We start from the raw sequence: 55,354 nt of genomic DNA, 5'->3' as shown, positions 1-55,354 counted from the left end.
ATCACGCTGCACGACGTCGGCGCGCCGGTGTCGCGACGCTGGCTGGCGGCGCTGGCGGCGGCGCGCGGCCTGGCGATGCACCGGTTGGTGATTCGCAGCCAGGGTCACGGCGTCGCGCTGGCCACGATCGAGTTCGCCGAGCTGCCCGGCGCCGACGGCACGCCGGTGCGCCTGTACAGCACCGATGTCGACGCCGACTCGCGCCAGCGGCCGCAGATCGCGCGCACGCTGCTCGGCGCGAGTCGCCTGGCCGTCGTGCTGCTCGGCGACCTGCCGCCGCACGCGCTCGCCGCGACGCTGCAGCCGCTGCACGAAGCCATCGTCGCCGGGCCGTGGCGCAACCGCGAGCTGCTGGTGCTGCCGCTGGCGGGGTCGTCGGCGCAGGCGCAGCAGGTGGCCCAGCTCGGCCAGGGCACGGGCGTACGCACCACGGTGGCGCCGCTGGTGGGAGGTGCCGACCAGGCACTGGGCTACACGGTGCTCGCGTGGAACCGGCTGCACCAGCCGCTGGGCGGCCGCGCCGCGCCGCAGATCGTGCTGCCCGCACCGGCCGCGCGGCCGGCCGAGGTGCCGGCGTCCGCACCAGTGCCGCTGTCCACGGCGCCCGTCCCGTTCGCGCCACCGTCGGCGCCGGTGCCGAGCTTCGTCACGCCGTCGGCGGCCACCCCGCCGGCACCGCCGCGTGCCGCGACGCTGCCGCTGCAACCGATGCCCGACCCGCGCGCCCCCGGCGCGACGCGCGGCGCCGCGTCACCGCTGCAGCACTACGTGCAGCGCTGCCTCGAGGTCAAGGGCATGGTCAGCTGTTGCGTGTTCGAGCCCGGGTCGCAGCGCACGCTGGCCTTCGCCGGCGCGCGCCCGGGGCCGGCCGCGCTCGCGTCGCAGGGCGCGGCCCTGTACGCGGCGCTGCGCGGCGGCGCGCACGCGCTCGGGCTCGGCAGCGCCCCGCCCGAGGCGGCGATCACGCTGGCCGGCCACCACCTGGTGCTGCGACCGGTGCCCGGCCACCCGGGGCTGGTGCTGCACGCGGTGCTCGACCGCAGCGCCACGCCGCTGGTGCTGGCGATGCGCCACCTCGAGCGGCTCGACGAGGCCGTCCCGCCGCGCTGAAGCGCCGCCGCCCGGCCGCGTCAGTGCACGACGCGCCCGAAGCTGAACTCGCCGGCCTCGACGTCGACCGGGATCGTGTCCTTCGGCCCGAAGCGGCCCTCGAGGATCAGCCGGGCCACCGGATTCTCGATGCGGTGCTGGATCGCACGCTTGAGCGGGCGCGCGCCGAACACCGGGTCGAAGCCGACCTTGGCGATCTCCGCCAGCGCCGCGTGCGACACGTCGAGCTTCATGTCCATCTTCGCCAGCCGCTGCTCGAGCGCATGCAGCTGGATGCGCGCGATGCTCTCGATGTGCTGCCGGTCGAGGGCGTGGAACACCACCGTCTCGTCGATGCGGTTGAGGAACTCGGGGCGGAAGTGCTGCTTGACCTCGGCCCACACCGCGTCGCGGATCAGCTCCGGGTCCTGCCCGGCCATCTGCATGATCAGGTGCGATCCCAGGTTGCTGGTCATCACGATCACCGCGTTCTTGAAGTCGACGGTGCGCCCCTGGCCGTCGGTCAGGCGCCCGTCGTCGAGCACCTGCAGCAGCACGTTGAACACGTCGGGGTGCGCCTTCTCGACCTCGTCGAGCAGGATCACGCTGTACGGCTTGCGTCGCACCGCCTCGGTCAGGTACCCGCCCTCGTCGTAGCCGACGTAACCCGGCGGCGCGCCGATCAGCCGGCTGACCGAGTGTTTCTCCATGAACTCGCTAATGTCGATGCGGATCATGTGGTCGTCGCTGTCGAACAGGAAGCCGGCGAGTGCCTTGCACAGCTCGGTCTTGCCGACGCCGGTGGGCCCGAGGAACAGGAACGACCCGAGCGGGCGGTTCGGGTCCGCCAGGCCGGCGCGGCTGCGACGGATCGCGTCGGCGACGGCGCGGATCGCCTCGTCCTGGCCGACGACGCGCTCGTGCAGCTTCGCTTCCATCTGCAGCAGCTTGTCGCGCTCGCCCTGCATCAGCTTCGACACCGGGATGCCGGTGGCGCGTGACACGACCTCGGCGATCTCCTCGGCGCCGACCATCGTGCGCAGCAGCTGCGGCCCGCCCTGCCCCTTGGCCTTGCCGGCCTCCTTGGCCTGCGCCTCCTTCAGGCGCTTCTCCAGCTCGGGCAGCCTGCCGTACTGCAGCTCGGCGACCTTGTTGAAGTCGCCCTTGCGCTTGAGCTCGTCGATCTGGTGCTTGATGCGGTCGATCTCTTCCTTGACCTGCGCCGAGCCCTGCGCCGTGGCCTTCTCGGCCTTCCAGATCTCCTCGAGGTCGGCGTACTCGCGCTCGAGCTTGGCGATCTCGTCCTCGATCAGCCCCATGCGCTTGATGCTGGCCTCGTCCTTCTCCTTGCGCACCGCCTCGCGCTCGATCTTCAGCTGGATCAGGCGCCGGTCGAGCCGGTCCATCGCCTCGGGCTTCGAGTCGATCTCGATCTTGATCTTCGCCGCGGCCTCGTCGATCAGGTCGATCGCCTTGTCGGGCAGGAAACGGTCGGTGATGTAGCGGTGCGAGAGTTCGGCCGCGGCGACGATCGCCGGGTCGGTGATCTCCACGCCGTGGTGCACCTCGTAGCGTTCCTGCAGCCCGCGCAGGATCGCGATCGTCGCCTCGACGCTCGGCTCGTCGACCAGCACCTTCTGGAAGCGGCGCTCGAGCGCGGCGTCCTTCTCGACGTACTTGCGGTATTCGTCCAGCGTGGTCGCGCCGATGCAGTGCAGTTCGCCGCGCGCCAGCGCGGGCTTGAGCATGTTGCCGGCGTCGATCGCGCCCTCGGCCTTGCCGGCGCCGACCATCGTGTGCAACTCGTCGATGAACAGGATGATGCGGCCCTCGTCGGCGGCGACTTCCTTCAGCACGGCCTTGAGCCGTTCCTCGAATTCGCCGCGGTACTTGGCGCCGGCCAGCAGCCCCGCCATGTCGAGGACGAGCACCCGTTTGTCCTTCAGCGAATCGGGCACCTCGCCGTTGACGATGCGCTGCGCCAGCCCTTCGACGATCGCGGTCTTGCCGACGCCCGGCTCGCCGATCAGCACCGGGTTGTTCTTGCTGCGCCGCTGCAGCACCTGGATCGCGCGGCGGATCTCGTCGTCGCGGCCGATCACCGGGTCGAGCTTGCCTTGCCGGGCCCGCTCGGTGAGGTCGAGCGTGTACTTCTTCAGCGCCTCGCGCTGGCCTTCGGCGTCCGCGGAGTCGACCTTCTGGCCGCCGCGCACCGCGTCGATCGCAGCCTCGAGCGCCTTGCGCGTCAGCCCGTGGCCGCGCACGACGCCGCCGAGGTCGCTCTTCGAGTCGGCGAGCGCGAGCAGGAACATCTCGCTGGCGATGAACTGGTCGCCGCGCTGGGTGGCCTCCTTGTCGGCGGCCTGCAGCAGGTTGACCAGGTCGCGCCCCGGCTGCACCGGCTGGCCGCCGCCCTGCACCTGCGGCAGGTTGCGCGTCGCGGTGTCCATCGCGGTCGCGAGCGCCGCGGTGTTCGCCCCGGCGCGATCGAGCAGCGCCTTCGGGCCGTCGGGCTGCTGCAGCATCGCCGCCAGCAGGTGCTGCGGCTCGATGTAGGGGTTGTCGCGCGCGACGGCGAGGCTTTGCGCGTCGCCCAGGGCCTGCTGGAAGGCGGTGGTCAGCTTGTCGAAACGCATCGGGGACTCCTCCGGTTGCCAGGGCAAGTGAGGCTGCCGGGCGCAGGTTTCAAGACCGGTCGCACGGCGACGCCGCCTGCGCGATGGCGCTGGTCGAGGGGCACCACGCCCCGCACCGGTGCAGAAGTTCACGCTCTTGCCGGTCGTTACCCTCCACTTGCGCCTCGCAATGCCGATCGGGTGGTCGAATGGCGTCGCGGTCGGTGCACGCCGTGTGCGCTGCGCCGGCCGGTGCCATCGCCTTCGCCTGCCGGCGGTCCTGGCGCGGTCCGGTCCGCCGGATGGTGCCCCAGACAGGAAACGACAATGACGATCAACGACATCGCAGGGCGGCCCCGGTCGGGAATCCGACCATCGCGCTGGCTGTGGACCTGGCTGCTGCTGTGTGCGGTGGCCGTGCTGGCCAGCGGCTGCGGCGGCGGCCCGAGCGCCACGCTGCAGGCGCCGCGCATCGTCGAGCATCCGGCCGACCGCACGGTGCGGCCCGGGGAAGCGGCCGGCTTCAGCGTGGTGGCCGAAGGCGCGCCGCCGCTGGCCTACCAGTGGCAGCGCGACGGCGTCGACATCCCCGGCGCCAACGAGGCGAGCTACGCACTGCCCGCCGCGACCGCCACCGACGCCGGCGCGCGACTGCGCGTCGTCGTGCGCGGCCCCAACGGCGAGACCGTCAGCGACGAGGCAACGCTGCGCGTCGAAGGCGCGCCCCCGCAGGTGGTCGCGCTGCTGCAACTCGGCGTGGTCTCGCCCGGTCAGCCGCTGGTGGTGACGGTGAAGCTGGCGGGCAACCCGCCGTTCCAGTACCAGTGGCTGCGCAACGGCGCGCCGATCGACGGGGCCACCGGCACCACCGACGAGTCGACGATCGCGATCGGCCCGCTGCCGCTGACCTTGGCCGACGACGGCGTGCGCGTCGCCGCGGTGGTCGCCAACGCCGACGGGGTGATCCGCTCCCCCGACGCGGTGATCTCGGTGGTCGGGCCGCGCAAGATCGCTGCCGGGTCGGCGCACACGCTCGCGACCGGCGCCGACGGCACGCTGTGGGCCTGGGGGTCGAACGCCTCCGGGCAGCTCGGTGACGGCGGCACCGCGAGCCGCGCCGCGCCGATGCCGGCAGGCGTGAGCGGCGTGGTCGCGACGGCCGCGGGCGACCACCATTCGCTGGCCCTGCGCGCCGACGGCACGGTCTGGGCCTGGGGCCGCAATGCCGACGGCGCCCTCGGCGACGGCAGCACCACCGACCGCAGCGTCCCGCAGCCGGTGCCGGGCCTGGACCGGGTGGTCTCGATCGCCGCCGGCGGCGGGCGTTCGTTCGCCGTGCGCGCCGACGGCACCGTGTGGGCCTGGGGCGAGAACGGCACCGGCGCGCTGGGCATCGGCACGCTGACGAACGCCACGACGCCGACCCAGGTCGGCGTCGGCAGCGCCGGATTCGGCAGCATCATCCGCGTCGCCGCGGGCCGGGCGCACACGCTGGCGCTGCGAGTGGACGGCAAGGTGTTCCAGTTCGGGGCCGTGCTGCCGACGACTCCCGCGACGACCGGCCCGCAGGTGCGCCCGTCGGCCATCGACGAACTGAAGAACGTGTCGATGATCGCCGCGGGCGACCAGCTGTCGGTCGCGCTCGACGTGAACGGCGCCGTGTGGTCGTGGGGACAGAACGACCGCGGCCAGCTCGGGTTGCCGAACACGGCCCGGCGCGCCGTGCCGACCCGCGTGACCGAACAGTCCGACGGGCTGCCGATGCCGCCGGTGCTGCGCATCGACGCCGGCGCCGACTTCGTGCTGGCCCGCGTCGTCGACGGCTCGATGCTGGCCTGGGGCGCAGGCGATGGCGGCCAGCTCGGCACCGGCGACCAGGCCGACCGTGCCGCGCCGACGCGGGTGGTGGCGTTCGCGCAGCCGCTGCGCTCGATCGCGGCAGGTGCCCGCCACGGCGTGGGCGAACTGTTCGACGGCAGCCTGAGCGCCTGGGGCCTCAACGACGCAGGTCAGCTCGGCATCACGCCGGCAGGCGGCGTCGTGCCGACGCCGACCGCGATTCCGGCGCTCGACCTGGACTGACGAGCCGGCGCCGGGGTCAATCCGGCGGGAGCCGCTGCCGAAGCGACGCGCGCTGCACCTTGCCCAGCGCGGTCTTCGGCAGCGCGTCGACGACGACGATGCGCCGCGGGTGCTTGAAACGCGCGAGCCGCGCGTCGAACAGGGCGCGCAGCGCCGCCTCGTCGACCCATCGGCCCGCGCGCGGCACGACTGCGAGCACCGGCACCTCGCCCCAGCGTGCATCGGGCACCCCGATCACCGCGCACTCGGCGACGTCGGGGTGGTGCGCGAGCAGGTTCTCGATCTCGGCCGGGTACACGTTCTCGCCGCCGGAGATGATCAACTCCTTGCTGCGGCCGACGACGGTGACGAAGCCGTCGGCGTCGGCGCGGGCCAGGTCGCCGCTGTGGAACCAGCCTTCGCGGTCGAAGCTGTCGGGGTGGTCGTCGCGGTGGTACGCGCGCATCAGGTTCGGTGCGCGCACGCGGATCTCGCCGACCTCGCCGGGCGCCGCGTCGCGTCCGTCGGCGCGCACCAGGCGCAACTGCACGCCGCGCGCGGGGCGGCCGGTGCTGCCGACGTGCGCCAGCGCCTCGCCGGGGCGCAGCACGATCGACACCGGCCCCGTCTCGGTGCTGCCCCAGACCTGCGCCACCGGCACGCCGCGCGCGTGGAAGGCCTCGATCAGCGGCGCCGGCACGATCTGCGAGCCGCTGTTGGCGAAGTCCAGCGACGACAGGTCGGCCTGCGGCCAGGTCGGGTGATCGACGAGCGCGCGCATCACCGCCGGCACCAGCAGGCTGGTCGTCGGCCGGTCGTGTGCCACCGCCGCGAACCACGCGTCGGGATCGAAGCGGGCGTGCAGCAGCACGCAGCCGCCGGCGGCGAGCGTGGGCAGCGTCTGGATCGCGAGGCCGCCGACGTGGAACAGCGGCAGCACCGCGAGCGCGCGCGTGCGTTCGTCGAGCCCCTGCGCGTCGATCGCGGCGTCGATGTTCGCGGCCATGCCGGCGGCCGTGTGCACCGCGCCCTTCGGCCGCCCGGTGGTGCCCGAGGTGTAGGCCAGCAGCAGGTCGCCGTCGCGGTGGCCGCCGGCGTGCGGTCGCGGCAGCGGCAGTTGGGCGCGCACCGCATCGGCCAGCGACAACATCGCCTCGTCGGCGTGCAGTTGCTGCAGCCCCGCGTGCTCGCCGATCGCCGCCAGCTCGGCCGCGGCGAGGCGCCAGTTCAGAGGCACGAAGCGCGCGCCGATGTGCTCGCAGGCGAACAGCGCCGCGAGCATCTCGACGCTGTTCAGGCCGAGCCAGCCCAGGCTGTCGCCCGCGGCGAGGCCATGGTCGCGCAGCCGCCCGGCCATCGCCACCACCGCCCCGGCCAGCCGGCGCCGGCTGACGACGAGGCCGCCGGCCACGAGCGCCGGTGCGTCGGGTCGCCGCTGCACCTGGGCGTGAATGCGCGCCCACGGCCCGTCGCCCGAGGTCGCGGGGGTGCTCGCGTTCACGCCTCGATCGCCTCGTCGCGTTCGCCGGCCTCGTACAGGCAGTCGCGCCCGAGGCGGTCGACGCACAGCTCGGCGGTCCACGGCAGCATCAGCGAGCCGCAGCGGCTGTCGCGGTACAGCCGTTCCAGCGGCAGGCTCTTGAGCATGCTCTGACCGCCGCAGGTGCGGATCGCCAGCCGGCAGATGTCGTTGGCGTTCTCCATGATCGTGTAGTGCGCCGCGAGCAGGCGCATGCGCGTGTCCTTGTCGGGGTCGACGCGGGCGTCGCGCGCGTTCTGCAGGAACAGGGCCCGCGTCTGCTCGAGCCTGATGCGCATCTCGGCCACCGCGACCTGCTTGGTCGGGTACATGCGCCGCTTGACCGGCGGCGTGCCGGGCACCTCGCCGCGCAGGTATTGCACCGTGAAGTCGTAGGCCGCCTGCGCGATGCCCATGTACGTCGGCGACAGCGTCGCGAACATGTGCGGGAAGCGGTTGGCGGCCTGGAAGTACATGCCCTCGGGCATCAGCCGCGCCTCGTCGGGCACGAACACGTCCTTGAACAGCAGCGTGCGGCTGACGGTGCCGCGCATGCCCAGGGGGTCCCAGTCGCCGGTGACGGTGACGCCCGGTGCGTCGGCGGGCACCGCCAGGTACAGCGAGTCGCGCTGCGTCGCACCGGGCCGGTCGAGCGTGCACAGCACGCCGTAGTAGTCGGCCGCGCCCGACAGCGACGCGAAGATCTTCTTGCCGTTGATCACGTAGCCGCCTTCGACCCGCGAAGCCAGCGTGCCCCACGGCGCCTTGCCTGCCGCCGCCGCGCCACCCTCGGAGAACGGCTGCGAGTAGATCCTGCCCTCGCCGACGATGCGCGCGTAGTGGATCGCGCGGATGCGCTCGTGGTCGGCGCGCTGCTCGGGTGTCATGTCGAGCGCGTCGGCGATGAAGCCGCTCCACATGCACGAGCACACGTGCATGTTGTACGACAGCGCGGTCGATCCGCACCAGCGTCCGATCTCGGCAGCGACCATGACGTAGGTCGCGAAGTCGGCGCCTTCGCCGCCGTGGGCCTTCGGCACGCAGATCGCCAGCAGCCCGGCGTCGCGCAGGTCGGCGTAGTTGTCGAACGGGAAGCTGGCCTCGCGGTCGTGGCGCTCGGCACGCGGCGCGAACTTCTCGCGACCCAGGCGCGCGGCGCGCTCGATCAGCTCGCGCTGCTGCGGCGTCAGCGTGGCGGGGTTGCCCGCGATGTGCGACGGCACGTAGCGCGAGACGGCGGATTCGGAGGGCACGGCAGCCATCGGTGGGGTCCTGTGGTCAAGAGTGTGCCGCCGCCACCGGCACGTGGCGGCGCAGGAAGTCGAGCAGCGCGGCGTGGAACGGCGCCGGCGCCTCCATGGCCGCGAGGTGGCCGACGCCGCCCAGGCAGACGTACTCGGCGCCGGGAATCGCCTGCGCCATGCGCGCCATCACGGCCGGCGACGCGTTGCGATCGTGCTCGCCGGCCAGGCACAGCACCGGCACCGCGATGCGCGCCAGGTCGGCGCGGCGGTCGAAGCCGACGATGGCGCGCAGCGCCGCGCGGTACGTGGCCTCGGGCACGCGCGCCATCACGGCGGCGCAGCGTTCGACGCGCGCCGGGTCGGCGTCGGGCGCGGCCATGCCGCGCGCCAGCCCCGGTGCCAGCGCCGCCATGCCCTGCCCGGCGTCGAGCGGCGCGAGGCGCTCGGCGAGGAAGCGCCGCTGCCAGTCGCCGCCGGGCTTGCCGAACGCCGGCGACGTGCCGCTGAGCACCAGCGCCTGCACCAGCGCCGGCCACGTCGCCACCAGTTCCTGCGCCACCATGCCGCCCATGCTGTGGCCGACGAGCACCGTGCGGCGCACGTGGTGGCGCCCGTGCAGCCACGCGAGCAGCGCCGCCACGGCGCCGGCGAGCCCGGCCATGTCGTACGGCTCGATCGGCGGCGACGCACCGTAGCCCGGCAGGTCGGGTGCGACCGCGAGGTAGCCGGCGCCGGCCACCACGGCGCCGGTGTCGCCGGTGTCGTCGCTCCACGCACCGCATCCGCCGCCGACGCCGTGCAGCATCACCACCGCGGTGTCGCCGCCGCCCCAGCGCAGGTGCGCCAGCGGCGCGTCGGTGATCGGTGTCGGCGTCACGCGAGCACCCCGCGGTCGACGACGACCGCGCCGTCGACCTCGACGGTGCAGCCGCGCAGCGGCAGGTCGAAGTGGCCGAGCGTGTGGCGGCCCGCGACCTCGTTGGCGCCGGTCGAGTAGAGGAAGTTGCCGCCGAAGGCGCGCAGCTCGGTGCCGTTGAAGTCGTGCTTGTCGTAGAACAGCATCGCGTCCCAGCGCGCGCGCCGGTTCAGCCCCCAGCCCACGTGGCTGACCGCGTACGCGCTGCGGCTGCCCTCGTGCGCCCGCCAGGCGGCGAAGTGGCCGCGCAGCATCTCGGCATCGGGCGAGTCGCCGTCGATCGCGACGACGTGGTCGTCGTCGATCGTCAGGCGCACCGCGTCGGCCAGGTAGCGCTTGAAGGTCAGGTTGACGTCGCCGCGGTCGAGCACCAGCGTGCCGCGCACGCTGCCGGCGGCGGGGAACGCCAGCACCAGGCCGCCCGGCCAGTGCGACAGCGTGCCCGGGCGGTCGGTGAAGCCCCACACGCCGCCGACACGTGCGCCGGCCAGGTCGATCGCCAGGTCGGTGCCGGCGTCGGACCGCACCGCCATGCGCTTCGCGGCCTTGAGCCGGCGCATCGCGTCGCGCACCGCCGCGTCGTCGCCCGGCTGCGGCACGCAGCGTTCGAGGATCTCCGGGTGCTCGTGGCTGACGTACAGCACGCGCGCGCCGCCGCCGAGCACCGCCGGCAGCTCGGGCGCGTGCATCAGCCCCTCGACGGTGCAGTCGGCGACGAAGGTGCAGCGCGACAGCGCGGCGACGACGGCGTCGAGGCCGCCGATCGCGTCCGACGCGCCGGTCGAGCGCACCGGCACCGGCGTGGTCACCGGCCGCTGCGGCAGCACGAGGCGGAACGGCCGCGCGCCCAGCCGCGCCAGCGCTAGCTCGGCGAGCGCGACCAGGTCGGGCCGGCTCGCGCTCTCCGACAGCACGGCGCACACGTCGCCGGGCTTCACGGCGCACAGCGCGAACACCTGCGCGAACATGTCGATCCAGCGTGGCTCGAGTCGCGTGTGGGCGTTCACAGGATCTCCCCCAGCAGGTGGTAGCGTCCGCCGTGGAACACCAGCGGCGGCAGCATCGCGTCGGCCAGCCGCAGCACGCGGCCGATGAACAGCAGGTGGTCGCCGGCGACCTGGTGCGACGCGCGCTCGCACTCGAACACCGCCGCGGCGCCCCCCAGCAGCGGCGCGCCGCCGGCGCCGTCGTGCCACACGCCTTCGCCGAACTTGTCGGGCACCGCGCTGGCGAAGCGGCGCGACAGCTCGATCTGGTCCTCGGCAAGCACGTTGACCGCGAAGTGCGACGCCGCGGCGAACGGCTCGGCGCTCGGGCTGGTGCGTCGCAGCGACCACAGCACCAGCGGCGGGTCGAGCGACAGCGCGTTGAACGAGTTGCACGTCAGTCCGACCGCGTCGCCGCGCGCGCCGCGGCAGGTGACGATGGTCACGCCGGTCGCGAAACGCCCGAGCGCGGCGCGCAGTTCGAGCGGGGTCGGCGGCGGCAGCGCCACGGGATCGTCGATGGGCCGGTGCATCGTCGGGATCATGCCTGCAAGTGCGGGCTCGCGCCCGCTCGCCGCGACGCACTCGGCCGGCCGCGGCACGGCGACGCGGGCGGGCGCCGCAGGTCGCTGCGTCGACGCACCGGCGTCGCCTGCGATCCGCCCCGCGGCGACCTCACGCGTTCGGCTTCGCGACGCCCCAGCGCGCCAGCGCGGCGTCGTCGGCGACGCGGGCGTCGACCCAGCGGCTGCCCTCGGGCGTGTGTTCCTTCTTCCAGAACGGCGCCTGCGTCTTCAGGTGGTCCATCAGGAACTCGCAGGCCTGGAACGCCTGGCCACGGTGCGCCGAGGTGACGGCGACGAGCACGATCTGGTCGGTCGGCCGCAATGCCCCGACGCGGTGGATCACCCGCGCGGCGCGGATGTCGAAGCGGCGCATCGCCTCGTCGATCATGGCCTCGATCGACGTCTCGGTCATGCCGGGGTAGTGCTCGAGCTCCATGCGGGCGACACCGCTGCCGTCGTTGCGGTCGCGCACCGTGCCGACGAACGCCGCGACCGCGCCGACGCCGGCGTCGCCGGCGCGCAGCGCGGCGACCTCGGCCGCCAGGTCGAAGTCGTCGGTCTGGATCGACACGCGCGGCATCGCGACGACCTCAGCCGCCGGTGACCGGCGGGAAGAACGCGACCTCGGCGCCGTCGGCCAGCGCCGCGGACTCGTCGCTCATCGTCTGGTCGACCGCGCAGCGCACCGCGCGGCCGCGCGCCAGCGCCTCGGCGTGACGGCCGCCGCGCGCGATCAGGTGGTCGCGCAGCGCGGCCACCGTGCCGCCGGCCAGTTCGACCGTCTCGCCCGGACCGAGCGCCTCGCGCAGCGAGGCGAAGTAACGCACCGTCAGTCTCATCCGTTCACCAGTGTCGACAGCGGCAAGTAGCGTACCCGATCGCCGGCGCGGATGGCCTGCCCAGGCGGGTTGTCCACGATGCCGTCGGCCCACACCACCGAGGTCAGCACGCCCGAGCTCTGGTTGCCGAACAGCTCGAGGCGGCCGTCGCCGCCCAGGCGCACGCGCAGGAACTCGCGCCGCCGGTCCGGCTTCGGCCAGTCGAAGCCGGCGATCATCGGCAGCGCCGCGGGCAGCGCGGTGTCGGCGCCCTGCAGCGCGTTGAGCACCGTGCGCACCGCGAGCACGAAGGTGACGAAGCTCGACACCGGGTTGCCCGGCAGGCCGAGGAACAGCGCCTCGCCGCGACGGGCGTCGCCTGCGCGGCGGCGCACGGCGCCGAACGCCAGCGGCTTGCCGGGCTTCATCGCCACCTGCCAGAGCTCGACGCGGCCCTCGGCGGCGACCGCGGGCCTGATGTGGTCCTCCTCGCCGACCGACACGCCGCCCGAGGTGAGGATCAGGTCGTGCGCGCGCGCCGCCTCGCGCAGCGCGTCGCGCGTGGCGTCGAGCCGGTCGGGCACGATGCCCAGGTCGCTGACCTCGCAGCCTGTGGCCTGCAGCAGCCCACGCAGCGTGTAGCGGTTGCTGTTGTAGATCGCGCCGGGCGGCAGGTCCGGTGGCGCGACGGCGCCGGGCATGATCAGCTCGTCGCCGGTCGAGAACAGCGCCACGCGCGCTCGCCGCACCACGACCAGCGTCGCCGCACCGACGGTGGCGGCCAACCCGAGCGCCTGCGGCGTCATCCGCGTGCCGGCGGCGAGCACGGCGGCGCCGGCGTGCACGTCCTCGCCGCGCCGGCGGATCCACTGCCCGGGCCGCGGCGCCTCGCGCACGCGGATGCCGCCGCCGTCGACGGCGTCGACGAGTTCCTGCATCACCACCGCGTCGGCGCCGGGCGGGATCGGTGCGCCGGTGAAGATGCGCGCCGCGCTGCCGGGTGCCAGCGGTTCGCCCACGTGACCGGCGGCGATGCGCTGCACCACCGGCAGCACCGCGTCGGGCGTCGCGGCGTCGGCCGCGCGCAGCGCGTACCCGTCCATCGAGGTGTTGTCGGCCGGCGGCACGTCGATCGCCGACGTCACGTCGGCGGCGAGCACGCGGCCCAGCGCGTCGAAGGTCGACACCGTCTCGACCTCGGCGATGCGCGCGGCCGACGCGCCTGCGGCCAGGCGTGCGAGCGCCTCGTCGAGGCTCAGCATGGGGGGGCGAGCGGGCTCAGTCATGGCGGTCGACGTCGGGACGGAGTTGGAGACGCTCGCCCTGCGCGCGCAGCCAGGCGACGAGGCCGGGTGCGTCGTCGAGCGCGAACACCGGCCGTCCGGGCGGCACCGGCAGCGCCTGGGGCCGGTCGGTGGCGACGGCGATCACCCACGGGTCGTCGGGGTACAGCGGCGCGTCGCCGCGCGCGGCGGCCACCGCCGCGCGCCAGACCTCGACCTTGGGGATCGCGGCGTGCTTGAAACCCTCGACCAGCGCCCAGTCGGTGCGTGCGAGTTCGCCGAGCAGGTCGCGCACGTCGGGCAGCGCCTCGACGTCGAACTCGCGCAGCAGCGCCAGCCGCTTCGACGACGCGACCAGCACCTCGCAGGCGCCGGCCTCGCGCAGGCGGTGGCTGTCCTTGCCGGGGCGGTCGAGGTCGAAGCCGACGTGCGCGTGCTTGATCACCGAGGCGCGTTCGCCGCCGCGGCGCAGTGCCGCGACGATGCGCTCGAGCAACGTGGTCTTGCCACTGCCCGAGGCGCCGCAGAAGCCCACGACCTTCATGCGCGCCCTCAGCCGCCGGCGTGCTGCTCGATGTAACGCCGCACCGCCTCGACCTGCGCCGGCAGCACCGTGAAACGCCGCGGCAGCGACTCCAGCGCCGCGAGCGCGGCCGGCCTGTCGGGTTCGCGGCCCAGCGCCTCGCGGATCGTCGCCGCGAACTTGGCCGGCAGCGCGGTCTCGAGCACGATCATCGGCACGCCGGGATCGAGGTGCTCGCGCGCGACCTTCAGCCCGTCGGCGGTGTGCGTGTCGATCATCACGCGGTGGCGCTGCCAGGTGTCGCGGATCGTCGCGACGCGGTCGGCGTGCGCGCTGCGCCCCGAGACGAAACCGAAGTCCGCGACGCGGGCGAACTCGCCGGGCGCGAGCGTGAAGCCGCCGCGCTGCGGCACCTGCACGCCGAACAGGTCGGCGGTGCGCACCGCCGCAGCCGGGTCGTGGCCGAGCAGGTCGAACACGAAACGCTCGAAATTGCTCGCCTTGCTGATGTCCATCGACGGGCTCGACGTCTCGTGCGTCTCGGCGCTGGCGCGCACGCGGTAGGTGCCGGTGCGGAAGAACTCGTCGAGCACGTCGTTCTCGTTGGTCGCGCACACCAGCCGGTGGATCGGCAGCCCCATCATGCGCGCGACGTGGCCGGCGCAGATGTTGCCGAAGTTGCCCGACGGCACCGCGAAGCTCACGCGCTCGTCGTTCGACCGGGTCGCCTGGAAGTAGCCGGCGAAGTAGTAGACGACCTGCGCCAGCAGCCGCGCCCAGTTGATCGAGTTGACGGTGCCGATGGCCCAGCGGCGCTTGAACTCGAGGTCGTTGCTGACCGCCTTGACGATGTCCTGGCAGTCGTCGAACACGCCCTCGATCGCGAGGTTGTGGATGTTCGCATCCTGCAGGCTGAACATCTGCGCCTGCTGGAACGGGCTCATGCGGCCGTGCGGGCTGAGCATGAACACGCGGATGCCGCGCTTGCCGCGCATCGCGTACTCGGCGGCGCTGCCGGTGTCGCCCGAGGTCGCGCCGAGGATGTTCAGCCGCTGCCCGCGTCGCGCCAGTTCGTACTCGAACAGCTGCCCGAGCAGCTGCATCGCCATGTCCTTGAACGCCAGCGTCGGGCCGTTGGACAGCGCCTCGAGGTGCAGCCCCTCGCCCAGCGGCTTCAGCGGCACGACCGCGTCGGTGCCGAACACCTCGCGCGTGTACGTCCTGCGCGCCAGCGCGCGCAGGTCGCCGGCCGGGATGTCGTCGACGTACAGCGACAGGATCTCGAACGCGAGGTCCGCGTACGACAGGCCGCGCCAGCGCGCGAGCGTCGAGGCGTCGACCCGCGGGTAGTGGGTCGGCAGGTACAAGCCGCCGTCGGGCGCCAGACCCTCGAGCAGGATGTCGCAGAAGCCGCGCGGCGTGGTGTCGCCGCGGGTGCTGATGTACTTCACGCGAGCTCTTCCTTGCGCAGGCTGACGATCGGCGCCAGCACGGTGGGCAGCGCCTGCATCTGCGCGATCGCGCGACGCATGTCGCCCTCGACGGTGTCGTGCGTGAGGATGATGACGTCGGTCTTGCTCTCGCCTTCGGCCGACTCGCGTTGCAGCAACGCGTCGATCGAGATGCCGTGCTCGGCGAGGATGCCGGTGATGCGCGCCAGCACGCCGGCCTGGTCGGCCACCTGCAGCCGCAGGTAGAAGGCGGTGACGACCTGCTCGATCGGGAGGATCGGCGTGTCGGCGAGCGCCTCGGGCTGGAACGCGAGGTGCGGCACGCGGTGGTCGGGGTCGGCGGTGTGCAGCCGCGTGACGTCGACCAGGTCGGCGATCACCGCCGAGGCCGTCGGCTCGCTGCCCGCTCCCTTGCCGTAGTACAGCGTGGTGCCCACGGCGTCGCCGTGCACGACGACGGCGTTCATCGCGCCTTCGACGTTGGCGATCAGCCGCTTCGCCGGCACCAGCGTGGGGTGCACGCGCAGCTCCAGCCCCTGGTCGCGGCGCCGCGTGATGCCCAGCAGCTTGATGCGGTAACCGAGCTGCTCGGCGTAGCGCAGGTCGGCGGCCTGCAGCCGCGTGATGCCCTCGACGTGCGCGCGGTCGAACTGCACCGGCACGCCGAACGCGATCGCGCTCATGATCGTCGCCTTGTGCGCCGCGTCGACGCCCTCGATGTCGAAGGTCGGGTCGGCCTCGGCGTAGCCCAGCCGTTGCGCCTCCTCGAGCACGACGTCGAAGTCGAGCCCCTTGTCGCGCATCTCGCTGAGGATGAAGTTGGTCGTGCCGTTGATGATGCCGGCGATCCACTCGATGCGGTTCGCGCTCAGCCCCTCGCGCAGCGCCTTGATGATCGGGATGCCGCCGGCCACCGCGGCCTCGAACGCGACCATCACGCCGCGCTCGCGCGCTGCGGCGAAGATCTCGTTGCCGTGCACCGCCAGCAGCGCCTTGTTCGCCGTGACGACGTGCTTGCCGGCGGCGATCGCCTCGAGCACCAGCGCCTTGGCGATGCCGTAGCCGCCGATCAGCTCGACGACGATGTCGATGTCGGGGTTCGCGATCACCTGGCGCGCGTCGGCGACGACCTGCGCGCGCCCGCCGACCACGGCCTTCGCGCGCGCGGTGTCGAGGTCGGCGACCATCGTGATCTCGATGCCCCGGCCGGCGCGGCGGCGGATCTCGGCCTGGTTGCGCGCCAGCACGTGGAAGGTGCCGCTGCCGACGGTGCCGATGCCGAGCAGGCCGACCTGGACGGGATGGGCTTCGACGTCACGCCGCCCGGCGGCGTGGGTCTGCCCTGCGGGGCTTGTGGTCATGGTGGGGTTCACGCCGTGTGGCGCTTGCGGTAGTGCTCGAGGAAACGCGCGATGCGCCCGATCGCCTCCGCGAGGTCGTCGGAGTTGGGCAGGAACACGAGGCGGAAGTGGTCGGGGTGCGGCCAGTTGAAGCCGCTGCCCTGCACGATCAGCACCTTCTCGTCGGCGAGCAGGTCGTAGGCGAACTGCTGGTCGTCGGTGATGGGGTAGACCCGGGGGTCGAGCCGCGGGAACATGTACAGGGCGGCCTTGGGCTTGACGACGCTGACCCCGGGGATCTGGCCGAGCAGCTCGCACGCGAGGTCGCGCTGGCGCGTCAGCCGCCCGCCCGGCGCGACCAGGTCCTTGATGCTCTGGTAGCCGCCGAGCGCGGTCTGGATCGCCAGTTGCCCCGGCGTGTTGGCGCACAGGCGCATCGACGCGAGCATGTTCAGCCCCTCGATGTAGTCCTTCGCGTGACGCTTGTCGCCGCTGACGATCATCCAGCCCGCGCGGTAGCCGCAGCTGCGGTAGTTCTTCGACAGGCCGTTGAAGGTCACGCACAGCACGTCGTCGGCCAGCGACGCGACGCTGGTGTGCACGTTGCCGTCGTACAGCGTCTTGTCGTAGATCTCGTCGGCGAACACGATCAGCTGGTGCGCTCGCGCGATCTCGACGATCTCCTTCAGCAGCTCGGGCGGGTACAGCGCGCCGGTCGGGTTGTTCGGGTTGATGACGACGATGCCGCGCGTGTTCGGCGTGATCTTGCGGCGCATGTCGTCGAGGTCGGGCAGCCAGCCGGCGCCCTCGTCGCACAGGTAGTGCACCGGCCGCCCGCCCGACAGCGACACCGCGGCGGTCCACAGCGGATAGTCGGGCGCGGGCACGAGGATCTCGTCGCCGTTGTCGAGCAGCGCGTTGAGCGCCATCACGATCAGCTCGGAGGCGCCGTTGCCCAGGTACACGTCGTCGACGGTGACGCCGGCGATGCCCTTCTCCTGCGTGTAGTGCACCACCGACTTGCGCGGCGCGAACAGGCCCTTGCTGTCGGTGTAGCCCGCGGCCGACGGCAGGTTGCGGATCATGTCCTGCACGATCTCGTCGGGCGGGTCGAAGCCGAACACGGCGAGGTTGCCGATGTTGAGCTTGATGATCTTGTGCCCCTCCTCCTCCATCTGCCGCGCCTTGTCGAGCACGGGGCCGCGGATGTCGTAGCAGACGTCGGCGAGCTTGCTGGACTTGACGATGGGCTTCACGGACTCGGGCTCCAGGGGTCGGTGGCGCGCACGGGCGCGACCTAGAATTATCCCGTATGAAGCTGCAGCCCGACCGCCTCGAGGGCGTCAACGTGATCTCGCGCCACGACGCCGGGCGGGTCTGGGTCAACGCGGTCGAGTGGCGTTCGAGCGTGCTCGTGCCTTGGCGCGGCGACGCGCTGCCGTGGCCGGCGGCGCGCCTGGCCGACCTCACCGCCGCGCACTTCGAGCAACTGCTCGCGCTGCAGCCCGAACTGGTCATATTCGGCTCCGGCGCGAAGCTGCGTTTCGTGTCGCCGGCGCTGCAGCGCGCGCTGATCGAGCGGCGCATCGGCGTCGAGACGATGGACACCGCCGCCGCCTGCCGCACCTACAACGTGCTCGCCAGCGAGGGGCGCACGGTGGCCGCGGCACTGCTCGTCGAGCCCGCCGACTGAGCCGCGCGCACCTGCGCGACGCCGGGGCACGCCAGGCCGAGCCCCTATAATTCGCGCTTGCCGTCGAAGCGGCAGCACCGCCGAGGTGCAGCATCCACAGGCCAAGAATTCCCCATGACGCCAGCCCTGAACAAGCCCCTTCCGGAATTCGAAGCGCTCGCCACCGGCGGCGTGAAGTTCACGCCCCAGGCCTTCGCCGGCAAGGCGATCGTGCTGTACTTCTACCCGAAGGACAACACACCGGGCTGCACCACCGAGGCCATGCAGTTCCGCGACCGCCACAAGGACTTCCTGAAGGCCGGCGCGGTGGTGTTCGGCGTGTCGCGCGACAACATGGCCTCGCACGACAAGTTCAAGAGCAACCTCGAACTGCCGTTCGAGTTGATCGCCGACACCGAAGAGAAGCTGTGCCACATGTTCGGCGTCGTGAAGAACAAGATCATGTACGGCAAGAAGGTCAAGGGCATCGAGCGCAGCACCTTCCTGATCGGCCCCGACGGCGTGCTGCGCGCCGAGTGGCGCGGCATCAAGGTGGCCGGCCACGTCGACGAGGTGCTCAAGGCCGTCAAGTCGCTCAAGCAGCCGGCCTGATCCCACGCCCGACAAGCCGTCACACCGTCGTCATGCGGCGCGCCATGCGCTGTGCATAATCGGCACCGTGAGTCGCGACACCGCGCGCACCCAGCCAAAGCCGCCCCGTCGACTGGGCGGCTTTTTTGTTGTCCGCACCGACCCGTGCCCCCTCCATGCCCCTGCCCAAGCCGCCCGCACGTAAAGCCGCCCTGCTGTCGAGCACCGACTACGAGTCCCAGGCCGCCCCGAAGACCGCCCGCCGCAGCCTGAACCCCGGCCCCCAGGCCGAACCCGAGACCGCGGTGCTCGACCTGTTCGACGCCCGCGCCGCCGCACCCGCGGCGGCCGCCAGGGCCGAAGCACGGCCGGCCGCCGCGGCGCCGGCGCCGGCGCCGCTCCCACGGCCGGCGCCGCGTGCGCGCAAACCGCGCGGCGCCGGCCCGTCGAAGCTGTTCGTGCTCGACACCAACGTGCTGATGCACGACCCGATGAGCCTGTTCCGCTTCGAGGAACACGACATCTACCTGCCGCTGATCACGCTCGAGGAACTCGACGGCCACAAGAAGGGCATGAGCGAGGTCGCGCGCAACGTGCGCCAGGTCAGCCGCGAGCTCGACGCGCTGGCTGCCGACGGGTCGCTCGACCCGCACGAGGGCATCGCGCTGGCCAAGACCGGTCACCGCGAGGCCAGCGGCAAGCTGTTCTTCCAGACCACGCTGCTCGACAGCAAGGTGCCCGCCGCGCTGCCGCAGGGCAAGGCCGACAACCAGATCCTCGGCGTCGTCGCCGGCCTGCGCGAGGCGCACGCGGGACGCGAGGTGGTGCTGGTGTCCAAGGACATCAACATGCGCGTCAAGGCGCGCGCGCTGGGCCTGGCCGCCGAGGACTACTTCAACGACAAGACGCTCGAGGACGGCGACCTGCTGTACACCGGCGTGCTGCCGCTGCCGGCCGACTTCTGGGAGCGTCACGGCAAGACGATGGAGAGCTGGCAGCAGGGCGGCCACACCTTCTACCGCATCGCCGGGCCGCTGGTGCCGGCGCTGCTCGTCAACCAGTTCGTCTACCTCGAATCGCCGGGCACGGCGCCGCTGTACGCGCGCGTCACCGAGATCACCGGCAAGACCGCAGTGCTGAAGACGCTCAAGGACTACACGCACCAGAAGAACGCTGTGTGGGGCATCACGGCGCGCAACCGCGAGCAGAACTTCGCGCTGAACCTGCTGATGGACCCGGAGTGCGACTTCATCACGCTGACCGGCACGGCGGGCACCGGCAAGACGCTGATGACGCTCGCCGCCGGCCTCGCGCAGGTGCTCGACGACCGCCGCTACAGCGAGATCATCGTCACCCGCGTGACGGTGCCGGTGGGCGAGGACATCGGCTTCCTGCCCGGCACCGAGGAGGAGAAGATGGGGCCGTGGATGGGCGCGCTCGACGACAACCTCGAGGTGCTCGCGAAGAGCGACGGCAGCGCCGGCGAGTGGGGCCGTGCCGCGACCAACGACCTGGTGCGCGCGAAGATCAAGATCAAGAGCCTGAACTTCATGCGCGGGCGCACCTTCCTGAACAAGTTCGTCCTCATCGACGAGGCGCAGAACCTGACGCCCAAGCAGATGAAGACGCTGATCACGCGCGCCGGCCCGGGCACGAAGATCGTCTGCCTGGGCAACCTTGCGCAGATCGACACGCCGTACCTCACCGAAGGCTCGTCGGGGCTGACCTACGCGGTGGACCGCTTCAAGGGCTGGCCCCACAGCGGCCACATCATGCTCGCCCGCGGCGAGCGCTCGCGGCTGGCGGACTACGCCAGCGAGGTCTTGTGACGGCGCAGGCCCGGCGCTTTCCGACGTCGTGGAGGTACGCCTTCGAGTTGTTCTCGCGGCCGAGGCAGTCGCGCACCAGTTCGCCAGGCGGGCGCTGACCGCCGTGGGCGAGGATGGTGTCGCGGCAGCGCCCGCCGACCGCGGCGTCCGTCTTGTCGGCGGCACGCGGCGTGGACAGGTCTTGCGCGACCACTTCGGTCCAAGGTCGCCGCAATACCCCGGCGCAAGACCGCCAGCGACATGCGAGAACGACGCCGGCAGCAGGCTGCCCAGTACGTGGCCGAGCGGGGTCGCGCCTTCCATCGCGGCCCCGCGTGGCGAGCGGCCGCGGTGCGTCGCCCGGGTGCAACGCGAGGTCGTCGCTGGCCCACATGCGCTGGCGTGCACAGTCCAGGCAGCGTCTTCGAGCACGGCGGCGACGAACAGGCCGTCGCGACCGTCGGGCGATCGCCGTCGTCATTCTTTTTACAGAACGCCGACCCGGCGGCCCGGCAATGCATCTAAGTGACTGATCCATAAGCACTTCGAACGCCTGGCTCAATTCGTGCTGCGGCTCGGGGACTCGGAGGCGGGTGCCTGCGTTGAGGAGATCACGATGAAGGGAGTCTTGGCTGCCATGGCAGCATCGATCGTCTCGCTGACCGCGCAGGCGGACTCCATCCTGTTGACGAAATTCGACTTCGAGTCCAACGGCAGCACCAACGTTTACGACCAGATGGCCGCGACCCTCACCGGCGCGGGTCACACGGTGACGATCGTCGATGCCAGAGTCGCCGGCAACGTCGCGGTGGCCCTCGGCGGCGCGAGCTACGACCAGGTCTTTCTCTGGGACCTCACATCCAACGCGTACCTGAGCGCCGGCGATGTCAGCGCGTTGTCGTCGTTCTGGAACAGCAATCGCGGCTTGGTCGTCGACACCCGTTCCTACGGCTACCACTTCCAGGGCGCCGACGCGTCCGAGGTCGCGCTCCTGCAGAACGTGGCAAGCCAGCTGGCACTCTCCGGTGGTGGGGTGTGGGTGGGCACCGACCACCACCCTGGCTGGGCTTACAACGGGAATCTCTTCCTGTCAGCCATCAACGTCAACCCGGTCACGGGAGTCTTCAGCGACCCGGTGAACTTCGCCGATCCCTCGTCCGTCCTTCTGGCCGGCGTGACCCCGACCGACCTGTGGGCTGCGAATGAGTCGGTCGGTCAGGCGCCGATCGGCGTCCAGCCCAACGGCACCGAGATGTTCATTCACTTCGGGCATACGCGCACCGACGGGTCGATCCTGCCCTACATCTCTGCCAGCTTCCCGTTGGAGGGTGTCGACCCGAACCCCGTGCCGGAGCCGTCGTCGTTGGCGCTGCTGGCGATCGCCGCCGCGGGCGCACTGATGGCTCGCCGCAGGCCCCGGCGCAGCGCCTGACGCCGGGGTTCAGCCGGGGCCCGGTTCCGCGGCGGCTTGGGCAATCGATCGGGCGACGCGGAGCGTCGCCCGAATTGCTTTGCGCGCTCAGACCAAGTCGCGGATCTGCTGCAGGGCCGTCGGATCTTCGATCGTCGTCAGGTCGCCCGGGTCGCGGCGCTCGCAGACGGCCTGGATCGCGCGGCGCAGCAGCTTGCCCGAGCGTGTCTTCGGCAGCACGGACACGAAGCGCACGCGTGCGGGCCGCGCGACGGCGCCGAGTTGCTCGTCGACCGTCTTCATGATCTCGCCTTCGAGCCTGAGCGCCTCGGCCTCGGTGGCGGCCTTCGACGGGTCGCGCAGCACGGCGAAGGCCATCGCCACCTGACCCTTCAGGCTGTCGGCCACGCCGACCACCGCGACCTCGGCGACCGCCGGGTGGCTCGAGATGCTCTCCTCGATCTCGCGCGTGCCCAGGCGGTGGCCGGCGACGTTGATCACGTCGTCGGTGCGCCCGAGGATGAAGAAGTAGCCGTCGTCGTCGCGGATGCCCCAGTCGAAGGTGCTGTACACGAGGCGGCCGGGGATCGTCTTCCAGTAGGTGTCGACGAAACGCTTGTCGTCGCGCCACACGGTCTGCATGCAGCCCGGCGGCAGCGGCCCCTCGATGGCGACGACGCCCTTCTGGTTCGCGCCGGTCAGCTCCTCGCCGGTGGCCTCGTCGATGAGCTTGACGTCGTAGCCGTACACCGCCTTGCCCGGCGAGCCGAACTTGCTCGGCGCCGGCTCGACGCCGTTGCAGATCGTCAGGATCGGCCAGCCCGTCTCGGTCTGCCAGTAGTTGTCGACGATCGGGCGCCGGATCGCGTCGGCGATCCAGCGCGCGGTCGGCTCGTCGAGCGGTTCACCGGCGAGGAACAGCGCGCGCAGGCTGGACAGGTCGTGCTTCTTCAGGTACGCCGGGTCCTGCTTCTTCAGCACGCGCACCGCGGTGGGCGCCGAGAACATCGAGGTGACCTTGTACTTCTCGACCAGGCTCCACCAGATGCCCGCGTCGGGACGGATCGGCAGGCCCTCGTACAGGATCGTCGCCATGCCGGCGATCAGCGGGCCGTAGACGATGTAGCTGTGACCGACCACCCAGCCGATGTCGCTGGTGCTGAAGTAGGTCTCGCCCGCGTTGCCGAGGAAGATGTGCTTCATGCTCGCGGCCAGCGCCACCGCGTAGCCGCCGGTGTCGCGCTGCACGCCCTTCGGCCGGCCGGTGGTGCCGCTGGTGTACAGCGTGTAGCTCGGGTGGGTCGCGTCGACCCACGTGCAGGGCACCTGCGCGTTCAGGTGCTTGTCGCGCGAGGCGGCGTAGTCGACGTCGCGCCCGCCCACGCGCTCCATCGGGCTGAGGCCCCGGTCGACGAGCAGCACCTTCGCGGGCTTGTGCCGCGCCAGCCGGATCGCCTCGTCGAGCAGCGGCTTGTACGCGACGACCTTGCCGCCGCGGCTGCCGGCGTCGGCGCTGACGACGACGGCGGGCTGCGCGTCGTCGATGCGGCTGGCCAGGCTGTGGCTGGCGAAGCCGCCGAACACCACCGAGTGGATCGCGCCGATGCGTGCGCAGGCGAGCATCGCGAACACCGCCTCGGGGATCATCGGCATGTACACCAGCACGCGGTCGCCGGCCTTCACGCCCAGTTCCTGCAGCGTCGCCGCGCAGCGCTGCACCTCGGCGTGCAGCTCGGCGAAGCTGTAGACGACCTCCTTGTCGACCTCGGTCGAGACCCAGATCAGCGCGTTCTGCGCGCCGCGCGCGGCCACGTGGCGGTCCACCGCGTTGTGGCACAGGTTGGTCTGCCCGCCGGCGAACCACCTGGCGAACGGCGGGTTCGAGTAGTCGCACACCTGATCGAACGGGCGGTGCCAGTCGACCAGCTTCGCCTGTTCGGCCCAGAAGGCGTCGCGATCGTCGATCGAGCGGCGGTGGAAGTCGGCGTAGGTCATCGGTGGGTCTCCTCGGTGCTCGTCTCGTCCCGTCTCGTTGCGGCACGGCGGCGCGGCCGCGCCGCCGGCGACACGTCCGATTGTGAGGCCTGCCCTTGCGTCGGCCTGACACGCCCGCACCGTGCGACGATGCGCACGATGGAGGCCGACAACGCCTGCACCCGCTGCGGTGCCTGCTGCGCGAGCTGGCGCGTCGACTTCGCGCACGCCGAGCTCGCCAGCGAGCGCGGTCACGTGCCCGATGCGCTCGCCGACCGCGTCGGCACCGCCACCTGCCGCATGCGCGGCACCGACCACCAGCCGCCGCGATGCACGGCGCTGGTCGGTCGCGTCGGCGAGCGGGTGCGCTGCGCGATCCACGAGTGGCGCCCCTCGCCTTGCCGCGAGTTCGGTCTGCGCGCGCCGCTGGGCATCGGCGACGACGCGTGCGACCGCGCCCGCCGCCGGCACGGGCTGCCCGCGCTGGGCCGATGAGTGCGGCGCGGGGCCGCCGGCCACCGCGCGTCCGGGGCGGCACTTGGCCGCGGCGCCTTGACGGCTTAAGCTCGGCCGCTCGGGCTGACCCGCGGCGAGCCGGACTCTCACCGCGGGGCTGGCATGCCCTCACCGACAGGAGCACGACGACGATGACCTCGCCGCGAAGGAAACAGGCCCCGACGCCGGCGGCGGACGAAACGCCGCTTGCCGACGATCTGAGCCTGCCCGGGCGCGACGCGCTGGTGCAGCATCCCGACGGGTGGTACTGGCTCGCCCCCGACGGCAAGCAGCAGTTCGGCCCGTTCGACACCGCCGAGGAGGCGCTGGCCGACATGGGATCGGCGGCCGACGACGAGGTCATCGAGCCCGGCGAGACGCTGCAGGAAGTCGAGGACGAACTGGGTCTGGCCGACTGGGTCGACCCCGACACCGGCACCCTCGCCGAGGGCACGCACACGCGCATCGAGGACCACTGACGCCGCGCCCACGCGTCGGGCGCCGGCTGCGACGGCACGTTCGACGACTCGGGGCCGGCCCTGCCGCACCGCAGGTGGTGCCCCTTGTCGGCGGTGCCGAGCGCGCGGCGGGCTCGCCTAGTCCATCGCGACGCGCACGGGAATGCGCCGGCGGCCGAAGGCGCCGCCGAACGCCGCCCAGCGTCCGGGCAGCCGGGCGCCGCAATGCGTGCAGCCGCCTTCCTCGTCGAGCGCGTAGTGCAGGATGCGGTGCCAGTCGCGCTCGATCACCGGCTCGCCGCAGCCCGGGCAGAACGTGGTGCCGCCCTCGGCGTCGTGCACGTTGCCGGTGTAGACGAAACGCAGCCCGGCGTCGATCGCGATGCGTCGCGCGCGCAGCAGCGTCGCCGCCGGCGTGCGCTGCACGTCGGTCATCTTGTAGTCGGGGTGGAACGCGGTGAAGTGCAGCGGCACGTCGCGGCCGAGGTGGTCGACGATCCAGCGCGTCATCGCGCGCAGTTCGGCGTCGCTGTCGTTGTGGCCGGGGATCAGCAGCGTGGTGATCTCGAGCCAGCAGCGCGTGTCGTGCACGATGTGCTGCAGCGTGTCGAGCACCGGCGCCAGGTGCGCGCCGGTCTGGCGGAAGTAGAAGTCGTCGGTGAAGCCCTTCAGGTCGACGTTGGCGGCGTCCATCTTCCCGAAGAACACGCGCCGCGGCTCGGCGTGGATGTAGCCCGCGGTGACGGCCACCGTCTGCACGCCCAGCGCGTGGCAGGCGTCGGCGGTGTCGAGCGCGTACTCGGCGAAGATCACCGGGTCGTTGTACGTGAAGGCGACGCTCGCGCAGCCGCTTTGCTTCGCGACCTGCGCGATGCGCTCGGGACTGGCCTGGTCCATCAGCCGGTCCATCTCGCGGGACTTGCTGATGTCCCAGTTCTGGCAGAACTTGCACGCCAGGTTGCAGCCGGCGGTGCCGAAGCTGAACACGCTGGAGCCGGGCAGGAACTGGTTCAGCGGCTTCTTCTCGATCGGGTCGATGCAGAACCCGGAACTGCGCCCGTAGGTGGCGAGCACCATCGCGTCGCCCTCGCGCGCGCGCACGAAGCACAGGCCGCGCTGGCCCTCGTGCAGCCTGCAGTCGCGCGGGCACAGGTCGCACTGGATGCGCCCGTCGTCAAGCGGGTGCCACCAGCGCGCGGGTTGGTTGAGGCCGAAGGTGTCGCCGCGGGCGTTCATGCGTGCATCGTCTCGGTGAACTTGCGCACGCCGTAGCGCGCGATGCGCAGGTCGGCGGCCCAGAACTCGCCGGCAAGGCCCGCCTTGCGCTTCAGCGCGGCGAGGAACGCGTGCGGTTGCGGCAGCTGTTCCCAGACCTGCGGCAGGAAGGTCGCGCGGCGGCCGCGCCACTCGAGGATCACGCCGTCGACGCCGGGGCGCAGCGCCTGCAGCGCCTCGGCCTCGCTGCGAGCGGCCAGCGCGTGCGACGCGCCGATCAGCGACACCTCGATGCGAAGCGCGTCGACCTCGTGCCGCTGCAGCGGCGCGAAGCGCGGGTCGCGGAACGCCGCCGCGTGCGCGTTGCGACGCACGTCGTCGTCGAGGCGCCGCCACGCCTCGAGCGAGCCGATGCAGCCGCGCAGTTCGCCGCCGCGCTGCAGCGTGACGAAGGTGGCGCCTGGGCGTTGCAGCGCGTCGTGCTGCGGCTCGTCGACCCTCGCCAGCGCGAGCGCGCCGTGGATCGCGTTGCGGGCGCGTCGCGTCAGCGCGCGGCCGAGCGCCCGGTCGCCGCCGTCGGCCGCGTCGCCGCCGTCGGCCGCGGCGAATGCGATCGCGCAGTAGCCGACGACGCGGCGGCGGTCGCCGGTGGTGTCGCCCGAGTTGCGCACATCGAGCAGCCGCGGCCGCAGCCCGCGCGACTTCGCGACGAGCAGCGCGCCGGCCAGCGGCGTCGCGCCGCAGGCCTGCTCGTGGTCGAGCGCAGGGTCGAGTTGGAGGATGTGCTGCACCGTCGCCGTGTCGACGGCACGCGCCTGGTCGTACGGCAGGTAGTGCGACAGGTCGGTGCTGACCACCACCAGCGTCTCGTCGCCGCCCCACAGGCGCTCGACCACTTCGGCCACCGCCTGCGGCGTCACGTGGCCGACCGCGAGCGGCACCAGCGCGAAGTCGTCGAGCACGCACTGCAGGAACGGCAGCTGCACCTCGAGCGCATGCTCGGCGGCGTGCGCCGCGTCGTGCGCGACGACCTGCGCCAGGTCGGCCAGCGCGGTCAGCGCGTCGCGGTCGATGCGCACCGCGCCCAGTGGCGTGTCGAACGCAGCGACCGTCGGCGCCGCGATGCCGCGCACCGCGACGCGGTGCGTCGGCCCGAGCAGCACGACGCGGCGGATGCGCCGGCGCCAGGGCGCCAGCCGCGCGTAGGCGTGCGCCGCCACCGGCCCCGAGTAGACGTAGCCGGCGTGCGGCACGACGAGCATCTTCGGCGGCCGCGCCGCCGCGTCGACGCGCACCTCGGCCAGGTACTCGGCGACCTGCGCGCGCAGCCGGCTCGCATCGGCGGGGTAGAAAGTCCCCGCCACCGCGGCGGGACGGGTGGCCTGGAACCGCATCGGCACCTCCTGCGACCCGGTAGATGGACGCCGGGAGCCCCGCGTCAAGGGGCCGTCGACGCCGGCACGCGATGCGGCTTGTCCCAAGTCAAGCCAGCACGCGACGCAACCAGCGCCCGAGGTCGTCGACCTCGGCTTCGCCGACCCCGTGGCCCAGCGCATAGTCGTGCCACTCGACGTCGTGCCCCAGCGCCGCCAGCGTGTCGCGCGACGCGAGGGCGCGCGCCAGCGGCACGACGTCGTCGTCGCGGCCGTGGCCGAGGAACACCGGCACGCCGGCGTTGGCCGCAGCGCGTTCGTCCGCCGTCGAGGCGGCCAGCGGCAGGTAGCCCGACAGGCCGGCGAGCCCGGCCAGCGGCAGCCGGCAGCGCAGGCCGGCGAGCAGCGTCATCGCACAGCCCTGCGAGAAACCCGCCAGCACGATGCGCCGCGAGTCGACGCCGCGCGCCACCTCGCGCTCGATCAGCGCCTGCACCAGCCGCATCGACTCGCGCAGCCCGGCCTCGTCCTCGCGCGCGCTGCGCTGGCCGAGGTCGTCGGCGAGGATGTCGTACCAGGCGCGCATCACGTAGCCGCCGTTGATCGTCACCGGGCGCATCGGCGCGTGCGGCAGCACGAAGCGCACCGCCCCGACCGCGCCCAGGTCCAGCACCTGCACCACCGGAACGAAGTCGTGGCCGTCGGCGCCCAGGCCGTGCAGCACGATCACCGTCGCGGTCGGCGCAGGCCCGGTGGCGAGTTCGAGGCCCTCGAGCGGGGACGGCGGGACGGCGGCGTCGTTCATCGGCGCATCGTAGCGCCGCGCGGCGACCGGCCGCGTTCAGTCGGGCACGACCGCGGTGACCTCGATCTCGACCTTCGCGCGGTCCTCGATCAGCCCGGCGACGACCACCGCGGTCATCGCGATCGCGTACTCGCCGATCACCTCGCGGAACACCGCACCCACCTCGCGGGCGCGCGCCAGGTACTCGCGCTTGTCGGTGAGGTACCACGTCATGCGCGTGATGTGCTGCGGCGTCGCCCCCGCCTCGGCGAGCACCGCGACCACGTTGGCCAGCGCCTGGCGCACCTGGGCGACGAAGTCGTCGCTGTCGAAGCGGCACTGCGCGTTCCAGCCGATCATGCCGGCGACGAACAGCTGGCGACCGCGTGCGGCCACGCCGTTGGCGTAGCCCTTCGGCGGCGTCCAGCCGGCGGGTTGCAGGACGGTCTTCATGCGTCTTCCTCCAGGTAGCGGCGCATCGCGGCGCGCAGGTCGTCGGGCACCGGCTGCGGCCGGTGCGTGTCCAGCGAGGTGCACACCACGACCTGCCGCGCGCGCAGGCGCACGCCGTCGTCGCCGGCGAACTCGTGGCGCAACTGCAGCGAGCTGCGGCCCAGGTGCACCAGCGACAGCCGCTGTGCGAGCCGGTCGCCGTGGCGGCTGATCGCGGTGAAGTCGGCCTCGAGCCGCACGGTGGGCAGGCCGATGCGGCGTGCGCCGATCACCTCGGCGTAGGTCACGCCCAGGCCGTGCTCGAACCACTGCTCGACCAGCGTGTTGACCATCACCAGGTACTGCGGGAAGAACACGATGCCGGCCGGGTCGCAGTCGCCGAAACGCACCGTGCAGCTCGACTCGAAGGCCATCAGCCCCCCTGGCGCAGTCGGAAGCGCTGCAGCTTGCCGGTCTCGGTGCGCGGCAGGCTGTCGCGGAACTCCACCGCGCGCGGGTACTTGTACGGCGCGATCGTGCGCTTGACGAAGTCCTGCAGCTCGGCGGCCAGCGCCGGGGTGCCCTCGTACCCCGGCTTGAGCACGACGAAGGCCTTGACGATCTGCCCGCGCTCGTCGTCGGCGACGCCGACGACGCCGCACTCGGCCACCGCCGCGTGCTGCAGCAGCGCGCTCTCGACCTCGGGGCCGGCGATGTTGTAGCCGCCGCTGATGATCATGTCGTCGGTGCGCGCCTGGTAGACGAACTGGCCGTCGTCATCGATCAGGTACGCGTCGCCGGTGACGTTCCAGCCGCCTTGCACGTAGTGCTTCTGTCGCTCGTCGGCGAGGTAGCGGCAGCCGGTGGGGCCCTTGACCGCGAGCCGCCCGACCCGGCCCCTGGGCAGCGGGCGGCCGTCGTCGTCGAGCACGCAGGCCTGGTAGCCGGGCACCGGATAGCCGGTCGCGCCGGGCTTGGCGTGCTGCTCGTCGGCCGAGATGAAGATGTGCAGCATCTCGGTCGAGCCGATGCCGTCGATGATCTCGATGCCGGTGGTGTCCTTCCACAGCTTGCGCGTCGCCGCCGGCAGCGCCTCGCCGGCCGACACGCACTTGCGCAGGCTCGACAGGTCGTGCCCGGCGGCCTGCAGCGCCATCGCGCGGTACGCGGTCGGTGCGGTGAAGCACACCGTGGCGCCGTACTCGGCGATCGCCGGCAGCAGCACGTCGGGCGCCACGCGCTCGATCAGCGCAGTGGACGCGCCCACCGACAGCGGGAACAGCAGCAGCCCGCCGAGCCCGAACGTGAACGCCAGCGGCGGGCTGCCGATGAACACGTCGTCGGCGCGCGGGCGCAGCACGTGCGGCGGCCAGGTGGCGCAGGCGGCCATCACGTCGCGGTGGAAGTGCATCGTGCCCTTGGGCACGCCGGTGGTGCCCGAGGTGAAGGCGATCAGGCAGGTGTCGTCGGCGGCGGTGATGACGTCGTCGAAACGCGACGGCCTGGCCGCGGCGCGCGCCTCGAGCTCGTCGGGCGCGTCGTGCGGGCCGTAGTGCAGCACGTGCTTCAGCGTCGGGCACCGCGCGCGCGCCGCGTCGAGGTCATCGGCCAGCCGACGGTCGCACAGCGCGTGGCTGACCTGCGCCTTGTCGACGATGGTCTGCAGCTCCTTGGCGCGCAGCAGCGGCATCGTGCCCACCGCGACGCCGCCGGCCTTGACGACCGCGAGCCAGCACGCCGCGAGCCGCGGCGAGTTCGGACCGCGCAGCAGCACGCGGTTGCCGGGCACCAGACTCAGGTCGTCGACGAGCACGCGCGCGATGCGGTTCGCCTCGGCCAGCAGGTCGGTGTAGGTCCAGCGCAGCCCCCCCGGGCCCCGGATCGCGACGCGCTCGCCCTGCCCGCGCTCGACCCAGCGCGCCAGCAGTTCGGTGGCGCAGTTCAGCCGCGGCGGGAACTGCAGCTCGGGGCGGTCGAACACGAACTCGGGCCACTGGTCGGGCGGCGGCAGGTGATCGCGGGTGAAGGTGTCGACATGGGCGCTGCGAAACATGGCGGCATCCGGCGGCGAGTGGGCGACGGTCGATACTTTACCTCTAAACTATTTAGGTGCAAAATTTCTCCCGATGAACGCCCCGCCCTCGCCCGTCGGGCGCCGTGCGCGCCGCCTGTGGGACATCTCGCCGCCGGTGCACCCCGGCTCGCCGGTGTTCCCGGGCGACGCCGAGTACCGCCAGCAGTGGGCGATGACGCTGGGCCCGGGCTGCCCGGTCAACGTGGCCACGCTGACGCTGTCGCCGCACACCGGCGCGCACGCCGACGCGCCGCTTCACTACGACGCCGACGGTGCCGCCGCCGGCGCGCTCGACCTGGCGCCCTACCTGGGGCCGTGTCGCGTGATCCACGCCATCGGCTGCAGGCTCGTCGAGTGGCGCCACGTCGCGCACGCGCTGGCCGGGCTGCCGCCGCGCGTGCTGGTGCGCACCTACGCGCGTGCGCCGGTCGAGCGCTGGGATCCCGAGCTGCCGGCCTGCGCGCCGGACACCGTCGAGCGCCTCGCCGACCTCGGTGTCGTGCTGGTCGGCATCGACAGCGCCAGCATCGACCCGGCCGACAGCAAGACGCTCGACAGCCACCAGGTGATCCGCCGCCGGGGCCTGCGCGTGCTCGAGAACCTGTTGCTCGACGAGGTGCCCGAAGGCGACTACGAGCTGATCGCGCTGCCGCTGAGACTCGTCAGCGCCGACGCGTCGCCCGTGCGCGCCGTGCTTCGTGAACTCTGAAGTCCCGACGATGACCACCCGCGACCACTGCCTGGCGCTCGACGCCGCCGACGCGCTGGCGCCGCTGCGCGACCAGTTCGAGCTGCCCGGCGGCACGATCTACCTCGACGGCAACTCGCTCGGCGTGCTGCCGCGCGCGACAGCCGCGCGCGTGCAGCAGGTGGTGCGCGACGAGTGGGGTCGCGGCCTGATCACCTCGTGGAACGCCGCGGGCTGGATCACGCTGCCGCAGCGCGTGGGCGACAAGATCGCGCGGCTGGTCGGCGCCGGCGCCGGCGAGGTGGTCGTCGCCGACTCGACCTCGGCGAACCTGTTCAAGGTGCTCGGCGCGGCACTGGCGATCCAGCGCGCCGAGGCGCCGCAGCGCGACCGCATCGTCAGCGAACGCGGCAACTTCCCCACCGACCTGTACATCGCCGAGTCGCTGGCGCGCCAGCATGGCGCCGAGCTGGTGCTGGTCGACGACGACGCCGACATCGCCGCGCGGCTCGACGCGCGCTGCGCGGTGCTGATGCTCACGCAGGTCGACTACAAGAGCGGGCGCGTGCACGACATGGCGGCGCTCACGCGCGCGGCGCACGACGCCGGCGCGCTCGCGGTGTGGGACCTGGCGCACTCGGCCGGCGCGCTGCCGGTGGACCTGAACGGCGCCGCCGCCGACTTCGCGGTGGGCTGCGGCTACAAGTACCTCAACGGCGGCCCCGGCGCGCCGGCCTTCGTCTGGGTGCACCCGCGCCACGTCGACCGCTTCTGGCAGCCGCTGGCCGGCTGGATCGGCCACGCCGCGCCGTTCGAGTTCGTGCCCGGCTACCGGCCGGCGCCGGGCATCGCGCGCTACCTGGTCGGCACCCCGCCGATCCTGTCGCTGGCCGCGCTCGAGTGCGGCGTCGACACCGTGCTCGCCGCCGATGCGCTCGGCGGCATCGCCGCGCTGCGCGCGAAGTCGCTGGCGCTGACGCGGTTGTTCGTCGAGCTGGTCGAGTCGCGCTGTACCGGCCACGGCCTGCAGCTGGTGACGCCGCGCGACGACGCGCTGCGGGGCAGCCAGGTCAGCTGGCGCCGCGCCGAGGGCGGCTACGCGATCGTGCAGGCGCTGATCGCGCGCGGCGTGGTCGGCGACTTCCGCGCCCCCGACGTGCTGCGCTTCGGCTTCGCGCCGCTGTACACCCGCTTCGTCGACGTCTTCGACGCCGTCGAGCAGTTGCGCCAGGTGCTCGACAGCGGGCAGTGGCGCGAGCCGCGATTCCACCAACGGGCCGCCGTCACATGACCGACACCGCACGCATCGTTCACGACGAGGGCGCGAAGCTCGACTTCGCGCGCGACATGAGCTACGGCGACTACCTGCACCTCGACGCGGTGCTGGGTGCGCAGCACCCGCTGAGCCCGGGCCACGACGAGATGCTGTTCATCGTGCAGCACCAGACCAGCGAGCTGTGGATGAAGCTGATGCTGCACGAGCTCGGCGCCGCCAGGCGCGCGATCGCCGCCGACGAGCTGCCGCCGGCGTTCAAGATGCTCGCGCGCGTGAGCCGCATCATGGAGCAGCTGGTCCACGCCTGGGACGTGCTGGCGACGATGACCCCGCCCGAGTACAGCGCGATCCGCCCCTACCTGGCCAGCTCGAGCGGCTTCCAGAGCTGGCAGTACCGCTGCATCGAGTTCGGCCTGGGCAACAAGAACGCCGCGATGCTCGAGCCGCACGCGCACCGCCCCGACCTGCTCGCGCACGTCGAGGCCGCGTACCGCGCGCCGAGCCTGTACGACGAGGCGCTGCGTCTGCTCGCGCGCCGCGGCCTGCCGGTGCCGGCCAGCCACGTCGAACGCGACTGGACCCGGCCCTACGCCCCCAGCGACGAGGTCGAGGCCGCGTGGCTGCAGGTCTACCGCGACCCGGCGCACCACTGGGACCTGTACCAGCTCGGGGAGGAGCTGACCGACCTCGAGGACGCGTTCCGCCTGTGGCGCTTCCGTCACGTGACCACCGTCGAGCGCATCATCGGCTTCAAGCGCGGCACCGGCGGCACCTCGGGCGTGGGCTACCTGCGCAAGATGCTCGACGTGGTGCTGTTCCCCGAGATCTGGAAGCTGCGCACCGATCTGTGACGCACGAGCCCGGCGGCGTTCGGCGTCGTCGGGCCACGCCGGCGCCTCAGCGCCCGGTGATGTAGTGCTCGAGCTGCTCGATGATGAACTGCTGCTCGGAGATGATGTCCTTGACCAGGTCGCCGATCGAGATCAGGCCGACCAGCCGGTCGTCGTCGAGCACCGGCAGGTGGCGCAGGCGGTTCTCGGTCATCAGCGCCATGCACTCGGCGCTGGTGTGACGCGGACCGACGTACATCACCGGTGACGACATCACGTCGCGCACCGGCGTGCCACCGGCCACCCGGTCGCCGGCGACGACCTTGCGCGCGCAGTCGCGTTCGCTGACGATGCCCACGACGCGGCCCGCGTCGAGCACCAGCAGCGCACCGACGTTCTTCTGCGTCATGCGCTGCGCGGCATCGCGCACCGACGCGGCAGGCTCGATGCTGTGCACCGCCTGCTCGGGTTTGGTCTTGAGGATCTCGGCGACGATGGTCATCGTGGTGCTCCCGGGGGCCTCGGCGATGCGCCGGACGGCATGCGCTGCGGGACGCCCGACCCGCGGCCGGCCCGGACCTCCCACGGGCCGAGCATAGCCAAACCGCGGGGAAAGCCAACCTCGCGGCCCGCCGCCGTGGCGCCGCGGCAGCGGATCCTGCGTCGACGCACGACCCCGGGCCCGGGGCGCCGAGCGCCCGCGTCGCACGCCGCACGCAGCCGGCCGGCCAGCGACTCGTCGACCTCGCCGAGCCGCCCGATGCGCGTCGTCGCCCGGCACATCCCTGCGGGCGACAGCAACTTCGGCCGCGGGTGCGCAGGCAGGGCCCCGCAGTTCAGGCCCACCTCGACCCGGTCCCGCGTGGCCGGCCCGAGCATCGCGAACTGCCGGCGGCGCCGCAGGCTGACGCAGGTCTTCTTCGATGCGCGTTCGTACGTCGTACGGCCCGAATCCGTCGACCGGCGCGAGCACGGCGTCGTGCAGCGGGCCGAGGCGCGCCTTCGCGCCGACGTACAGCGCGTCGGCGGCGTCGCCGCCGTCCGCCGGTGCGTCTGGATGTTGCGCAGCGGCGTGATCAGCGCGGCGCGCGGGCCGGCCATGGCAGGGTCCTGCGGACGCTCGGTCGGGGAGCGGAATCGGCCGCGACGGCCGGCGGTGGGTTCAGCCGCGCGGCCGCAGCCACCCGCGCAGCCGCTGCACGGCCTCGTGCAACTGCGCCATCGACGTCGCGTACGACAGGCGCAGCCAGCGCTGCGGGTCGTGGGCGCCGAAGTCCTTGCCGGGCACCAGCGCGACGCCGGTGGCCTCGAGCAGCTCGATCGCGAAGCGGTCGCTGTCGTCGGTGAAGCGGCTGGCGTCGAGCCAGACGTAGAACGCGCCGTCGGGCGCGACCGGCACGTCGAAACCCAGTTCGCGCACCGCCGGCACGATGTAGTCGCGCCGCGCGCGGAACTCGTCGCGGCGCGCGCGGTACTCGGCCATCGCCTCGGGCTCGAAGCAGGCCAGCGCGGCGCGTTGCGCCAGCGCCGACGGGCAGATGTACAGGTTCTGCGCCAGCTTCTCGAAGGCGTCGACCCACGCCGGCGGCAGCACCAGCCAGCCCAGGCGCCAGCCGGTCATGTGGAAGAACTTCGAGAAGCTGCCGACCACCACCACGTCGGCGCCCAGCGACAGCGCGCTGCGCGGCCGCGCGCCGTAGCTCAGCCCCAGGTAGATCTCGTCGACGATCGTGAAGCCGCCGCGCTCGCGCACCGCGTCGACGACGCGGGCGAGCTCGTCGAACGGCAGCGAGGTGCCGGTGGGGTTGCTCGGGCTGGCCAGCAGCACGCCGCGCACGTCGTCGGCCCAGTGCGCACGCACCGTGGCCGCGTCGAGCTGGAAGCGCGTGGCCGGGCCCACCGGCAGCGCGCGCGGCACGCCGTCGAAGGCGGCGACGAAGTGCCGGTTGCACGGGTAGCCGGGGTCGGTCATCAGCACCGCCGCGCCGGGGTGGACGAGCGCCGCGCACGCCAGCAGCAGCGCCCCCGACGCGCCGGCGGTGACCAGCACGCGTTGCGGGTCGACGTCGGCGCCGAACTCGTCGCCGTGCCAGCGCGCGATCGCGCGGCGCAGCGCGTCGATCCCCAGCGCCGAGGTGTAGCCGGTGTCGCCTGCGCGCGCCGCGCGCGCCAGCGCGTCGAGCACCGGCGCCGGTGCGGTGAAGTCGGGCTCGCCGATGCTCAGGTGGATCACCGATCGCCCGGCGCGCTCGAGCGCGTCGGCGTGCTTGACCAGCTCCATCACGTGGAACGGCGCGATGCGCGCGTTGCGCGCCGCCAGCGCGGGCAGCGTCGGGGGCGAAGCGGGAGCGAAGGTCATGCGGTCGGCCGGTGCGTGGGGCGGGCCGCGATCCTAGCGCCGTCGCGCGTGCTACCGTGCGACGCGTCCCGCCGCCGCAGCGCCACCGCCATGAGCCCCGACGCCGCCTCACCCCGCCCCGACGACGAGCACGGCGCCCGCTCGCTGTGGCAGTCGCTGCGCGGCTTCGTCGTCGCGCAGCTGCCGCTGCTGCTGCTGGTGCTGGCAGCGCTGGCCGCCGCCTACGTGGTGCTGCAGCCCACGCCGCCGAAGCGGCTCACGCTGGCCACCGGCGGCGCGCAGGGGGCGTACGCCGAGTTCGGCCGGCGCTACGCCGACGCGCTGCGCGCGCACGGCATCGAGGTGGTGCTGCGCGAGACCGGCGGCGCCGCCGACAACCTGGCGCTGCTGCGCGACGCGGCGTCGGGTGTCGACGCGGCCTTCGTGCAGGGCGGCAGCAGCGGCAAGCGCCCGGTCGACGAGCCCGCCGACGACGGCGTGGCGTCGCTGGGCAGCGTGTTCCACGAGCCGGTGTGGCTGTTCTACCGCGAGGACAGCGCGAAGCGCCTGCTCGGCGGCGCCGCGCTGACCAACCCGGCGCAGCTCGCCGGCTGGCGGCTGAACGTCGGCGCGCCGGGCAGCGGCGTGCCGCCGCTGATGCACCGCCTGTTCGACGCCTACCGCGTCGACGTCGACGCGCTGCGGCTGTCGCAGCTGCCGCTGACGCCCGCCGTCGTCGAATTGCTCGACGGCCGGCTCGACGCGCTGGTGGTGGCGTCGGCGCCGGAGGCACCGATGGTGCAGATGCTGCTGCTGACGCCGGGCATCGCGCTGTTCGACTTCGCGCAGGCCGAGGCGCTGTCGCGCCGCTTCCCGTTCATGACGCCGGTGGTGCTGCCGCGCGGCGTCGTCGACCTGGCGGCCGACCGCCCGCCGGCCGACGTGCGGCTGGTCGCGCCGGCGGCGTCGCTGCTGGCGCGCGACACGCTGCACCCGGCGCTGGTGCAGCTGCTGGTGCAGACGGCGCGCCAGGTGCACGGCGACGCCGGCTGGTTCCAGCACGCCGGCGAGTTCCCGAAGCCCGAGGCCACCGAGTGGCCGCTGGCCACCGAGGCGCAGCGCGTGTACCGCGGCGGCACGCCGTGGCTGCAGCGCTACCTGCCGTTCTGGGCCGCGAACCTGATCGACCGCATGTGGCTGGTGGTGGTGTCGGTGATCGCGATCGCGCTGCCGCTGTCGCGCGTGCTGCCGCCGCTGGTGGAGTTCCGCATCCGCTCGCGCGTGTTCCGCTGGTATGCGCAGCTGCGCGCGGTCGAGGACGCGGTGGGCTCGCGCCCCGCCGCCGAGCTGCTGCACCGCCTCGACGACATCGATCGCCGCGTCGAGCACATCGCGGTGCCGCTGAGCTACGCCGACGAGCTGTACGCGCTGCGCAGCCACATCCAGATGGTGCGTCGGCGCCTGCAGTCGCACGACCGCGGCACGGCGAACACCGGCGACGCTTCCTAGAATGCCCGCTGCACCGGAGCCACGCATGGACACCCGCACCTCCCCGATCCGACTGCGCCTGGCGCGCGTGCGCGAGGCGCTCGCGCGCCACGGCGTGAGCGCGCTGCTGGTGCCTTCGAGCGACCCGCACCTGTCCGAGTACCTGCCCGGACGCTGGCAGGGCCGCGAGTGGCTGTCGGGTTTCACCGGCTCGATGGGCACGCTGGTGGTCACCGCCGACGAGGCGGCGCTGTTCGCCGACAGCCGCTACTGGGTGCAGGCCGAGGCCGAGCTGGCCGGCAGCGGCATCGCGCTGGAGAAGATCCCTACCGGCAACGCCACCGCGCACGTCGACTGGCTGGCGTCGCACGTCCGGGCCGGCTCGACGGTGGCCGTCGATGGCGCGGTGCTCGGGCTGGCGGCCGCGCAGACGCTGCGCGCCGCGCTCGACAAGGCCGGCGTGACGCTGCGCACCGACCTCGACCTGCTCGCCGACGCCTGGCCCGACCGCCCGGCGCTGCCGGCCGCGGCGGTGTACGAACACCGCGCGCCGCAGGCCGCGGTGAAGCGCGCCGACAAGCTCGCGCAGCTGCGCGCCGCGATGCGCGAGCGCGGCGCCACGCACCACTTCGTGTCGACCGTCGACGACATCGCCTGGATCACCAACCTGCGCGGCGCCGACGTCGACTACAACCCGGTGTTCCTCGCGCACCTGCTGGTCGCCGCCGACGCGGCGACGCTGTTCGTCGGCGCCGGCAAGCTGACGGCCGACGTCGTCGCCGCGCTGGCCGCCGACGGCGTCGCGGTCGACGACTACGCGCGCGCCGCCGCGGCGCTGGCCGCGCTGCCGGCGGGCGCGACGCTGCTCGTCGACCCGAAGCGCATCACGCTGGCGTTCCGCGACCGCGTGCCCGAGGGCGTGACGGTGGTCGAGGCGATCAACCCGAGCACGCTGGCCAAGAGCCGCAAGACCGACGCCGAGGCGGCCTTCGTGCGCGAGACGATGGCGATCGACGGCGCCGCGATGTGCCGCTTCTACGCGCGCTTCGAGGCAGCGCTGGCGCGCGGCGAGCGGCTGACCGAGCTGACCGTCGACGAGTGGCTCGGCGCCGAACGCGCGAAGCAGCCGGGCTTCGTCGGCCTGAGCTTCCCGACCATCGCCGGCTTCGGCGCCAACGGCGCGATGCCGCACTACCGCGCGACGCCGGCGTCGCACGCGGCGATCGAGGGTGACTCGCTGCTGCTGATCGACTCCGGCGGCCAGTACCTGGGCGGCACCACCGACATCACGCGCGTGTGGCCGGTGGGCACGCCCAGCGCGGCGATGAGGCACGACTACACGCGCGTGCTCAAGGGCACGATCGCGCTGTCGCGCACACGCTTCCCGCGCGGCTGGCCGGCGCCGGCGCTCGACGCCGTCGCGCGCGCGCCGCTGTGGGCGGCGGGGATGGACTACGGTCACGGCACCGGCCACGGCGTGGGCTATTTCCTCAACGTGCACGAGGGCCCGCAGTCGATCAGCCGCGCGATGCCCGAACCGACCACCGCGATGCAGCCGGGCATGATCACCTCGATCGAGCCGGGCGTGTACCGCCCCGGGCGCTGGGGCGTGCGCATCGAGAACCTGGTGCTCAACGTGCCGGCGTCGCTGGCCGCGCCCGAGGAGTTCGGCGAGTTCCTCGAGTTCGAGACGCTCACGCTGTGCCCGATCGACACGCGCTGCATCGAGCGTGCGCTGCTCGACGCGGCCGAGGTCGCGTGGCTCGACCGCTACCACGCCACGGTGCGCGAGCGGCTGGCACCGCGGGTCGACGGCGACGCGCTCGCCTGGCTCGACGCGCGCACGCGGCCGCTCTGAACCGCACGACGGCGGCCGCACGATGGGCACGGCGTCACCGCCGGCGCTGGGCATCGACCTCGGCGGCACGAAGGTCGAGGCCGCGGTGCTCGCCGCCGACGGCACGGTGCCATGGCGCGAGCGCGTGCCCACGCCGGCCGGCGACTACGACGCGACGCTCGACGCGGTCGCCGCGCTGGTGGCCCGGGCGCGCGCCGCCACCGGCCGCGACCTGACGGTCGGCGTCGGCCACCCGGGTGCGCTGACGCCGGCGGGCCGCGTGAAGAACGCGAACTCGACCTGCCTGAACGGCCGCGCGCTGCAGCGCGACCTCGAGGCCCGGCTCGGCCAGCCGCTGCGCCTGTCCAACGACGCGAACTGCCTCGCGCTGTCCGAGGCCACCGACGGTGCCGGGGCCGGCGCCGAAGTGGTATTCGCGGTCGTCCTGGGCACGGGGGTCGGCGGCGGCATCGCGGTGCGCGGACGCGTGCTGGCCGGCGTCAACGGCCTGGCCGGCGAGTGGGGGCACAACCCGCTGCCCTGGGCCGGCGACGACGACCCGCCGCTGCCGTGTTACTGCGGCCAGCGCGGCTGCATCGAGACCTGGCTCAGCGGCCCGGCGCTGGCGGCTGACCACCGTCGCCACGGCGGCGGGGCGATCGACGCGGCGCAGATCGCGCAGCGCGCCACCGCCGGCGACGCCGCGTGCGCCGCGACGCTCGAACGCCACGCGCAGCGCCTGGCGCGCGCGCTGGCCGGCGTGGTCAACCTGCTCGACCCCGACGTGATCGTGCTCGGCGGCGGCCTGTCGCGGCTGGCCGGGCTGTACGCACGCGTGCCGGCGCTGTGGCACCGCTGGGTGTTCGCGGCCGGCGCGCCGGGCGAGCCGCTGCGCACCACGCTGCGGCCTGCGGCCCACGGCGACGCGTCGGGCGTGCGCGGCGCCGCCTGGCTGTGGCACACGCGCTGACGACCCGCACGCCGCAGCACCCGCCGCGACGCCGCGCGCCCGCATGCAAGTCCTGACCAGCCTGCTCGCCGTGCTGGTGGCCGCGCGCCTGCTCGGCCACCTGGCCACCCGCTACGGCCAGCCGGCCATCGTCGGCGAGATGCTCGCCGGCGTGCTGCTCGGCCCCAGCGTGTTCGGATGGGTCGAGCCGAACGCGGCGCTGTCGGGCATCGCGTCGCTGGCGATCTTCCTCGTCGTGCTCTCGGCCGGCCTCGAGATGCGGCTGCGCGACATCGTCACGGCGCTGCGCGGCGGCGGGCTGCTGGTCGCGCTGCTGGGCTTCGTGCTGCCGTTCGGCGTCGGCGTGGCGGTCGCGCTGGCCTTCGACCTCGACGTGATGCGCACCGTGTTCCTCGGGCTGTGCATCTCGATCACCGCGCTGCCGGTGGCGGTGAAGATGCTCGAGGACTTCGGCATGCTCGCCACGCCGATCGGGCACCTCGCGGTGTCGACCGCGGTGATCAACGACGTGCTGGCGCTGTTCGTGCTGGGCGTGCTGCTGGCGCTGCCCGAGCAGACCACCTGGAGCGCGGTGGCCGCCGCCGGGTCGACGGTGACGCTCAAGCTGCTGGCGCTGGCGGCGACGATCGTCGCGCTCAACGCCAGCCTGCACCTGCTCGAGCGGCGCGGCGTGAACATCGCCGCGGTGCCCGAGCGCATCGTCGCGGTGCTCGGCCCCGAGGCCCTGTTCGGCGTCGTGATCCTGTTCGTGATGCTCGTCGGCACGGTCAGCGAGGCGCTGGGCTTCCACTTCGTGATCGGCGCCTTCTTCGGCGCGCTGCTGCTCGACCAGCGCCACTTCGTCGCGTCGCGCTACGACGACCTGCGCCGCACGCTGGCGTCGGTCACCGGCGGGTTCCTCGCGCCGGTGTTCTTCGCCTACATCGGGCTCGAGTTCGCGCTGCACTCGCTCGACGACGTCCCCTTCGTTGTCGTCGTGCTGCTCGCCGCCGTCGCGTCGAAGGTGCTGGCCGGATGGTGGGGCGGCCGGCGCGCCGGCATGACCCACCGCGAGGCGCTGGCGCTGGCGCTGGGCTGCGTGCTCAACGGCCGCGGCGCGATGGAACTGGTGGTGGCGAGCATCGCCTACGAACGCGGCTTCATCGGCATCGAGCTGTTCTCGGTGCTGGTGCTGATGGGGCTGGCGACGACGCTGGTCACGCCGCTGGCGTTCAACGCCGTCGTGCCCGCGGCCCGCCGCGAGGCGTACCGCGCCGGCGGGCGGCTGTAGGCCCCTGGTCGCGACGCGCGCGGCGGGGCTCCATCGGCGCCCGACGGCAACCATCGGGTGTCGCGCCGCCTCCGTCGCATTCCGGGGTTTCCTGCGCGAGCCCGCTGTCGATAATCGGCGGGCTTCGGGCCCAGGTGATGCTGCGCGGGATGCACCTCACCCCACCGCCCGCCGAGCCCCCGGTCTCGAGCGGCTGGCTGCGCGCGCGGCAGGCGCTGGCGCCGCACCGGCTGGCCCTGGCCCTCGCGATGACACTGCTCATGTCGACGCGGCTGCTGCAGGAGCCCGGTGTGGTCGAGTTCTACGGCGGTGCCGAGATCGTTCTCGAGCTGTTGCGGCACACGCTCGAGCTGCTGCCGGTGTCCATCGGCCTATTGCTGACCTACGTGCTGGTCGACGAGCTGCTGCCGCGCGATGCACCGTGGCGGCTGCTGCCCTTCGTCGTCATCCTGGTCGCCGCCACCTGCGGACTCGTCCTCGCTTTCCTGGTCGTCGCCTGGGACTTCGAGCGACTCCCGGACGCGCGCGGCGTGATCGGGCAGGCGATCATCTGGGCGACGCCGCCCGTGTTCTGCGCGCTGATCACCGACGCCGACCGGCGCACGCGCCGGCTCGACGCACAGGCGCTCGACGTCGGCGCCGACCGTGCGCGCCTCGAGCGCGAGGAGATCGAGCAGCGCCTGCAGCAGCTGCAGGCGCAGATCGAACCGCACTTCCTGTTCAACACGCTGGCCAACCTGCGGCGCCTGTACCGCACGCAGCCGGACTCGGCTGCGCAGATGACCGAGCAGCTGCAGCGCTACCTGCGCTCGGCGCTGCCGCAGTTGCGCCAGCGTCGCGCGACGCTCGGCGACGAGTTGACGCTCGTCGAGGCCTATCTGGCACTGTTTCGCATGCGCATGGGTGCGCGACTGGTCTATGCCGTCGAAGTGCCGGCGCCGCTGCGCGCGCTCGAGTTCCCGCCGGTGCTGCTGCTGACCCTGGTCGAGAACGCGATCAAGCACGGCCTCGAGCCAAAGGCCGACGGCGGCCGCGTCGTCGTGTGCGCGCGGCGCGACGGCGCGACGCTGACCGTCGAGGTGCGCGACGACGGCGTCGGCTTCGGCGCCGCCGCCGGCGGCACCGGCGTCGGCTTGACCAACGTGCGCCGACGACTCGCCACGCTGTTCGGTCGCCGCGCCGGGCTCGAGCTGCGCAGCCGCGACGACGGCCCCGGCGTCACCGCGGTCGTCCACCTGCCGGCCAACGCAGGCTGACGCGATGGGCACCACGGCCACGCTCGACGCACCGGTGCTGCGCGCGGGCTTCCGTGCACCGGCGCACCGCTTGGCGTCGGCCTGGCGGCACGACCTGCTGCTGGTCGCGATGATCGTGGTCGCCGACGCGGGACCGCGACTGACGTACGCGCTCGACCCGTCGCTGGGGGAGTTCGACGTCGGGACCGTGGCGGCGCGGGTGTCCGGCAACCTCGTGTACAGCGTGCCGACCGCGGTCGTGCTGATACTCGCCGCGCGCCGGCTGGCGCGCTCGACACTGCCGCCGTGGCCTCGCCTGCTGTGGGCGGCGGCGGTGACGCTGGGCATCGTCGGCGGCCGCATGGTGCTGTGGCTGGTCGACCCCTGGACGCCGCCGATCGCGCTCGGCGTCGGTCGCTCGATGGCGCCAACGGCGCAGGCCCTGCTGCTCGGCTACCTCGGGCTGGTCGTGGCACCTTTCGTCTTCGCGTACGAGCGACAGCGCCATCGGCGCGACCTCGCGATGCGACGGCTGGCCAGCTTGCGCCGCGCGCAGCGAGAGGCCGAGCGGCGCGTCGCCGCGGCACGCCTGCGCGCGTTGCAGGGCCGCGTCGACCCGCAGGTGGTGCTGGGGCTGGTCGGCGTGGTCGCGCAGGCGTACCGCGACGACCCGGCACACGCCGAACGACTGCTCGACCGGCTGATCGGGTTCCTCCGCCTGGCCACCTCGCACACGCGCGAGGCGTCGCCGACGCTGGGCCAAGAACTGGCGCTGGCGTCGGCCTACCTCGATGTGCGCGCGCACGGCGGCCTGTCGACGCTGCGCCTCGATGGGCGGCAGGCCCAAGCCGCGGGCGATGCGCCGTTCGTGCCCGGCATCGTGCTGTCGCTGCTCGACGAGCAGTTGCGCGAGCCTGACGTCGGCGCGACGCTGCGCCTGGCCGCCGAGCGACGGACCGGTCGCCTGCGGCTCGACATCGAGCTGCCTCAGCCGCCGTCGGCGGCCGTGCGCGAGCAGGTCGACGCGATGTCGGCCGACCGCGGCGGCCGCGTCGTTTCCCCCCCCGGCGGCGACGGCCGCCGGCTCGTCGTGGAGTTGCCCGATGACCGCAACGACTGACCCCGCGCCGCGCGCCGTCCTGGCCGAGGACGAGCCGCTGCTCGTCGACGAGTTGTGCGAGCACCTCGAGGCACTGTGGCCGGAGCTCGAGATCGTCGAGCGCGCGGCAGACGGGCCGGCGGCGCTGCGCGCGATCGAACACCACGCCCCCGATTTGGCGTTGCTAGACATCCACCTGCCGCGGCTGTCGGGGCTGGAGGTGGCGCGCCACGTCGGGCGGCACTGCCACGTGGCGTTCATCACCGGCTACGACCAGTACGCGATCGACGCCTTCGAGGCCGGCGCGGTCGACTACGTGCTCAAGCCGATCGACCCCGGAAGGCTACTGACCACGGTACAACGCCTGAAGGACCGTTTGTGCCGCCCGCCGGCCGACCTGACGACACTGCTGCCGCGCGCCGACGCCGCACCGCCTGCGCGCCACCTGCAGTGGATCAACGCATCGCGCGGCAGCACGATCCGCCTGATCACCGTCGACGAGGTGCTGTACTTCCGCGCCGACAACAAGGTCACGCTGGTGATCACCGCCGATGCCGAGGCGGTGATCCGCAAGACGATCAAGGAGCTGAGCGATGAGCTCGACCCGGCCGTGTTCTGGCAGGTCCATCGCTCGGCGCTGGTCAACGTGCACGCGATCGACAGCGTGCACCGCGACGGCCGCGGCCATCTGAGCCTGCGGCTGAAGAGACGCAGCGAGGTGCTGCCCGTGGCCGAGGCGTATCACCACCGCTTCCGCCAGATGTGAACCCGACCGAGATGGAGCGCACGATGACCGAACATCACCCACCGGCGCCGCCCCGACGCGGCCTGAGCCGGCGCCAGACCTTGTCGCTGCTGGGCGCCGTCGGCCTCGGCGGCGAGGCGCTGGCCCAGGCGAACGACCGCGCCAAGGGCGCGACGCAGGCCAACCCGGCGTCGTACAAGGTGCTGCTCGAGAACGAGCGCGTGCGCGTGCTCGAGTATCGCAGCCGCCCCGGCATGGGCGTTTGCGGCGAAGGCCTGCACTCGCACCCGGACCACGTCACGATCAGCCTCGCGCCGGCGAAGGCGCGCCTGGCCGGTGCCGACGGCAAGGCGCATGTCGTCGACATCCCGCCCGGCTTCGTGCTGTGGGAAGACGCCGGCACGCACGCGGCCGAGAACATCGGCGGCTTCAACGCCCACCTGGTGATCGTCGAACTCAAGGGCCCGGGCTGGGCACCGAGCACCGGCTGAACGTCGGCAAAGACCTGGCGCACCCGCCGCAGCCGATGCGGTCGTCGCGCGCCGCCGCGCGCACTGCGGCGGCAGCGCGATCGCCCGCGTGCGGCCGCTGCCACCGGTGAGACCCTGGCGGAAGTTGTCGACCGCGGCGTCGTGGGTCAGCCGTCTGGGGGTCGCCTGCGGGCACCCGTCGACTGTCGGGTCCGGGAAGCTGCCGTCGTGCGCGCAAGCCGGATTCACGGCGCCGCAGAACGCGACCTGCACGGCGTCGAGTGCGCGCCTGAACCACGCGACCTTGGCCCGTGGTTCGATCGACACGAACAGCGCGCCACCGCCCGGCGACCTGCCGGGAGTCGCGCCGACGGTGCACGGCGCGAAGTCGCGCAGGTCAGCCCAGGTGCCGCCCGAAGAACCGCAGCGTGCGGTCCCACGCCACCTGCGCCCACGCCGCGTCGTACTGGGTGACGGCGATGCGTCCCGGCCCCTGTGCGGTGTCGTTGGCGAAGGCGTGGTGCGCGAGGTAGCGGTGGCCGGTGTACGCGACGCCCGCGTCGCGCAGCCTGGCCTCGAGCGCGTCGACGCCGTCGATCGCGAACGCGGCGTCCTGCGTCGCCCAGTGCGCCAGCACCGGCGACTGGATCTTGCCGGCGTCGACGAACTCGAGCGGGGGGTAGCCGTACCAGACGACGCCGGCGTCGGCCTCCGGTGCCATCGTCAGCGCGAGGACCGTCAGCGCGCCGCCCATGCAGAAGCCGGTGACGCCCACTTTCGCGCAGCCGCGCGCCTTCAGCGCCTGCACCGCACCGCGCACGTCCTGCGACGCGGCGTCGCCGAAGTCCAGGTTCGTCATCAGGTGGTGCGCCTCCTCGGCGGCGATGGTCGACTTGCCCCGGTACAGGTCGGGCACCAGCGCGGTGTAGCCGGCCAGCGCCAGCCGCTCGGCAACGCCGCGGATCTGGTCGTTCAGGCCCCACCACTCCTGGATCACGACGACGCCCGGGCCCGGCGACGCCGGCTCGGCGAGGTAGCCCGCGACCGGCCGGCCATCGGGACGCTGGAAGGTGATCGTGCTGCCCATCGTGCGTTGCTCCTGGACGTCCCGCCACCGGGACCCGGCGCGCAGTACACCGCGGCGATGCCGCGCGGTCAATCGGGGCCGATCGGGGTGGGACGCGGAGGTTCAGCCGCCCCGGACGAAGCGGATCACCTGGCGCAGCGTGGTGTCGTCGTCGTCGAAGCCGCCGTGCGTGCTGGCCTTGCTGCGTGCGCCGGGCGCGAGGTGCAGCGTCGTGTTCGGCAGCGTGCCGAGCACGGCGCGCGCGTCGCCCTCGAGGCCCAGGATCGGCTGGCGCGACCCGCCTTCGAACGACTCGGCCACCAGGTGCAGCAGCGAGCGGCGGTACGCGCCGCAGGTCGGGTCGTCCTCCTCGGCCTGGGCGGTCAGCGAGAACTGCTGGTAGCGCGCGACGGTGCCCTGGCGGATCAGCGGCGCCAGCGTGGCGGCGAACAGGTCGGCGCGCACCGCCGGGGCCATGAAGCTCACCGACTCGAAGCGCATGCCCTCGTCGGCGAGGCGCTGCAGCATCAGGCTGCCGACGATGCCACCCGCCGAGTGGCCGACGAAGTGCATGCGCACGTTCTTGTTCTTCACCTTGTGCTTGAAGTGCCGGTACAGCAGCACCGCGCCGGCCTGCTCGTCGTCGGCGACGTGATCGCGGTACAGGCTGATCGCGTCGGCGTTGCGCTTCATCTCGCTCCACAGTGCGGTGCCCGGCCGGGCCAGCGCGCGCTCGAGGCGGCGGTTCCACCAGCGCTCGAACACGGCGCCGGCGGCGGTCGTGCGCGGCTCGCCCTTGACGGTGTCGGCGATCAGGCCGCCCAGCGTGGTCCAGAAGTCGGTCTCCCACATCAGGAAGATCGGGAAGACACGCGCCTCGTACAGCGCCGGGATCCAGCGCGCCGCGGTCTTCGCCGCGTCCTTCTCGCCGACCAGACCGCCGTGCGCGTAGACGCACACGTCGACCGTGCCGTCGGCGAGCTGCCACTCGCCGCGCGCGCGCTCGAGCTGCACGTCGGCGATCGCGCGCACGTCGTCGGGCGCGGTGCGGAACACGCCGCTGTTGCTCAGCGCGCCGTTGTTGCCCATGTTCAGGACGAACGGCGCCAGCTCGCGGTGGCGCAGCACCTCGCTGGTCGCCAGCACGACCTTTCCGCTGCGCGGGTCGTGGCGCAGCGAGTCGGCCACCGCGAGGTCGCGGTGGTCCTGCGTGACCACGCCGAGCTGTGCCACCCAGCAGTCCATCGCGTTGGCCAGCCAGTCGCCGTAGGTCAGCAGCGCGTAGCCGTGCGAACCCCAGCCCGGACCCCACGAGTTCTGGACCAGGAAGCCGCGCTCGTTGTAGCCGAGGATCGCGAACGCGTGGCCCGCGTGCTCGGCCTCGCCACCGCGCACCGGGATCTCCCACACGTCGTCGAATCGCGTCGGCCGCTCGCGCCGCGGGCGCACGCGCACGCCCTCGTCCCAGCCCGCGTGACAGCCGCAGCTGACGTACAGCACGCCCACCTCGTTGAGCGCGGCGTGCATGTCGGTGAGCTGGTTCGGCGCGATGCGGTAGTAGGCGCCCATCGGCCGGCGCACCGCGTCGTACCACCAGTCGTCGTCGATGCGCGGCGCCGCCGGCGGCATCTCAAGGCCGGGGAACAACGGCTCGCGGCACGCGCCGTGCTTGAACCAGCCCTTGAGCGCACCGCGCAGGCTCGATCCCTCGTCGGCCACCGAACCCGGGAACTCGTCGTAGCGGCGTGCCATCGAGTACAGCATGAACGGCGAGATCGCCGGCTCGTGCTCGCGGCCGGCGCGGCGCAGCAGGTGCTCGACGACCAGCGCGAGCGCGAACCCGGTGCAGGCGTTGGTGTCGCGCTGGTTCTTCACCGGCAGCGGCTGCGACGGGAACAGCGTGGCCGGCGGCGCCGACGAGATGCCCGGCACGTACCAGCGGTCGCGGAAGTCGATCGCGTCGGGGCGCGCGACGCGCTTCCAGGCCGGCGCGCCCGCGGCGCGCCCGGCACGCGCGGGTCGTGCCGCGGCGATCTTCTTCGGGCCTGGCGTTCGGGTCGGACGGGCACTCGGCATGCGCGCTCCTGGCTGTGGCGGCGCGATCGTCGGGGCGGCCGCGCACGGCGGCAATCCCCAGGGCATCACGGCGCGCCGCCCGGCGCGCGTCACGGCGCCTGCTCGGCGCGGCGCAGCGTGCGTGCCGCGGCGTCGCGCCACGCGGGTTCGCGCTCGGCCGCGGCCAATGCGCGTCGGGCCGCGGCGAGCGCGGCGTCGCGGTCGCCGCGCTGCAGGTGCACCCGCGCCAGGTTGTTCCAGGCCGCGGCGCTGTCGTGGCGCTGCGCCGCGTGCGCCAGCACCTGCGCCGCGGCATCGGCGTCGCCGGCGGCGAACAGCGCGTTGCCGTGGCCGATCGCGGCGACCAGCTGGTCGGGCCAGCGCGCGCGCACGCCGGCCCAGGCGCGCGCGGCGTCGGCCGGCGCGGCGACGCGCGCAAAGCCCAGCGCCGCCTGCACCGCGTCGGCCTCGTCGGCGGTGACCGGCAACGCCGGCGGCGGCAGCGCGACGAAGGCCCAGTGGCCGCCACGCGCCCAGGTGTGCTCGAAGGTCGACAGCGTCATGCGCTGGCGCGGCTGGTCGCCGCTGCGCAGCACGATCTCGCCGGCGGCCAGGTCGTAGCCGACGGCCACCGCGTAGTGCCAGCGCGGCGCGATCGGCAGCGCCAGGTTCTGCAGCACGACCACCGCATGGCCGGCGTCGAGCTCGGCGAGCAGCGCGCCGAGCCTTCGCGGCAGCGGCACCGCGAGCAGCCCCTGGCGCCGCGCGGCGGCAAGCATCTCGACCTGCAGCGAGCCCTCGCGCGCCGGCAGGAACACGCCGTCGGCGACCGCGTCGGGCGTGACGTCGACACCGGCGGCCTGCGCCGCCATCGCCAGCGACGCCGGCCCGCAATGGAACTGCGCCTGCGCGAAGAAGGGCACCTGCGTCAGCTCGGCCGCGCCGCGCAGCGTCGCCGGCGGCGCGGTGCGCAGCGCGCGCGACTGCGGTGCGTCGAGCGCGGCGCAGCCGCCGAGCAGCGTGCCGGCGAGCAGCGCCGCGGCCAGCCGCGGCGCGCGACGCCGCCCGCGCGAGACGACGCCGGGCTTCAGCGGATCGAGCGCGTGAACGGGAAGACCTTCGTGAAGCCGAGGATGTCGGTCACGAGCAGCAGCACGAAGATGAACACCACGGTGCCGAGCACGCTGCCGCCCGCCGGCGCCTGGTCGATCTGAAGCGCGACATGCGCCGCCTCGGCGTCGGTCAGCGCGGCCACGCGCTCGCGCGCCGCCTCGGCCGACACGCCGCGCGCGCGCAGCGCCTCGACGACCTCGGCACGGTCGAGCTGCTGCAGCAGCCTGGCGTGCGACTCGGACGACGCCGAGGCGGCCTGCGCGTCGGCGACCTGCTCGGCCGAGATCAGCCCGGACGGTGCGGCGTGCACCAGGCTGGCGTGCGTCAGGGCCGCGGCGGCGGCGGTGGCGATCAGGCGTCGCAGCGTGGACATGCGCAGTCTCCGTGGGGTTGCGGTGGCGGCAATCGTAACAACGATGCCGCCGTCGCTGTCACGAAGTGCAAGCGGGGCAAGGCGCGCCCGCCGTCATGCATCGTGTGCGTGCCCGGCGTCGCATCCGCCGTGCCGTCCGGGCGACCGCCGCGGACCCGGCTGCGCCGGTCGGCCGGCGGCGCTTCCTCGAGGCGGAAGTGCCGCAGGCGTCTCGCGGGTGGTCTACTTCAACGCCCGGAAGCGCAGCCGGTGCGGCCGCGCGCCTTCCTCGCCCAGGCGCTTGACCTTGTCGGCCTCGTACTCCTGGTAGTTGCCGTCGAAGAACACCCACTGGCTGTCGCCTTCGCACGCCAGGATGTGCGTCGCGATGCGGTCGAGGAACCAGCGGTCGTGGCTGATCACGAGCACGCTGCCGGCGAACTCGAGCAGCGCGTCTTCGAGTGCGCGCAGCGTCTCGACGTCGAGGTCGTTGCTGGGTTCGTCGAGCAGCAGCACGTTGCCTCCGCGCGCCAGCGTCTTGGCCAGGTGCAGCCGCCCGCGCTCGCCGCCCGAGAGGTTCTTCACCAGCTTCTGCTGGTCGTTGCCCTTGAAGTTGAAGCGGCCCAGGTACGCGCGGCTGGGCATCACGAACTTGCCGACCGTGATGTTGTCGAGACCACCCGAGACGTCCTCCCACACCGTCTTGTCGCCTTCCAGCGCCTCGCGCGTCTGGTCGACGAAGGCCATCTTGACGGTCTGGCCGATCTTGATCGTGCCGCTGTCGGGCTGCTCCTTGCCCTGGATCATGCGGAACAGCGTCGACTTGCCGGCGCCGTTGGGGCCGATGATGCCGACGATCGCGCCGGCCGGGATCTTGAAGCTCAGGTTGTCGATCAGCAGCCGGTCGCCGAAGCTCTTGCTGACGCCGTCGAACTCGATCACCTCGTGGCCGAGGCGCTCGGCCACCGGGATGAAGATCTCGTTGGTCTCGTTGCGCTTCTGGTACTCGACGTCGCTCAGCTCCTCGAAGCGTGCCAGGCGCGCCTTGCTCTTGGCCTGCCGGCCCTTGGGGTTCTTGCGCACCCACTCGAGCTCGCGCTTCATCGCCTTGGTGCGCGCGTCCTCGGTGCGCTGCTCGAGCTCGAGGCGCTTCTCCTTCTGGTCGAGCCAGACGCTGTAGTTGCCGTGGTACGGGATGCCGCGGCCGCGGTCGAGCTCGAGGATCCACTCGGCGGCGTTGTCGAGGAAGTAGCGGTCGTGGGTGATCGCCACCACGGTGCCGGGGAAGCGCTTGAGGAACTGCTCGAGCCAGTCGACCGACTCGGCGTCGAGGTGGTTGGTCGGCTCGTCGAGCAGCAGCATGTCGGGCTTGGACAGCAGCAGCCGGCACAGCGCGACGCGGCGCTTCTCGCCGCCCGACAGCTGGCCGATCTGCGCGTCCCACGGCGGCAGGCGCAGCGCGTCGGCGGCGATCTCGAGCTGCAGGTCGGTGTTCTCGCTGCCGGCGGTGGCGATCAGCGCCTCGAGCTCGGCCTGCTCGGCAGCGAGCGCGTCGAAGTCGGCGTCGGGCTCGGCGTAGGCCGCGTAGACCTCGTCGAGCCGCTTCTTGGCCGCGAGCACGCCGCCGATGCCTTCTTCCACCGCCTGGCGCACGGTCTGGTCGGGGTCCATCTGCGGCTCCTGCGGCAGGTAGCCGATCTTGATGCCCGGCATCGGGATCGCCTCGCCCTCGATCTCCTTGTCGACGCCGGCCATGATCTTCAGCAGCGTGCTCTTGCCCGCGCCGTTGAGGCCGAGCACGCCGATCTTCGCGCCGGGGAAGAACGACAGCGAGATGTCCTTCAGGATCTCCCGCTTCGGCGGGACGATCTTGCTGACGCGGTTCATCGTGTAGACGTATTGGGCCATCGGCTTGCCTTGCTTCGGATCTCGCGCCGCCCCCGGCCGGGGGCCCGCGCAGAAAGACAAACGGCAGGCGGTGCCTGCCATCGGATCGACTCGGCGGGCCCGGCCCGCCAAGCGCGTATTGTCGCCCGAGTGAGCGCGCCGGGTCGCGGACGGGGTCAGCGACGCGCGGCGGCGCGCTCGATGGCCTCGCGCGCGGCGAGCTCGGCGCGAGCCGCCGCGTCGACGGGCGCGCGCAGCAGGCCGGCGTGGCGGTAGCGCAGGTTCTCGTACACCTCGCCCAGCGCGGGCCAGAGGTTCATCAGTGCGCGCAGCGCCGACTGCGTGTCGTCGTCGGCAGGCAGCGCGTCGAGCGCCTCGCCCAGACGCCGCACCAGCACGCGGTACTGCTCCGCCGAGACGCCGCGCGGCCGGCTCTCGAGTTGCTGCAGCAGCCGCCCGAGCAGCGCCACCGTGCCCAGATGGGCAGGGATCAGCACGGGGGTCGGTGTCGCGTTCATGGCGGGCGTCCTGGCGGATGGCGTGTGAAACAACGTCATGTGCAATTGGGGCGCCGCGGCGCGGATTCAAGGGTCGCGGGCGCGAGGGGCACCGGCGTGCCTGCGACCGGCGGGATAGAATGTCGTCATCGACACGCCTTCCAGTCGGCGTGTTCGCTGTCAACTCCGACCCCTGCGCCCGCGGCCGCTGCCGTGGCTCCCGCGCACCCGCGACGCCTGCGACTGGCGCCCTGCCCTGCAGCGGCGACGGGCTCGTCCCACGGAAACGTTCTCGAATGAAGTTCACCGACCTCGGCCTGGCCGAGCCGATCCTGCGCGCCGTGCGCGAGCAGGGCTACGACACCCCCACGCCGATCCAGGCGCAGGCGATCCCCGCCGTGCTCGCCGGCGGCGACCTGATGGCCGGCGCGCAGACCGGCACCGGCAAGACCGCCGGCTTCACGCTGCCGATGCTGCAGCGCCTGTCGAGCACGCCGCCGGCGCGCGACGCGCGCGGCCGCGTCGCGATCCGCGCGCTGATCCTCACCCCGACGCGCGAGCTCGCGGCGCAGGTCGAGGAGAGCGTGCGCACCTACGGCAAGTACCTTCGGCTCGCGAGCATGGTGATGTTCGGCGGCGTGGGCATGCAGCCGCAGATCGACCGCCTGCGCCAGGGCATCGACATCCTCGTCGCCACGCCCGGTCGCCTGCTCGATCACCACCAGCAGGGCACGCTGGACCTGTCGCACGTGCAGATCTTCGTGCTCGACGAAGCCGACCGCATGCTCGACATGGGCTTCATCCACGACATCAAGAAGGTGCTGGCGATCGTGCCGGCGAAGAAGCAGAGCCTGCTGTTCTCGGCCACCTTCAGCGACGAGATCAAGGCGCTGGCCGACCGGCTGCTGAACAGCCCGGCGCTGATCGAGGTCGCGCGCCGCAACGCCACCGCCGACCTGATCGACCAGAAGGTGATCCCGGTGGGCCGCGAGAAGAAGAAGGAGCTGCTCGCGCACCTGATCCGCGGCGGCGACTGGCACCAGGTGCTGGTGTTCACGCGCATGAAGCACGGCGCGAACCGGCTGGCCGAGTACCTGAACGACCACGGCATCAGCGCGATGGCGATCCACGGCAACAAGAGCCAAGGCGCGCGCACCAAGGCGCTGGGCGACTTCAAGGCGGGCACGCTGCAGGTGCTGGTGGCCACCGACATCGCCGCGCGCGGCATCGACATCGACCAACTGCCGCACGTCGTCAACTTCGAGCTGCCCAACGTGCCCGAGGACTACGTGCACCGCATCGGCCGCACCGGGCGCGCCGGCGCGCAGGGCGAGGCGGTGAGCCTGGTGTGCCTCGACGAGGAGATCTTCCTCGCCGACATCGAGAAGCTCATCAAGCGCCGCATCCCGCGCGAGGCGGTGCCGGGCTTCGAGCCGCCGGCGGGCGAGAAGGCCGAGCCGATCGTGCTCGGCCGCATGACGATCGGCGTCGGCGGCACGCGGCGCGGCGGCGGGCGCCCCGCACCGCGCCCCGACCCGCGCCGCGACGCCGGCCGGCCGCCGCGCCGCGACGGCGCTGCGCCGCAGGGTCAGCCGTCGCGCCACGGCGGCGCGCCGCGACACGACAAGGTCGGCGCTGGGCACGCCACGCAGCCGGCGCCGCACGGCCAGCCGCACGGCCGCCGCGAGTCGGCACCGGGCACCGCGCCACGGCGCGGTGCCGCGCGCCCCGGCCCGCGGCTGACGCAGCCCAAGCGCTGAACGCGCGGCCCGGCCGCGGTGCGCGCATAGACTGCGCGCATGCGTTCGCCCCCCGTGCCCGGCCGCGTCGCGCTCGCCGGCGCGAGCGGGCTGGTCGGGCGCGCGCTCGCACGCCGGCTGGCCGCCGATCCGGAGTGCACCGCGCTGTGGCTGCCGCTGCGCCGCGCGGTGCCCGAACTCGAGGCACTGCCCAAGGCGCGACGCCTGCCCTGGCCGCCGCACGACCTGCCACCGCTGGACAGCGCACTGTGCGCGCTCGGCACGACGATCGCGCAGGCCGGATCGCAGGCGGCGCAGCGCGCGGTCGATCACGACGCCGTGCTCGCCTTCGCGCGCGCCGCGCGTGCCGCCGGTGCGACGCGCTTCGGCGTGGTCTCGGCACTCGGCGCCGACCAGCGCTCGGCGGTGTTCTACAACCGCGTCAAGGGCGAGATGGAGGCCGCGCTGGCCACGCTGGGCTTCGAAGTGCTCGCCATCGCGCGCCCGTCGCTGCTCGTCGGCGACCGCGGCGCGCTCGGCCAGCCGCGGCGCTTCGCCGAGCACCTGGCGCAGTCGCTCGCCGCGCCGGTCGCGCGCTGGCTGCCGGCGCGCTGGCGCCCGATCGCCGCCGACGACGTCGCCGCCGGGCTGCTGGCCACGCTGCGCGCGCACGCCGGCGTGCACGTGGTCGAATCCGCGGCGCTGGCGCGCGCCGCGATGCGACCGTCGGGCTGAACCCGGCGCGCGGCATCAGGGCGTCACGACTTGCCCGCCGCGTAGCCGCCGTCGACCAGCAGGTACGCGCCGGTCACGAAGCTGGCCTCGTCGCTGCCCAGGAACAGCACCGCGTTGGCGACCTCCTCGTCGCGGCCCAGGCGGCCGATCGGGTGCAGCGCGATCAGCGCCCGGCGCATGTCGTCGGGCAGGTCCTTCAGCAGCGGCGTGTCGATGTAGCCCGGGCCGATCGAATTGACGCGCACGCCCCGCGGTGCCGCCTCGATGGCCAGCGTGCGCGTCATGTTCACGACGCCGCCCTTGGCCGCCGAGTACGCCGCGGTGCCGCTCTGCCCCAGGGTGCCGAGGATGGACGCGCAGTTGACGATGCTGCCCGAGCCCTGCCGGTACATCTGCCGCAGCGCGGCGCGCGCGGTGCGGAACACGCCGTTGAGGTTGATGTCGATGATGCGCAGGTAGTCGGCGTCGGTGTACTCGGTGGCGTCGGCCAGCCCGCCGATGCCGGCGTTGGCGAACACGATGTCCACGCTGCCGAGTTCCTCGGCGGCGTCCGCGACCAGCGCGTCGACCTGCGCGGTCGAACTGACGTCGCAGGCCTTGAACAGGCAGCGCCCGCCCTGGCCGTCCAGCGCCTTCGCACGCGCCGCGCCGTCGCTGCCGGCCAGATCGGACAGCACGACGTTGGCGCCCTCCTTCAGGCAGCGCGCCACGGTGGCCAGGCCGATGCCGCTGGCCCCGCCGGTGACGATCATGTTCTTGCCTTGCAGTCGCATGGGGTTCTCCTTGGATGGAACGATCGAGGTGGCCGGTGCGGGTCGCGCCGGCCGAGACATCGATCGGACCATCGTAGCTGCGCTTTCGTTCCGCACGATGACCGGTCCGCGGCGCCCGGGTGCAGCACCGGGGTGCGCCGTGCGCATAGACTGCGCGCCTGTGCTCACCCCGCCCCGACGACCGGGCCGCACC

Annotated in this window: 51 protein-coding genes (1 of these 51 cut by a window edge); 21 read left to right on the top strand and 30 right to left on the bottom strand. The window is 73.0% G+C overall.

Annotated elements, in window-relative coordinates:
• Positions 1-1,110, top strand: partial view of a hypothetical protein gene (locus PKC53_RS00830; protein ID WP_324425299.1) — the 3' portion only. It extends 225 nt beyond the left edge of the window; only the last 1,110 of its 1,335 coding nucleotides appear in the window; the start codon falls outside the window, past its left edge; it ends in the stop codon at positions 1,108-1,110.
• A 20-nt stretch (positions 1,111-1,130) separates the two neighbouring features.
• Here PKC53_RS00830 and clpB read toward each other — a convergent pair whose 3' ends face one another.
• Positions 1,131-3,725 carry an ATP-dependent chaperone ClpB gene (clpB, locus tag PKC53_RS00825; RefSeq protein ID WP_324425296.1) on the bottom strand — a complete coding sequence of 865 codons (2,595 nt, stop codon included), beginning with the start codon at positions 3,723-3,725 and terminating at the stop codon, positions 1,131-1,133.
• Positions 3,726-4,031: 306 nt separating this feature from the next.
• Between clpB and PKC53_RS00820 the strand changes: the two genes are divergently transcribed.
• A complete protein-coding gene (locus tag PKC53_RS00820; RefSeq protein WP_324425294.1) occupies positions 4,032-5,786 on the top strand; it encodes a hypothetical protein in 1,755 nt (584 codons plus the stop codon).
• A gap of 16 nt (positions 5,787-5,802) precedes the next feature.
• Here PKC53_RS00820 and PKC53_RS00815 read toward each other — a convergent pair whose 3' ends face one another.
• The 12 genes from PKC53_RS00815 to PKC53_RS00760 all read right to left on the bottom strand — a co-directional run bounded on the left by PKC53_RS00815 (position 5,803) and on the right by PKC53_RS00760 (position 17,667).
• Positions 5,803-7,266, bottom strand: coding sequence for an AMP-binding protein (locus PKC53_RS00815; protein WP_324425292.1), 1,464 nt, complete (start codon positions 7,264-7,266; stop codon positions 5,803-5,805).
• Positions 7,263-8,546 carry an acyl-CoA dehydrogenase gene (locus PKC53_RS00810; RefSeq protein ID WP_324425290.1) on the bottom strand — a complete coding sequence of 428 codons (1,284 nt, stop codon included), beginning with the start codon at positions 8,544-8,546 and terminating at the stop codon, positions 7,263-7,265. Before PKC53_RS00810 ends, PKC53_RS00815 begins: the two co-directional genes overlap by 4 nt.
• 16 nt (positions 8,547-8,562) lie before the next feature.
• Positions 8,563-9,405, bottom strand: a complete 843-nt coding sequence (locus tag PKC53_RS00805) for an alpha/beta hydrolase (RefSeq protein ID WP_324425289.1) — start codon at positions 9,403-9,405, stop codon at positions 8,563-8,565.
• Positions 9,402-10,412 carry a peptidase M29 gene (locus PKC53_RS00800; protein ID WP_324425385.1) on the bottom strand — a complete coding sequence of 337 codons (1,011 nt, stop codon included), beginning with the start codon at positions 10,410-10,412 and terminating at the stop codon, positions 9,402-9,404. The genes PKC53_RS00805 and PKC53_RS00800 overlap by 4 nt, the downstream gene beginning before the upstream one ends.
• Positions 10,413-10,447: 35 nt before the next feature.
• Positions 10,448-10,963, bottom strand: coding sequence for a flavin reductase family protein (locus tag PKC53_RS00795; RefSeq protein WP_324425287.1), 516 nt, complete (start codon positions 10,961-10,963; stop codon positions 10,448-10,450).
• A gap of 142 nt (positions 10,964-11,105) precedes the next feature.
• Positions 11,106-11,576: a molybdenum cofactor biosynthesis protein MoaE gene (locus tag PKC53_RS00790; RefSeq protein ID WP_324425286.1), complete on the bottom strand. Its 471-nt coding sequence runs from the start codon at positions 11,574-11,576 to the stop codon at positions 11,106-11,108.
• Positions 11,577-11,586: 10 nt separating this feature from the next.
• The gene (gene moaD, locus PKC53_RS00785) at positions 11,587-11,835 is read right to left on the bottom strand and encodes a molybdopterin converting factor subunit 1 (protein WP_324425285.1); all 249 of its coding nucleotides are present in this window, start codon (positions 11,833-11,835) and stop codon (positions 11,587-11,589) included.
• Positions 11,832-13,076 (bottom strand): gephyrin-like molybdotransferase Glp, encoded by a 1,245-nt coding sequence (gene glp / locus PKC53_RS00780; RefSeq protein ID WP_324425283.1) that lies wholly within the window; start codon positions 13,074-13,076, stop codon positions 11,832-11,834. The genes moaD and glp overlap by 4 nt, the downstream gene beginning before the upstream one ends.
• Before the next feature lie 16 nt (positions 13,077-13,092).
• Positions 13,093-13,641 carry a molybdopterin-guanine dinucleotide biosynthesis protein B gene (gene mobB, locus PKC53_RS00775; protein ID WP_324425280.1) on the bottom strand — a complete coding sequence of 183 codons (549 nt, stop codon included), beginning with the start codon at positions 13,639-13,641 and terminating at the stop codon, positions 13,093-13,095.
• Between the two features lie 8 nt (positions 13,642-13,649).
• Positions 13,650-15,071, bottom strand: coding sequence for a threonine synthase (thrC, locus tag PKC53_RS00770; protein WP_324425278.1), 1,422 nt, complete (start codon positions 15,069-15,071; stop codon positions 13,650-13,652).
• A complete protein-coding gene (locus tag PKC53_RS00765) occupies positions 15,068-16,432 on the bottom strand; it encodes a homoserine dehydrogenase (RefSeq protein WP_324425276.1) in 1,365 nt (454 codons plus the stop codon). The genes thrC and PKC53_RS00765 overlap by 4 nt, the downstream gene beginning before the upstream one ends.
• An 8-nt stretch (positions 16,433-16,440) precedes the next feature.
• The gene (locus PKC53_RS00760; protein ID WP_324425274.1) at positions 16,441-17,667 is read right to left on the bottom strand and encodes a pyridoxal phosphate-dependent aminotransferase; all 1,227 of its coding nucleotides are present in this window, start codon (positions 17,665-17,667) and stop codon (positions 16,441-16,443) included.
• Between the two features lie 56 nt (positions 17,668-17,723).
• Here PKC53_RS00760 and PKC53_RS00755 point away from each other — a divergent pair, with 56 nt between their 5' ends.
• The 4 genes from PKC53_RS00755 (at position 17,724) to PKC53_RS00740 (ending at position 21,914) form a co-directional block, all read left to right on the top strand.
• Positions 17,724-18,104 (top strand): Mth938-like domain-containing protein, encoded by a 381-nt coding sequence (locus PKC53_RS00755; protein ID WP_324425272.1) that lies wholly within the window; start codon positions 17,724-17,726, stop codon positions 18,102-18,104.
• A 114-nt stretch (positions 18,105-18,218) separates the two neighbouring features.
• Positions 18,219-18,695, top strand: a complete 477-nt coding sequence (locus tag PKC53_RS00750; RefSeq protein WP_324425270.1) for a peroxiredoxin — start codon at positions 18,219-18,221, stop codon at positions 18,693-18,695.
• 155 nt (positions 18,696-18,850) lie between these two features.
• Positions 18,851-20,503 (top strand): PhoH family protein, encoded by a 1,653-nt coding sequence (locus PKC53_RS00745; protein ID WP_324425268.1) that lies wholly within the window; start codon positions 18,851-18,853, stop codon positions 20,501-20,503.
• Positions 20,504-21,098: 595 nt separating this feature from the next.
• Positions 21,099-21,914 carry a PEP-CTERM sorting domain-containing protein gene (locus PKC53_RS00740; RefSeq protein ID WP_324425266.1) on the top strand — a complete coding sequence of 272 codons (816 nt, stop codon included), beginning with the start codon at positions 21,099-21,101 and terminating at the stop codon, positions 21,912-21,914.
• Between the two features lie 87 nt (positions 21,915-22,001).
• Here PKC53_RS00740 and PKC53_RS00735 read toward each other — a convergent pair whose 3' ends face one another.
• Positions 22,002-23,888 (bottom strand): propionate--CoA ligase, encoded by a 1,887-nt coding sequence (locus PKC53_RS00735; RefSeq protein ID WP_324425264.1) that lies wholly within the window; start codon positions 23,886-23,888, stop codon positions 22,002-22,004.
• 138 nt (positions 23,889-24,026) lie between these two features.
• Between PKC53_RS00735 and PKC53_RS00730 the strand changes: the two genes are divergently transcribed.
• Positions 24,027-24,362 carry a YkgJ family cysteine cluster protein gene (locus PKC53_RS00730; protein ID WP_324425262.1) on the top strand — a complete coding sequence of 112 codons (336 nt, stop codon included), beginning with the start codon at positions 24,027-24,029 and terminating at the stop codon, positions 24,360-24,362.
• A 152-nt stretch (positions 24,363-24,514) separates the two neighbouring features.
• Positions 24,515-24,841: a hypothetical protein gene (locus PKC53_RS00725; protein ID WP_324425260.1), complete on the top strand. Its 327-nt coding sequence runs from the start codon at positions 24,515-24,517 to the stop codon at positions 24,839-24,841.
• A 117-nt stretch (positions 24,842-24,958) separates the two neighbouring features.
• Here PKC53_RS00725 and amrS read toward each other — a convergent pair whose 3' ends face one another.
• The 6 genes from amrS to PKC53_RS00695 form a co-directional block, all read right to left on the bottom strand.
• Positions 24,959-26,056, bottom strand: coding sequence for an AmmeMemoRadiSam system radical SAM enzyme (gene amrS, locus PKC53_RS00720; protein ID WP_324425258.1), 1,098 nt, complete (start codon positions 26,054-26,056; stop codon positions 24,959-24,961).
• The gene (gene amrB, locus PKC53_RS00715) at positions 26,053-27,429 is read right to left on the bottom strand and encodes an AmmeMemoRadiSam system protein B (RefSeq protein WP_324425256.1); all 1,377 of its coding nucleotides are present in this window, start codon (positions 27,427-27,429) and stop codon (positions 26,053-26,055) included. The genes amrS and amrB overlap by 4 nt, the downstream gene beginning before the upstream one ends.
• An 88-nt stretch (positions 27,430-27,517) precedes the next feature.
• A complete protein-coding gene (locus PKC53_RS00710; RefSeq protein ID WP_324425254.1) occupies positions 27,518-28,213 on the bottom strand; it encodes a carboxylesterase in 696 nt (231 codons plus the stop codon).
• 36 nt (positions 28,214-28,249) lie between these two features.
• Positions 28,250-28,645, bottom strand: a complete 396-nt coding sequence (locus PKC53_RS00705; RefSeq protein WP_324425252.1) for a RidA family protein — start codon at positions 28,643-28,645, stop codon at positions 28,250-28,252.
• Positions 28,642-29,058, bottom strand: coding sequence for a thioesterase family protein (locus PKC53_RS00700; protein WP_324425250.1), 417 nt, complete (start codon positions 29,056-29,058; stop codon positions 28,642-28,644). Before PKC53_RS00700 ends, PKC53_RS00705 begins: the two co-directional genes overlap by 4 nt.
• Positions 29,058-30,677, bottom strand: coding sequence for a benzoate-CoA ligase family protein (locus PKC53_RS00695; RefSeq protein WP_324425248.1), 1,620 nt, complete (start codon positions 30,675-30,677; stop codon positions 29,058-29,060). Before PKC53_RS00695 ends, PKC53_RS00700 begins: the two co-directional genes overlap by 1 nt.
• A gap of 73 nt (positions 30,678-30,750) precedes the next feature.
• Here PKC53_RS00695 and kynB point away from each other — a divergent pair, with 73 nt between their 5' ends.
• From kynB to kynA, 3 genes are read left to right on the top strand one after another with little or no spacing between them, the layout of a single operon-like run.
• Positions 30,751-31,407 carry an arylformamidase gene (kynB, locus tag PKC53_RS00690; RefSeq protein ID WP_324425246.1) on the top strand — a complete coding sequence of 219 codons (657 nt, stop codon included), beginning with the start codon at positions 30,751-30,753 and terminating at the stop codon, positions 31,405-31,407.
• 10 nt (positions 31,408-31,417) lie between these two features.
• Positions 31,418-32,677 (top strand): kynureninase, encoded by a 1,260-nt coding sequence (kynU, locus tag PKC53_RS00685; RefSeq protein ID WP_324425243.1) that lies wholly within the window; start codon positions 31,418-31,420, stop codon positions 32,675-32,677.
• The gene (gene kynA / locus PKC53_RS00680) at positions 32,674-33,513 is read left to right on the top strand and encodes a tryptophan 2,3-dioxygenase (protein WP_324425240.1); all 840 of its coding nucleotides are present in this window, start codon (positions 32,674-32,676) and stop codon (positions 33,511-33,513) included. Before kynU ends, kynA begins: the two co-directional genes overlap by 4 nt.
• 46 nt (positions 33,514-33,559) lie before the next feature.
• Here kynA and PKC53_RS00675 read toward each other — a convergent pair whose 3' ends face one another.
• The 3 genes from PKC53_RS00675 to PKC53_RS00665 all read right to left on the bottom strand — a co-directional run bounded on the left by PKC53_RS00675 (position 33,560) and on the right by PKC53_RS00665 (position 35,851).
• Complete coding sequence (locus PKC53_RS00675; protein WP_324425238.1) at positions 33,560-33,994, bottom strand: CBS domain-containing protein; 435 nt, start codon at positions 33,992-33,994, stop codon at positions 33,560-33,562.
• The gene (locus tag PKC53_RS00670; RefSeq protein WP_324425236.1) at positions 33,991-34,593 is read right to left on the bottom strand and encodes a hypothetical protein; all 603 of its coding nucleotides are present in this window, start codon (positions 34,591-34,593) and stop codon (positions 33,991-33,993) included. Before PKC53_RS00670 ends, PKC53_RS00675 begins: the two co-directional genes overlap by 4 nt.
• A 61-nt stretch (positions 34,594-34,654) precedes the next feature.
• Positions 34,655-35,851 (bottom strand): pyridoxal phosphate-dependent aminotransferase, encoded by a 1,197-nt coding sequence (locus tag PKC53_RS00665; RefSeq protein ID WP_324425234.1) that lies wholly within the window; start codon positions 35,849-35,851, stop codon positions 34,655-34,657.
• Positions 35,852-35,941: 90 nt separating this feature from the next.
• Between PKC53_RS00665 and PKC53_RS00660 the strand changes: the two genes are divergently transcribed.
• The 8 genes from PKC53_RS00660 (at position 35,942) to PKC53_RS00625 (ending at position 44,965) form a co-directional block, all read left to right on the top strand.
• Positions 35,942-37,339, top strand: a complete 1,398-nt coding sequence (locus tag PKC53_RS00660) for a TAXI family TRAP transporter solute-binding subunit (protein WP_324425232.1) — start codon at positions 35,942-35,944, stop codon at positions 37,337-37,339.
• 25 nt (positions 37,340-37,364) lie between these two features.
• Positions 37,365-39,176, top strand: a complete 1,812-nt coding sequence (locus tag PKC53_RS00655) for an aminopeptidase P family protein (RefSeq protein WP_324425230.1) — start codon at positions 37,365-37,367, stop codon at positions 39,174-39,176.
• A 22-nt stretch (positions 39,177-39,198) separates the two neighbouring features.
• A complete protein-coding gene (locus PKC53_RS00650; RefSeq protein WP_324425228.1) occupies positions 39,199-40,125 on the top strand; it encodes an ROK family protein in 927 nt (308 codons plus the stop codon).
• A 43-nt stretch (positions 40,126-40,168) separates the two neighbouring features.
• Positions 40,169-41,395: a cation:proton antiporter gene (locus PKC53_RS00645; RefSeq protein ID WP_324425226.1), complete on the top strand. Its 1,227-nt coding sequence runs from the start codon at positions 40,169-40,171 to the stop codon at positions 41,393-41,395.
• A gap of 149 nt (positions 41,396-41,544) precedes the next feature.
• The gene (locus tag PKC53_RS00640) at positions 41,545-42,651 is read left to right on the top strand and encodes a histidine kinase (protein WP_324425224.1); all 1,107 of its coding nucleotides are present in this window, start codon (positions 41,545-41,547) and stop codon (positions 42,649-42,651) included.
• A 4-nt stretch (positions 42,652-42,655) separates the two neighbouring features.
• Positions 42,656-43,750, top strand: a complete 1,095-nt coding sequence (locus tag PKC53_RS00635; RefSeq protein ID WP_324425222.1) for a hypothetical protein — start codon at positions 42,656-42,658, stop codon at positions 43,748-43,750.
• A complete protein-coding gene (locus PKC53_RS00630; RefSeq protein WP_324425220.1) occupies positions 43,734-44,495 on the top strand; it encodes a LytTR family DNA-binding domain-containing protein in 762 nt (253 codons plus the stop codon). Before PKC53_RS00635 ends, PKC53_RS00630 begins: the two co-directional genes overlap by 17 nt.
• 23 nt (positions 44,496-44,518) lie before the next feature.
• Complete coding sequence (locus tag PKC53_RS00625) at positions 44,519-44,965, top strand: hypothetical protein (protein WP_324425218.1); 447 nt, start codon at positions 44,519-44,521, stop codon at positions 44,963-44,965.
• 376 nt (positions 44,966-45,341) lie between these two features.
• On the opposite strand, the gene PKC53_RS00620 is transcribed toward PKC53_RS00625, so the two are convergent.
• The 6 genes from PKC53_RS00620 to PKC53_RS00595 all read right to left on the bottom strand — a co-directional run bounded on the left by PKC53_RS00620 (position 45,342) and on the right by PKC53_RS00595 (position 51,935).
• On the bottom strand, positions 45,342-46,031 hold the full coding sequence (locus PKC53_RS00620; protein WP_324425216.1) for a dienelactone hydrolase family protein: 690 nt from the start codon (positions 46,029-46,031) through the stop codon (positions 45,342-45,344).
• A 102-nt stretch (positions 46,032-46,133) separates the two neighbouring features.
• A complete protein-coding gene (locus PKC53_RS00615) occupies positions 46,134-48,086 on the bottom strand; it encodes a C1 family peptidase (protein WP_324425214.1) in 1,953 nt (650 codons plus the stop codon).
• Between the two features lie 89 nt (positions 48,087-48,175).
• Positions 48,176-48,988 (bottom strand): PA2778 family cysteine peptidase, encoded by an 813-nt coding sequence (locus tag PKC53_RS00610; RefSeq protein WP_324425212.1) that lies wholly within the window; start codon positions 48,986-48,988, stop codon positions 48,176-48,178.
• Between the two features lie 164 nt (positions 48,989-49,152).
• A complete protein-coding gene (locus PKC53_RS00605; RefSeq protein ID WP_324425210.1) occupies positions 49,153-49,551 on the bottom strand; it encodes a PA2779 family protein in 399 nt (132 codons plus the stop codon).
• A 222-nt stretch (positions 49,552-49,773) separates the two neighbouring features.
• On the bottom strand, positions 49,774-51,438 hold the full coding sequence (ettA, locus tag PKC53_RS00600) for an energy-dependent translational throttle protein EttA (protein ID WP_324425208.1): 1,665 nt from the start codon (positions 51,436-51,438) through the stop codon (positions 49,774-49,776).
• Between the two features lie 155 nt (positions 51,439-51,593).
• A complete protein-coding gene (locus PKC53_RS00595) occupies positions 51,594-51,935 on the bottom strand; it encodes a hypothetical protein (protein ID WP_324425206.1) in 342 nt (113 codons plus the stop codon).
• A 275-nt stretch (positions 51,936-52,210) separates the two neighbouring features.
• Here PKC53_RS00595 and PKC53_RS00590 point away from each other — a divergent pair, with 275 nt between their 5' ends.
• Together PKC53_RS00590 and PKC53_RS00585 are read left to right on the top strand one after the other, a co-directional pair.
• The gene (locus PKC53_RS00590; protein ID WP_324425204.1) at positions 52,211-53,674 is read left to right on the top strand and encodes a DEAD/DEAH box helicase; all 1,464 of its coding nucleotides are present in this window, start codon (positions 52,211-52,213) and stop codon (positions 53,672-53,674) included.
• 39 nt (positions 53,675-53,713) lie between these two features.
• The gene (locus PKC53_RS00585; protein ID WP_324425202.1) at positions 53,714-54,388 is read left to right on the top strand and encodes a hypothetical protein; all 675 of its coding nucleotides are present in this window, start codon (positions 53,714-53,716) and stop codon (positions 54,386-54,388) included.
• A 23-nt stretch (positions 54,389-54,411) separates the two neighbouring features.
• Here PKC53_RS00585 and PKC53_RS00580 read toward each other — a convergent pair whose 3' ends face one another.
• Positions 54,412-55,161: an SDR family NAD(P)-dependent oxidoreductase gene (locus tag PKC53_RS00580; protein ID WP_324425200.1), complete on the bottom strand. Its 750-nt coding sequence runs from the start codon at positions 55,159-55,161 to the stop codon at positions 54,412-54,414.
• Between the last annotated feature and the right edge of the window lie 193 nt (positions 55,162-55,354).

Source organism: Azohydromonas sp. (assembly GCF_035325925.1).
Classification (GTDB): Bacteria; Pseudomonadota; Gammaproteobacteria; order Burkholderiales; family Burkholderiaceae_C; genus Calidifontimicrobium.
This window is presented reverse-complemented; position numbering and strand designations above follow the sequence as displayed.

Excerpts from the sequence above, each read along its gene's own strand:
- clpB (WP_324425296.1), bottom strand. The coding sequence starts at position 3,725 with ATGCGTTTCGACAAGCTGACCACCGCCTTCCAGCAGGCCCTGGGCGAC.
- PKC53_RS00820 (WP_324425294.1), top strand. The coding sequence starts at position 4,032 with ATGACGATCAACGACATCGCAGGGCGGCCCCGGTCGGGAATCCGACCA.
- PKC53_RS00810 (WP_324425290.1), bottom strand. The coding sequence starts at position 8,546 with ATGGCTGCCGTGCCCTCCGAATCCGCCGTCTCGCGCTACGTGCCGTCG.
- PKC53_RS00800 (WP_324425385.1), bottom strand. The coding sequence starts at position 10,412 with ATGTTCGCGCAGGTGTTCGCGCTGTGCGCCGTGAAGCCCGGCGACGTG.
- PKC53_RS00795 (WP_324425287.1), bottom strand. The coding sequence starts at position 10,963 with ATGCACCGGCCCATCGACGATCCCGTGGCGCTGCCGCCGCCGACCCCG.
- PKC53_RS00790 (WP_324425286.1), bottom strand. The coding sequence starts at position 11,576 with ATGCCGCGCGTGTCGATCCAGACCGACGACTTCGACCTGGCGGCCGAG.
- moaD (WP_324425285.1), bottom strand. The coding sequence starts at position 11,835 with ATGAGACTGACGGTGCGTTACTTCGCCTCGCTGCGCGAGGCGCTCGGT.
- glp (WP_324425283.1), bottom strand. The coding sequence starts at position 13,076 with ATGCTGAGCCTCGACGAGGCGCTCGCACGCCTGGCCGCAGGCGCGTCG.
- mobB (WP_324425280.1), bottom strand. The coding sequence starts at position 13,641 with ATGAAGGTCGTGGGCTTCTGCGGCGCCTCGGGCAGTGGCAAGACCACG.
- PKC53_RS00765 (WP_324425276.1), bottom strand. The coding sequence starts at position 16,432 with ATGACCACAAGCCCCGCAGGGCAGACCCACGCCGCCGGGCGGCGTGAC.
- PKC53_RS00755 (WP_324425272.1), top strand. The coding sequence starts at position 17,724 with ATGAAGCTGCAGCCCGACCGCCTCGAGGGCGTCAACGTGATCTCGCGC.
- PKC53_RS00750 (WP_324425270.1), top strand. The coding sequence starts at position 18,219 with ATGACGCCAGCCCTGAACAAGCCCCTTCCGGAATTCGAAGCGCTCGCC.
- PKC53_RS00745 (WP_324425268.1), top strand. The coding sequence starts at position 18,851 with ATGCCCCTGCCCAAGCCGCCCGCACGTAAAGCCGCCCTGCTGTCGAGC.
- PKC53_RS00740 (WP_324425266.1), top strand. The coding sequence starts at position 21,099 with ATGAAGGGAGTCTTGGCTGCCATGGCAGCATCGATCGTCTCGCTGACC.
- PKC53_RS00735 (WP_324425264.1), bottom strand. The coding sequence starts at position 23,888 with ATGACCTACGCCGACTTCCACCGCCGCTCGATCGACGATCGCGACGCC.
- PKC53_RS00730 (WP_324425262.1), top strand. The coding sequence starts at position 24,027 with ATGGAGGCCGACAACGCCTGCACCCGCTGCGGTGCCTGCTGCGCGAGC.
- PKC53_RS00725 (WP_324425260.1), top strand. The coding sequence starts at position 24,515 with ATGACCTCGCCGCGAAGGAAACAGGCCCCGACGCCGGCGGCGGACGAA.
- amrS (WP_324425258.1), bottom strand. The coding sequence starts at position 26,056 with ATGAACGCCCGCGGCGACACCTTCGGCCTCAACCAACCCGCGCGCTGG.
- amrB (WP_324425256.1), bottom strand. The coding sequence starts at position 27,429 with ATGCGGTTCCAGGCCACCCGTCCCGCCGCGGTGGCGGGGACTTTCTAC.
- PKC53_RS00710 (WP_324425254.1), bottom strand. The coding sequence starts at position 28,213 with ATGAACGACGCCGCCGTCCCGCCGTCCCCGCTCGAGGGCCTCGAACTC.
- PKC53_RS00705 (WP_324425252.1), bottom strand. The coding sequence starts at position 28,645 with ATGAAGACCGTCCTGCAACCCGCCGGCTGGACGCCGCCGAAGGGCTAC.
- PKC53_RS00700 (WP_324425250.1), bottom strand. The coding sequence starts at position 29,058 with ATGGCCTTCGAGTCGAGCTGCACGGTGCGTTTCGGCGACTGCGACCCG.
- PKC53_RS00695 (WP_324425248.1), bottom strand. The coding sequence starts at position 30,677 with ATGTTTCGCAGCGCCCATGTCGACACCTTCACCCGCGATCACCTGCCG.
- kynB (WP_324425246.1), top strand. The coding sequence starts at position 30,751 with ATGAACGCCCCGCCCTCGCCCGTCGGGCGCCGTGCGCGCCGCCTGTGG.
- kynU (WP_324425243.1), top strand. The coding sequence starts at position 31,418 with ATGACCACCCGCGACCACTGCCTGGCGCTCGACGCCGCCGACGCGCTG.
- kynA (WP_324425240.1), top strand. The coding sequence starts at position 32,674 with ATGACCGACACCGCACGCATCGTTCACGACGAGGGCGCGAAGCTCGAC.
- PKC53_RS00675 (WP_324425238.1), bottom strand. The coding sequence starts at position 33,994 with ATGACCATCGTCGCCGAGATCCTCAAGACCAAACCCGAGCAGGCGGTG.
- PKC53_RS00670 (WP_324425236.1), bottom strand. The coding sequence starts at position 34,593 with ATGGCCGGCCCGCGCGCCGCGCTGATCACGCCGCTGCGCAACATCCAG.
- PKC53_RS00665 (WP_324425234.1), bottom strand. The coding sequence starts at position 35,851 with ATGACCTTCGCTCCCGCTTCGCCCCCGACGCTGCCCGCGCTGGCGGCG.
- PKC53_RS00660 (WP_324425232.1), top strand. The coding sequence starts at position 35,942 with ATGAGCCCCGACGCCGCCTCACCCCGCCCCGACGACGAGCACGGCGCC.
- PKC53_RS00655 (WP_324425230.1), top strand. The coding sequence starts at position 37,365 with ATGGACACCCGCACCTCCCCGATCCGACTGCGCCTGGCGCGCGTGCGC.
- PKC53_RS00650 (WP_324425228.1), top strand. The coding sequence starts at position 39,199 with ATGGGCACGGCGTCACCGCCGGCGCTGGGCATCGACCTCGGCGGCACG.
- PKC53_RS00645 (WP_324425226.1), top strand. The coding sequence starts at position 40,169 with ATGCAAGTCCTGACCAGCCTGCTCGCCGTGCTGGTGGCCGCGCGCCTG.
- PKC53_RS00640 (WP_324425224.1), top strand. The coding sequence starts at position 41,545 with ATGCACCTCACCCCACCGCCCGCCGAGCCCCCGGTCTCGAGCGGCTGG.
- PKC53_RS00635 (WP_324425222.1), top strand. The coding sequence starts at position 42,656 with ATGGGCACCACGGCCACGCTCGACGCACCGGTGCTGCGCGCGGGCTTC.
- PKC53_RS00630 (WP_324425220.1), top strand. The coding sequence starts at position 43,734 with ATGACCGCAACGACTGACCCCGCGCCGCGCGCCGTCCTGGCCGAGGAC.
- PKC53_RS00625 (WP_324425218.1), top strand. The coding sequence starts at position 44,519 with ATGACCGAACATCACCCACCGGCGCCGCCCCGACGCGGCCTGAGCCGG.
- PKC53_RS00620 (WP_324425216.1), bottom strand. The coding sequence starts at position 46,031 with ATGGGCAGCACGATCACCTTCCAGCGTCCCGATGGCCGGCCGGTCGCG.
- PKC53_RS00615 (WP_324425214.1), bottom strand. The coding sequence starts at position 48,086 with ATGCCGAGTGCCCGTCCGACCCGAACGCCAGGCCCGAAGAAGATCGCC.
- PKC53_RS00605 (WP_324425210.1), bottom strand. The coding sequence starts at position 49,551 with ATGTCCACGCTGCGACGCCTGATCGCCACCGCCGCCGCCGCGGCCCTG.
- ettA (WP_324425208.1), bottom strand. The coding sequence starts at position 51,438 with ATGGCCCAATACGTCTACACGATGAACCGCGTCAGCAAGATCGTCCCG.
- PKC53_RS00595 (WP_324425206.1), bottom strand. The coding sequence starts at position 51,935 with ATGAACGCGACACCGACCCCCGTGCTGATCCCTGCCCATCTGGGCACG.
- PKC53_RS00590 (WP_324425204.1), top strand. The coding sequence starts at position 52,211 with ATGAAGTTCACCGACCTCGGCCTGGCCGAGCCGATCCTGCGCGCCGTG.
- PKC53_RS00585 (WP_324425202.1), top strand. The coding sequence starts at position 53,714 with ATGCGTTCGCCCCCCGTGCCCGGCCGCGTCGCGCTCGCCGGCGCGAGC.
- PKC53_RS00580 (WP_324425200.1), bottom strand. The coding sequence starts at position 55,161 with ATGCGACTGCAAGGCAAGAACATGATCGTCACCGGCGGGGCCAGCGGC.